The 54,388-nt window shown below is 63.8% G+C and carries 47 protein-coding genes and 1 other RNA gene; 28 read left to right on the top strand and 20 right to left on the bottom strand.

Annotated elements, in window-relative coordinates; all coding sequences use genetic code 11:
* The 7 genes from VMR39_RS05085 to VMR39_RS05055 all read left to right on the top strand — a co-directional run.
* A partial coding sequence (locus VMR39_RS05085) for a 4Fe-4S dicluster domain-containing protein (protein ID WP_325414926.1) occupies positions 1–143 on the top strand: 143 nt, incomplete at its 5' end.
* Between the two features lie 19 nt (positions 144–162).
* On the top strand, positions 163–1,785 hold the full coding sequence (locus VMR39_RS05080) for a tetratricopeptide repeat protein (RefSeq protein WP_325414924.1): 1,623 nt from the start codon (positions 163–165) through the stop codon (positions 1,783–1,785).
* On the top strand, positions 1,772–2,653 hold the full coding sequence (locus VMR39_RS05075; RefSeq protein WP_325414923.1) for a 4-(cytidine 5'-diphospho)-2-C-methyl-D-erythritol kinase: 882 nt from the start codon (positions 1,772–1,774) through the stop codon (positions 2,651–2,653). The genes VMR39_RS05080 and VMR39_RS05075 overlap by 14 nt, the downstream gene beginning before the upstream one ends.
* Positions 2,650–3,366, top strand: a complete 717-nt coding sequence (locus VMR39_RS05070) for an N-formylglutamate amidohydrolase (RefSeq protein WP_325414922.1) — start codon at positions 2,650–2,652, stop codon at positions 3,364–3,366. Before VMR39_RS05075 ends, VMR39_RS05070 begins: the two co-directional genes overlap by 4 nt.
* Positions 3,363–3,725: a hypothetical protein gene (locus tag VMR39_RS05065; RefSeq protein WP_325414921.1), complete on the top strand. Its 363-nt coding sequence runs from the start codon at positions 3,363–3,365 to the stop codon at positions 3,723–3,725. Before VMR39_RS05070 ends, VMR39_RS05065 begins: the two co-directional genes overlap by 4 nt.
* Positions 3,722–5,089 (top strand): NAD(P)H-hydrate dehydratase, encoded by a 1,368-nt coding sequence (locus VMR39_RS05060; protein WP_325414920.1) that lies wholly within the window; start codon positions 3,722–3,724, stop codon positions 5,087–5,089. Before VMR39_RS05065 ends, VMR39_RS05060 begins: the two co-directional genes overlap by 4 nt.
* Entirely contained in the window at positions 5,086–6,294 is a 1,209-nt protein-coding gene (locus tag VMR39_RS05055; protein WP_325414919.1) for a class I SAM-dependent RNA methyltransferase, read from the top strand. Before VMR39_RS05060 ends, VMR39_RS05055 begins: the two co-directional genes overlap by 4 nt.
* A 71-nt stretch (positions 6,295–6,365) precedes the next feature.
* Here VMR39_RS05055 and VMR39_RS05050 read toward each other — a convergent pair whose 3' ends face one another.
* From VMR39_RS05050 to VMR39_RS05030, 5 genes are all read right to left on the bottom strand, one after another.
* Positions 6,366–7,568 (bottom strand): type III PLP-dependent enzyme, encoded by a 1,203-nt coding sequence (locus VMR39_RS05050; protein WP_325414918.1) that lies wholly within the window; start codon positions 7,566–7,568, stop codon positions 6,366–6,368.
* Positions 7,569–7,815: 247 nt separating this feature from the next.
* The gene (locus VMR39_RS05045; RefSeq protein WP_325414917.1) at positions 7,816–8,988 is read right to left on the bottom strand and encodes a carboxynorspermidine decarboxylase; all 1,173 of its coding nucleotides are present in this window, start codon (positions 8,986–8,988) and stop codon (positions 7,816–7,818) included.
* Positions 8,989–8,995: 7 nt separating this feature from the next.
* Entirely contained in the window at positions 8,996–10,075 is a 1,080-nt protein-coding gene (locus VMR39_RS05040) for an alpha/beta hydrolase (RefSeq protein ID WP_325414916.1), read from the bottom strand.
* Between the two features lie 159 nt (positions 10,076–10,234).
* Complete coding sequence (locus VMR39_RS05035) at positions 10,235–11,455, bottom strand: saccharopine dehydrogenase family protein (protein ID WP_325414915.1); 1,221 nt, start codon at positions 11,453–11,455, stop codon at positions 10,235–10,237.
* Between the two features lie 82 nt (positions 11,456–11,537).
* A complete protein-coding gene (locus VMR39_RS05030; protein ID WP_325414914.1) occupies positions 11,538–11,885 on the bottom strand; it encodes a GFA family protein in 348 nt (115 codons plus the stop codon).
* Positions 11,886–11,941: 56 nt separating this feature from the next.
* Between VMR39_RS05030 and VMR39_RS05025 the strand changes: the two genes are divergently transcribed.
* Positions 11,942–12,361 carry a DUF1801 domain-containing protein gene (locus tag VMR39_RS05025; RefSeq protein ID WP_325414913.1) on the top strand — a complete coding sequence of 140 codons (420 nt, stop codon included), beginning with the start codon at positions 11,942–11,944 and terminating at the stop codon, positions 12,359–12,361.
* On the opposite strand, the gene VMR39_RS05020 is transcribed toward VMR39_RS05025, so the two are convergent.
* Together VMR39_RS05020 and VMR39_RS05015 are read right to left on the bottom strand one after the other, a co-directional pair.
* Positions 12,362–13,945, bottom strand: a complete 1,584-nt coding sequence (locus VMR39_RS05020) for a cisplatin damage response ATP-dependent DNA ligase (RefSeq protein WP_325414912.1) — start codon at positions 13,943–13,945, stop codon at positions 12,362–12,364.
* A 103-nt stretch (positions 13,946–14,048) separates the two neighbouring features.
* Positions 14,049–15,041 carry a ligase-associated DNA damage response exonuclease gene (locus VMR39_RS05015; protein ID WP_325414925.1) on the bottom strand — a complete coding sequence of 331 codons (993 nt, stop codon included), beginning with the start codon at positions 15,039–15,041 and terminating at the stop codon, positions 14,049–14,051.
* 130 nt (positions 15,042–15,171) lie between these two features.
* Between VMR39_RS05015 and VMR39_RS05010 the strand changes: the two genes are divergently transcribed.
* Together VMR39_RS05010 and VMR39_RS05005 are read left to right on the top strand one after the other, a co-directional pair.
* Positions 15,172–16,416 (top strand): DUF3419 family protein, encoded by a 1,245-nt coding sequence (locus VMR39_RS05010; protein WP_325414911.1) that lies wholly within the window; start codon positions 15,172–15,174, stop codon positions 16,414–16,416.
* Positions 16,413–17,057 carry a class I SAM-dependent methyltransferase gene (locus tag VMR39_RS05005; RefSeq protein WP_325414910.1) on the top strand — a complete coding sequence of 215 codons (645 nt, stop codon included), beginning with the start codon at positions 16,413–16,415 and terminating at the stop codon, positions 17,055–17,057. Before VMR39_RS05010 ends, VMR39_RS05005 begins: the two co-directional genes overlap by 4 nt.
* Before the next feature lie 151 nt (positions 17,058–17,208).
* On the opposite strand, the gene VMR39_RS05000 is transcribed toward VMR39_RS05005, so the two are convergent.
* Positions 17,209–18,270, bottom strand: a complete 1,062-nt coding sequence (locus VMR39_RS05000) for a class I SAM-dependent methyltransferase (RefSeq protein WP_325414909.1) — start codon at positions 18,268–18,270, stop codon at positions 17,209–17,211.
* A 253-nt stretch (positions 18,271–18,523) separates the two neighbouring features.
* On the opposite strand from VMR39_RS05000, the gene VMR39_RS04995 reads away from it, so the two are divergent.
* Positions 18,524–18,979 carry a putative quinol monooxygenase gene (locus VMR39_RS04995; RefSeq protein ID WP_325414908.1) on the top strand — a complete coding sequence of 152 codons (456 nt, stop codon included), beginning with the start codon at positions 18,524–18,526 and terminating at the stop codon, positions 18,977–18,979.
* A 39-nt stretch (positions 18,980–19,018) separates the two neighbouring features.
* On the opposite strand, the gene hemA is transcribed toward VMR39_RS04995, so the two are convergent.
* Positions 19,019–20,245, bottom strand: coding sequence for a 5-aminolevulinate synthase (gene hemA, locus VMR39_RS04990; RefSeq protein WP_325414907.1), 1,227 nt, complete (start codon positions 20,243–20,245; stop codon positions 19,019–19,021).
* 178 nt (positions 20,246–20,423) lie between these two features.
* Positions 20,424–21,227, bottom strand: coding sequence for a glutamate racemase (murI, locus tag VMR39_RS04985; RefSeq protein WP_325414906.1), 804 nt, complete (start codon positions 21,225–21,227; stop codon positions 20,424–20,426).
* Between the two features lie 99 nt (positions 21,228–21,326).
* Here murI and VMR39_RS04980 point away from each other — a divergent pair, with 99 nt between their 5' ends.
* Complete coding sequence (locus VMR39_RS04980; protein WP_325414905.1) at positions 21,327–21,869, top strand: sugar O-acetyltransferase; 543 nt, start codon at positions 21,327–21,329, stop codon at positions 21,867–21,869.
* 15 nt (positions 21,870–21,884) lie between these two features.
* Here the strand turns inward: VMR39_RS04980 and VMR39_RS04975 are convergent, their stop codons facing one another.
* A complete protein-coding gene (locus VMR39_RS04975; RefSeq protein WP_325414904.1) occupies positions 21,885–22,343 on the bottom strand; it encodes a hypothetical protein in 459 nt (152 codons plus the stop codon).
* 255 nt (positions 22,344–22,598) lie between these two features.
* On the opposite strand from VMR39_RS04975, the gene plsY reads away from it, so the two are divergent.
* The 3 genes from plsY to topA all read left to right on the top strand — a co-directional run bounded on the left by plsY (position 22,599) and on the right by topA (position 26,991).
* Entirely contained in the window at positions 22,599–23,210 is a 612-nt protein-coding gene (plsY, locus tag VMR39_RS04970; RefSeq protein ID WP_325414903.1) for a glycerol-3-phosphate 1-O-acyltransferase PlsY, read from the top strand.
* Complete coding sequence (dprA, locus tag VMR39_RS04965; RefSeq protein ID WP_325414902.1) at positions 23,207–24,289, top strand: DNA-processing protein DprA; 1,083 nt, start codon at positions 23,207–23,209, stop codon at positions 24,287–24,289. Before plsY ends, dprA begins: the two co-directional genes overlap by 4 nt.
* 128 nt (positions 24,290–24,417) lie before the next feature.
* A complete protein-coding gene (gene topA / locus VMR39_RS04960) occupies positions 24,418–26,991 on the top strand; it encodes a type I DNA topoisomerase (protein WP_325414901.1) in 2,574 nt (857 codons plus the stop codon).
* A 37-nt stretch (positions 26,992–27,028) separates the two neighbouring features.
* Here topA and VMR39_RS04955 read toward each other — a convergent pair whose 3' ends face one another.
* From VMR39_RS04955 to lepB, 4 genes are all read right to left on the bottom strand, one after another.
* Positions 27,029–28,534, bottom strand: coding sequence for an ABC1 kinase family protein (locus VMR39_RS04955; RefSeq protein WP_325414900.1), 1,506 nt, complete (start codon positions 28,532–28,534; stop codon positions 27,029–27,031).
* A 79-nt stretch (positions 28,535–28,613) separates the two neighbouring features.
* Entirely contained in the window at positions 28,614–29,528 is a 915-nt protein-coding gene (era, locus tag VMR39_RS04950) for a GTPase Era (RefSeq protein WP_414712460.1), read from the bottom strand.
* Positions 29,529–29,592: 64 nt separating this feature from the next.
* Entirely contained in the window at positions 29,593–30,270 is a 678-nt protein-coding gene (gene rnc / locus VMR39_RS04945; RefSeq protein ID WP_414712459.1) for a ribonuclease III, read from the bottom strand.
* Between the two features lie 2 nt (positions 30,271–30,272).
* On the bottom strand, positions 30,273–31,097 hold the full coding sequence (gene lepB, locus VMR39_RS04940; RefSeq protein ID WP_325414897.1) for a signal peptidase I: 825 nt from the start codon (positions 31,095–31,097) through the stop codon (positions 30,273–30,275).
* Positions 31,098–31,272: 175 nt separating this feature from the next.
* On the opposite strand from lepB, the gene pgi reads away from it, so the two are divergent.
* Both pgi and gor read left to right on the top strand, forming a co-directional pair.
* On the top strand, positions 31,273–32,790 hold the full coding sequence (gene pgi, locus VMR39_RS04935) for a glucose-6-phosphate isomerase (protein WP_325414896.1): 1,518 nt from the start codon (positions 31,273–31,275) through the stop codon (positions 32,788–32,790).
* 266 nt (positions 32,791–33,056) lie between these two features.
* Positions 33,057–34,403 carry a glutathione-disulfide reductase gene (gor, locus tag VMR39_RS04930; RefSeq protein ID WP_325414895.1) on the top strand — a complete coding sequence of 449 codons (1,347 nt, stop codon included), beginning with the start codon at positions 33,057–33,059 and terminating at the stop codon, positions 34,401–34,403.
* A gap of 87 nt (positions 34,404–34,490) precedes the next feature.
* Here gor and VMR39_RS04925 read toward each other — a convergent pair whose 3' ends face one another.
* Positions 34,491–35,201, bottom strand: a complete 711-nt coding sequence (locus tag VMR39_RS04925) for a 2OG-Fe dioxygenase family protein (RefSeq protein ID WP_325414894.1) — start codon at positions 35,199–35,201, stop codon at positions 34,491–34,493.
* Between the two features lie 160 nt (positions 35,202–35,361).
* On the bottom strand, positions 35,362–36,141 hold the full coding sequence (locus VMR39_RS04920; RefSeq protein ID WP_325414893.1) for an SDR family oxidoreductase: 780 nt from the start codon (positions 36,139–36,141) through the stop codon (positions 35,362–35,364).
* Positions 36,142–36,245: 104 nt separating this feature from the next.
* Here VMR39_RS04920 and VMR39_RS04915 point away from each other — a divergent pair, with 104 nt between their 5' ends.
* The 3 genes from VMR39_RS04915 to purC all read left to right on the top strand — a co-directional run bounded on the left by VMR39_RS04915 (position 36,246) and on the right by purC (position 39,418).
* Positions 36,246–37,142, top strand: a complete 897-nt coding sequence (locus VMR39_RS04915) for a LysR family transcriptional regulator (RefSeq protein WP_325414892.1) — start codon at positions 36,246–36,248, stop codon at positions 37,140–37,142.
* Between the two features lie 43 nt (positions 37,143–37,185).
* Positions 37,186–38,496, top strand: coding sequence for an aminotransferase class V-fold PLP-dependent enzyme (locus VMR39_RS04910; protein WP_325414891.1), 1,311 nt, complete (start codon positions 37,186–37,188; stop codon positions 38,494–38,496).
* A 139-nt stretch (positions 38,497–38,635) separates the two neighbouring features.
* A complete protein-coding gene (gene purC, locus VMR39_RS04905) occupies positions 38,636–39,418 on the top strand; it encodes a phosphoribosylaminoimidazolesuccinocarboxamide synthase (RefSeq protein WP_179043712.1) in 783 nt (260 codons plus the stop codon).
* Between the two features lie 163 nt (positions 39,419–39,581).
* Here purC and VMR39_RS04900 read toward each other — a convergent pair whose 3' ends face one another.
* Positions 39,582–40,334: a sulfite exporter TauE/SafE family protein gene (locus tag VMR39_RS04900; protein WP_325414890.1), complete on the bottom strand. Its 753-nt coding sequence runs from the start codon at positions 40,332–40,334 to the stop codon at positions 39,582–39,584.
* A gap of 229 nt (positions 40,335–40,563) precedes the next feature.
* Between VMR39_RS04900 and VMR39_RS04895 the strand changes: the two genes are divergently transcribed.
* Positions 40,564–42,972 carry a TonB-dependent receptor gene (locus tag VMR39_RS04895; protein ID WP_325414889.1) on the top strand — a complete coding sequence of 803 codons (2,409 nt, stop codon included), beginning with the start codon at positions 40,564–40,566 and terminating at the stop codon, positions 42,970–42,972.
* A 45-nt stretch (positions 42,973–43,017) separates the two neighbouring features.
* Here the strand turns inward: VMR39_RS04895 and VMR39_RS04890 are convergent, their stop codons facing one another.
* Positions 43,018–43,956 carry an aliphatic sulfonate ABC transporter substrate-binding protein gene (locus VMR39_RS04890; protein ID WP_325414888.1) on the bottom strand — a complete coding sequence of 313 codons (939 nt, stop codon included), beginning with the start codon at positions 43,954–43,956 and terminating at the stop codon, positions 43,018–43,020.
* A 438-nt stretch (positions 43,957–44,394) separates the two neighbouring features.
* On the opposite strand from VMR39_RS04890, the gene groES reads away from it, so the two are divergent.
* Complete coding sequence (groES, locus tag VMR39_RS04885; protein WP_066859148.1) at positions 44,395–44,682, top strand: co-chaperone GroES; 288 nt, start codon at positions 44,395–44,397, stop codon at positions 44,680–44,682.
* A 127-nt stretch (positions 44,683–44,809) separates the two neighbouring features.
* A complete protein-coding gene (gene groL, locus VMR39_RS04880) occupies positions 44,810–46,453 on the top strand; it encodes a chaperonin GroEL (protein WP_325414887.1) in 1,644 nt (547 codons plus the stop codon).
* 180 nt (positions 46,454–46,633) lie between these two features.
* Here groL and VMR39_RS04875 read toward each other — a convergent pair whose 3' ends face one another.
* Positions 46,634–47,389, bottom strand: coding sequence for an NRDE family protein (locus VMR39_RS04875; RefSeq protein WP_325414886.1), 756 nt, complete (start codon positions 47,387–47,389; stop codon positions 46,634–46,636).
* 24 nt (positions 47,390–47,413) lie between these two features.
* Here VMR39_RS04875 and ssrA point away from each other — a divergent pair.
* The 5 genes from ssrA to VMR39_RS04850 form a co-directional block, all read left to right on the top strand.
* Positions 47,414–47,760, top strand: a transfer-messenger RNA (tmRNA) gene (gene ssrA / locus VMR39_RS04870).
* A gap of 351 nt (positions 47,761–48,111) precedes the next feature.
* Entirely contained in the window at positions 48,112–48,495 is a 384-nt protein-coding gene (locus VMR39_RS04865) for a tetratricopeptide repeat protein (protein ID WP_325414885.1), read from the top strand.
* 425 nt (positions 48,496–48,920) lie between these two features.
* The gene (locus VMR39_RS04860) at positions 48,921–50,576 is read left to right on the top strand and encodes a hypothetical protein (RefSeq protein ID WP_325414884.1); all 1,656 of its coding nucleotides are present in this window, start codon (positions 48,921–48,923) and stop codon (positions 50,574–50,576) included.
* A gap of 90 nt (positions 50,577–50,666) precedes the next feature.
* Positions 50,667–53,369: a TonB-dependent receptor domain-containing protein gene (locus VMR39_RS04855; RefSeq protein WP_325414883.1), complete on the top strand. Its 2,703-nt coding sequence runs from the start codon at positions 50,667–50,669 to the stop codon at positions 53,367–53,369.
* A gap of 141 nt (positions 53,370–53,510) precedes the next feature.
* Positions 53,511–54,388: inorganic triphosphatase (locus tag VMR39_RS04850; RefSeq protein ID WP_325414882.1), on the top strand; the 878-nt coding region annotated here is incomplete at its 3' end.

The raw sequence follows: 54,388 nt of genomic DNA, 5'->3' as shown, positions 1-54,388 counted from the left end.
GTCAGGAAGAAGGCGAACCCCGCTTCCAGATCAACGCGCAGAATTGCGTCCATTGCAAGACGTGCGACATCAAGGATCCCACCCAGAATATCAACTGGGTCGTTCCAGAAGGCGGCGGAGGACCAAATTATCCCAATATGTAAGCGCCTGATCCCGATCCTGATGCTGACGATCCCGGCGGCGGCCGGGGCGTCGGTCGATCCCGGCAGCGCGCTGCACGCCTATGCGCGGGCGCGGTTGGCGGATGGGAGTGGGGTTCCGGGCGGTGCGGTTGCCAATTATCGCGCTGCGCTTGCCCTTGACCCCGGCAGTACGGAGATTGCGCGCCGTTCCTATGCTCAGGCATTGTTAAGCGGCGATCGGGTATTGGCGATGCGATCGGCCGAACTGCTCGATGCGCAAGGCATGTTGCCGCGCGACGGAACGTTGTTGCGGATCGGCGATGCCCTGACGCGCAAGGATTGGCCCGGCGCGCGCCTTTTGATCGATCGCATGGTGGAGGAAGGCAATTTTGCCTTTCTCGCACCGATCCTGCGCAGTTGGATATCGATTGGCGAGGGGCGCTATGCTGCCCCAGTGATCGGCGGCAAGGAGCAGTTTGCAAGCCTCGCGCAGCGTTATCTGGACGAGCATCTGGCGCTTCAGGCGATCGGGCAGGAAGACATGGCCGCTGCCCTTCCGGCGATGCGCCGTGCGATAGCCTTGCGCAGCAGCGATGTGGCTGCGTTGAGGCTCAATTTCGCGAGTCAGCTTGCGGCGCAGGGCGAGAAGGCGGAGGCGATGGCACTCCTGCCCGACGGCGATGCGAATTTCATTATGGCGCGAGCGGACATTGCACGCGGCAAGGGACCGAAGGGGCGAAAAGCGCTGCTGACCCCGGCGCAGGGCTTCGCGCGGCTGCTGTCCAGGCTTGGCGCGGACATCGCCTCTGATGATGCCGGAATGGTGCTCGGCATGCGGCTTTCGCGAATTGCGACGTTCGCCGACCCGCAAGGAGCCGAGGCCCATATCGTGGCTGCACGCCTGCTCACGGCCGGGGGCTATCCGGCCTTCGGCGCGGAGGAAGCTGGTAACGTACCGGTCAAGGGCTGGTATGGGGGGCTGGCCCAGGCCGAACTGGTGAATGCGACGGCCGAGGCGGGGGATCGCGACGGCGCGATCGCACTCGCCCGAACGCTGGCGTCTGCACCGGGCACGGATGCCGAGCGTCAGGTCCGGCTCGGTCGGCTGCTTGCCGATGCTAAGGATTTCGCCGGCGCGGCCGCAGCGTTCAAGGCGGCGCAGGCCGGCTATGATACGAACCGGGTGCCCTGGACGCTGCTGTTGTTCGAAGGCAGTGCGCTGGAGCAGGGCAAGCGCTGGGATGAAGCGCGGGCCGTGCTGGAGCGTGCCGCCAAACTGGCGCCCAACGAACCGGTGATCCTCAACTATCTTGGCTATGCGCAGATCGAGCGGCGGCAGAATGTCGATGAGGCTCTCGCGCTGCTCAAGAAGGCGAGCGCGCTCAAGCCGCAGGATGCGTCCATCACCGACTCGCTCGGTTGGGCGCAGTTCGTGACCGGCGATGTTCGAGCGGCGGTTCCCGTGCTGGAGCGGGCGGCGGCCGGTGCGCCGGATGATCCGACCATCAACGAGCATCTGGGTGATGCACTGTGGACGGCTGGTCGGCGCTATGAGGCGCGTTATGCCTGGAACGCCGCTGCGATCTATGCCGAGGGCGATGTCGCCGAGCGGCTGGCGGCCAAGAGCAAGGAAGGATTGAAGCCCGAATATGCCGCGCCCTGACATGGAGGCCGCCGTCGAAACGCTCGTGGAAACCGCCTATGCCAAGGTGAATGTTGCGCTGCATGTACGGGCGCGGCGCGATGATGGCTATCATGCGCTGGAAAGCCTGTTCGTCTTTGCCGAGAATGGCGACCGGCTGGAGGGGCATGCGACGGATGATGGTGCGATCGACCTGCTGATCGACGGACCGTTTTGTGCGGGATTGGATGCGGGAGCGGACAACCTCGTCGTCCGGGCAGCGCGGGCGTTACAGGCCTATCTGGGCGATCAGCGCGGGGCGGCGATCCGGCTGACGAAAAACCTGCCGGTCGCGTCAGGGATTGGGGGCGGCTCGGCGGACGCGGCGGCGACGCTGCGGTTGCTGGCGCGGCTGTGGGACGTGCGGATCGAGCTGGAGGAACTGGCCGGGCTGGCACTGGATCTGGGGTCGGATGTCCCGGCCTGTATCGCGAGCGTGACGCAACTGGTGTCGGGACGGGGCGAGCATCTGGCGCGGCATGAAGTCGACGGGCTTGAAGGACTGCCGATGCTGCTGGTCAATCCGGGTGTAGGCGTATCGACGGGCAGCGTCTTCGCCGGCTGGGATCGGCAGGATCGCGGTGGGCTGGATGCCGGCAGTATCGATATGCTCATCAAGGAGGGGCGTAACGATCTGGAAAGGGCGGCAATTGGAGTCGCGCCGGTCATTGCGCAGGTGCTGGCGACAATGGAAGGCGCGGATGGCCTGCTGCTGGCGCGCATGTCGGGATCGGGCGCGACCTGCTTCGCGCTGTTCGAGGACAAGGCAATGATGGCACAGTCTGCCGTAGCGATACGCGCCGCACATGCCGACTGGTGGGTCATGGAAACACGGATCAGGAGCGCATGAACGAGGCTTTCACCCAGATTGGCGGCGGCGACCTCGACCTGCTGGTCATCGCGGATCATGCTTCCGCCCATGTACCCGGCGATATCGATCTGGGCATCGATCCGGCGCTGCTCAGGCAACATATCGCCATCGACATCGGCGTGGCAGAGGTGAGTCGGCTGCTGGCGGCGCAACTGGGCTGCACGGCGATTTTGGGTGGCGTTTCGCGGCTGGTGATCGACCTCAATCGCGAGGACGATGCACCGGGCCTGCTACCAGTGATGAGCGATGGCCATGCCATTCCGGGCAATCGCAACGCGGATCTGGCCGAACGGATGATCCGTTTCCATCATCCCTATCATCATCAGATCGGGCGTCTGCTGGATGGCATGACGTCTCCCTTTATCCTGTCGGTACATAGTTTCACGCCCCGGTTAACGAGCGATCCGGAGCAGCAGCGTCCGTGGGATATCGGTATCCTCTATAATCAGGACGACCGCGCAGCGCGGATCGCCATCCCCTTGCTGGAGGCTGCGGGGCTGAAGGTCGGCGACCAGTTGCCCTATTCGGGGCAATTGCTGAACGCGACCATGAACCGCCATGCGGAAGCGAACGGTATTCCCTATCTGGGAATCGAAATGAGGCAGGATCTGGTCGGTGATGCAGCCGGGCAGAAGCGTTTTGCCGATATTGTCGGCCCGATCGCGCTGGAGTGCCGGAGCAGGCTGGCATGAGGATCGCCCTCGGATCGATGCTGCTGCTGGTGCTTGCCGGGTGCGGGAACGGGGTGTCGATGCCGGGCAACACGGCTGATGCGGCGCAGGTCGATGAGGGGAAGGCCGACTGCATGACCGGCGATACGCAGCAATGGGAACGCGATTGCCTGGTCGAGCGCGAGGGCGACATATTGACGATCCGCCATCCCGACGGCGGGTTCCGCCGGTTCCGCGTACTGGCAGACGGGCATGGCCTGGAGGCGGCCGATGGCGCGGAGCCGGCCAAGCTCAGCATCACCGGCGAAAAGCAGATCGAGGTAGCGGCTGGCAATGACCGCTATCGGCTGCCTGCCCAGATTGCAGGCACGGATCGGTGACGGGCGCGCCGATCCTGACCGCGGCGCAGATGCGTGCGGCGGAGCAGGCGGCCTTCGATGTGGGCGTCGATGAATATGGCTTGATGGAAACGGCCGGCGCGGCCGCGGCGGAGGTCATCTGGCGCGCGGGGCACCGTCGCGACACGCTGATACTCTGCGGGCCGGGCAATAATGGCGGTGACGGCTTCGTGATCGCTCGGATATTGCGGGAGCGAGGTGTGGCCGTTCGGGTGACGACCTTGGGCGAAAGCCGGACGCCGTCGGCGCAAAGGGCGCGTGCTCTCTGGGGCGGGCCTGTGGAAGACATGATGACCGCGCTGCCCGCGACGCAGTTAGTGGATGCGCTGTTCGGAACCGGGCTGACGCGAGGGCTGGATGGACCGGTTGTCGCGAAGCTGGCGGGTTTGGCGGACGCGGCCACATTGTCCCACGCGATCGACCTGCCGAGCGGTGTCGATACGGATAATGGCGCTGTGCTGTCGGATGTTCCACGTTTCGGCACCTGCATTGCGCTGGGTGCGCTCAAACCTGCACACCTCCTCTATCCGGCTGCGGATCGTTTCGCCCGGCTGGCGCTTGCGGACATCGGGATAGATGTGCCGAGTACCATCCATCGGCTTGCGCCGCCGAAGATCGGCGTTCCGGGTATGGAGGCGCATAAATATAGTCGTGGTCTGGTCGCAATGGTTCAGGGGGTGATGCCGGGAGCCGCCGCGCTGGCGGCGGCAGCTGCAACTCATTCGGGCGCGGGCATGGTTCGGCTCCATGGTGAGGATGCGCCGCTCATTCCGCCCCATGCCATCGTGCGGCAGGCGAGGAGCGATCTGGATGATGGCCGCATCAAGGCGTTGCTGGTCGGGCCGGGGCTGGGGCGCGATGATCGGGCGCAGGCGACGCTGGACCGCGCGATCGCTGAGGGCCATCCGATGGTGCTGGATGCCGATGCACTGGTCCTGCTGGCGGGTCATATGGATCGCACCCCGGCTGGCGCGATCCTGACGCCGCATGAAGGAGAGTTTCAGCGCCTGTTCGGCGACCTGCCCGGCAGCAAGATCGACCGCGCCTTGTCGGCGGCGCGGGAGTCGGGCGCGATTTTCATCTACAAGGGCGCGGACAGCGTCATTGCGGCCCCGGATGGGCGAGCCGCTGTGGCGAGTGGCGCTTCGCCTTGGTTGTCTACCGCCGGGACGGGCGATGTGCTGGCCGGATTGGCCGCTGGTCGGCTGGCGGTGACGGGCGATCCTTTCCGCGCAGCGTGCGAGGCAGTGTGGCTACATGGAGAGGCGGCGCGGCGGTGCGGTCCGGCTTTTGTCGCGGATGATTTGCTTGCTAAGCTGCCAGCGGCTATCGCCGCGCGATTGTGACCGACAGCGAAATAGACAATCTCATCATCCGCGTCGCCGCCAAGGGCGATGGCGTTACCGGCGATGGCCGCCACTTTCCCCTGACCGCGCCGGGCGACCGGATCGAGGCCGATGGCAATGTCGTCTTCGGTGTCCATCATGCGATGCCGCCCTGCGAGCATTTCCCGGCCTGCGGCGGGTGCCAGCTCCAGCATCTGGACGAGGAAAGCTATGCCGACTTCGTGACGGGGCGCGTCGCCGGCGCACTGGCAGGACAGGGCGTGACGCCGGGCGCGGTGCTGCCGCCCCATATCTCCCCGCCGATGACGCGACGGCGCGCGTCGCTGCGCGCGTCTCGGGCGGGAAAGCGCATCACCATCGGCTTTGCCGAAGAGGGCAGCCACAAGCTGATCGACCTCCAGATGTGTGCGGTACTCGATCCCCGGCTGTTCGGGCTGTTGACGCCGCTTCGGGGGCTGCTGGCCGAGATCCTGCCGGACAAGCGGGCGGCACATGTCCGCATGTCGCTGACCGACCAGGGCGTCGACCTGCTGCTGGAGGGCGTGAAGGTTTCAGGACTGACGGCCGACGAGGCGCTGGGCGACTTTGCGCGCGAGCAGGGGCTGGCACGGCTGACCATCGACGAGGGTGACGGGCCGCAGACACGCTGGGAGCCGGAGGCGGTGACGGTCAGCTTCGGGGGCGCGCCCGTCGGCTTTCCGCCCTTCTCTTTCCTCCAGGCGACGCCCGATGGCGAGGCGGCGCTGGTCGGCGCGGTGCGCGATGCGCTGCCGGAGACAGGGGCGATCGCCGATCTCTTCTGCGGGCTTGGCACCTTTGCACTGGCATTGGGGGATAAGCGGCCGGTCTACGCGGCGGAGGGAGCGCGGGACGTGATCCTGGCGTTGAAGCTCGGCGCGGCTCGGGCGCAGCGGCGACTGGTGGCGGATCATCGCGACCTGTTTCGCCGCCCGTTGACGCCGGAGGAACTGAACCGCTTCGCCGCCATCGTGCTGGACCCGCCGCGTGCAGGCGCGCGCGAACAGGTGTTGCAGCTTGCGGCCTCCACCGTGCCGCTGATCGCCTATGTGTCTTGCAACCCCGCCAGCTTTGCACGGGACGCGGCGCAGCTGGTCGCGACGGGATACCGGCTGGAGAGCGTCAAGCCGGTCGGCCAGTTCCGCTGGACCACCCATGTCGAACTGGTCGGCATCTTCCGCAAATAAAAAATCCCTCGCCGCAAAGGGGAAGCGGCGAGGGACGTTTATCCTCTCCAGCTGGGAAGCTGGAAGCGGGCCTAGCCCAGCTTGATGACAGTTGCGCGACGGCGCGGTGCGATGGTTTCGGCGTAGAGGCTGGCCATCGGCTCATCCGACACTTCGATCGTCGATTCCGACGTGAAGCCGTTGAAGCCGGTGCGCATCGCCGCGCCATAGGCGCCGAGCATCCCGATTTCGATATAGTCGCCGACCTTCACGTCCGCAGGAAGCATGAAGGGACCGACCATATGGTCCATGTCGTCGCAGGTCGGGCCGTAGAAGGAGAAGGCGGTCATGTCCTCCTCGCTTTCTTCCTCGCGCAGCAGGGCGACGGGGAAGCGCCAGCCGATGTGCGCAGCGTCGAACAGCGCGCCATAGGCACCGTCGTTGATGTAGAGTTCGGTCCCGCGGCGACGTTCGACGCGCACGATGATCGAGCTGTACTCCGCCGACAGCGCACGGCCGGGTTCGCACCAAAGCTCGGCCGAATAGCTGATCGGCAGGCTTTCGAAGCCGCGATGAATGGCGTCGAAATAATTTTCGAGCGCGACCGGCTCCATGCCCGGATAGATGGACGGGAAGCCGCCGCCGACATCGATGATGTCGACCGTGACGGCTGCGTCCACGATTGCGGCACGCACCCGCTCGATCGCATCGCTATAGGCCTGCGGGCTCATCGCCTGGCTGCCGACATGGAAGCAGATGCCCAGGGCATCGGCCGCCTGACGGGTCGCCATCAGCAGTTCGCGGGTTTCGCCCAGTTCGGCGCCGAACTTCGACGCGAGGCTGAGTTCCGAATGTTCGGACGAGACGCGCAGACGCACGCACAGCTCCAGATCGGTCGCATCGCCGGTGGCGCGCATGATCTTTTCCAGCTCGTCGATCGTATCGAGCGAGAAGGTGCGCACGCCATGGACATGATAGGCTTCCGCGATTGCTTCCTCGGCCTTGACCGGGTGCATGAAGCAGAGCTTCGCCTGACCTTCCGCGTCAGCCAGTGCCTCCGCGACCAGACGCACTTCCGCGATCGAGGCCACGTCGAAATGCGTGATGCCCGATGCGAAGAGCGTACGGATCAGATCAGGAGACGGATTCGCCTTCACCGCATAGAGCGAGCGGCCCGGAAACTTCTCGGTAAAGAAGCGGGCGGCCCGAGCGGCGGCTTCGGGACGAATCAGCGTTACCGGTGCTGCCGGTGTGAGGGCGGTCGCTACCCCCAGCGCGCTATGATGCTTGTGCAACTCAAGGGACCTCCAGTGTAGTTCAGGGCGAAAAGCTGCCTTGCGGTGGAAGTCCCATGGGGCAGCGGACGGTCGATATATGCGGAGGGGTCCCCCCTGTAAAGCGCATGTGAAAATTTTGTTGCGCCGTCCGCTATGAAATGTGCGCCATGCTCGATGAGGCGTTGAAAAGTCTTGGTTTTTTGGCCAGCATCGGAGATGGTGAACGTAGGATCAACGTTCCAATCAGGATGTCGGCCAGCCGGAATCAGGACAGACGAGTCTTGAAATCCTCATAGGAAAAGGACCGGATTTCCTTAAGTTGGTCGGTCGCCGAGTTCCAGAGCCAGATGGCGGGCAAAGGCACGCCGTTGAAGGTGTTGGTCTTCACCATCGAATAGTGGGCCTGATCGAGGAAGGCGATCCGTGCGCCGGGTTCCGCGCCACCGGGTACCCGATAGTCCCCGATGATGTCGCCCGCCAGGCAGGAAGGACCGCCGAGTCGAGTCAACGAGCCATCCGCGTGCTCATGCAGCATCGCGGGGCGGTAAGGAGCCTCGATCACGTCGGGCATGTGGCAGGTGGCGCTAATGTCGGTGATCGCGACGGGCATGCCATTGTCGATCACGTCGAGAATCTCGCCGACAAGGATACCCGCGTCGAGGGCCATCGCCTCGCCCGGCTCGATATAGAGATCGAGGCTCGTCTGCGCCTTGATCCGTTGGAGGAAGGCGACGAGGTCGTCGATCTGGTAATCGGCACGGGTGACGTGATGGCCCCCGCCGAAATTCAACCATTTAAGGCCGGCGACATGGGGCATGACGAACGGTTCGATCGCGGCCCAGGTACGCTCCAGCGGCAGGAAATCCTGTTCGCACAGATTGTGGACATGGAGGCCGTCGACGCCTTCCAGATGCTCTGCGCGCAACTGGTCGATCGGGAAACCGAGGCGGCTATGCGGTTGCGAAGGATCATATTTGGGCACTTCCCCCTCGGGATTGAGGGGATTGAGGCGCAAGCCGATGTCGAAGTTCACACCGTCCCTGCGTGCCGCGTCGATCACCGGCTTCATCCGTGCGATCTGTCCGGGGCTGTTGAAGATGACATGGTCGGAAATCTTGAGGATTTCGGCCAGATCGTCGGGTTTGTAGGCGGCGCAATAGGTGGCGACCTCGCCCTTATACTCCTCGCGGCCCAGGCGCGCCTCATAGATGCCCGACGCGCAGACGCCGTCCAGATATTCGCCGATTACGCCGCCCAGCGACCACATGGAAAAGGCCTTGAGCGCGCCCAGTACCTTGATGCCTGCGCGGTCGCCTATATTCCGCAGGACCGCGAGGTTGCGACGGATCGCAGCCTCATCCACGACGAAGGCGGGCGAGGGGACGCGATACAGGTCGAAGCGGGCGAAAGCGGCGGGATCGCCGGCCTTGGTTTCCATGAAATAGTTACTCCTGATCCGCCAGCGGGCGGACGTCGTTGATGAGCGCCTTGAGAACCAGGCCCGGTTCCTCGACCATCGGCATATGGGCCGAATGCTCGAACCAGATGGTCTTCTTGGCAGGGGCTTTCAACCGGTCCATCCATTGCGCGGCGAGCGGGGACGGCACGGTATAGTCAGTACGGCCGAGCAGCATGATGACCGGTAGTTTCATCTCATGGACCTTGGCGAAGCTGACGTCGGCGACGCGCGGCCAGAGAATGGTGGTGGAAAATTCGCTGCCTGCGCCCCACGCCTTGCGGTCTTCGGGCGTATAGTCGGGTGAGAGGCGCGGCGTCTGGAAATAGAGTGTCGGGTCGGGTCGGTCGGCCATCAGCGATCCATAACCGATCGCGTATTTACGCCAGCCATCCGCCTGGGCGATGGTGAAGGGACCGCTTTCGGGATAGGGAGCGAGCGCCTCTATCGCCTTCACCGCCTCGGCATTGCCGGCCTTCTTCGCCTGCGCGATGGTCCAGTCCATGCCCATGCGCTCGCCGGCGCGGAAGTCGATCGCCTGGCCCATGCCAACATAGGCGTAGAGCAGGTCGGGCCGCAGACACGCCACCGACAGGCCGACTGCCGAGCCCCAGCTATGGCCGAGCAGGAAGACCTTGCGCTTGCCATAGCGAGCTTTGAGATAGTCGATCAGTTCGATCGCATCGTCGCGATAGCGATCCAGCGTCATGGTCGGCGCGATCGCCTTGGGATCGTTCAGCGCATAGCTTTTGCCCGCGCCGCGCTGGTCCCACTGGACGACGGTGAAGACATCCTCCCACGGTCGCTGGAACGACCAGGCGAAGGGCATTTCCACCGCGCCGGGGCCGCCATGGACGTAGATGAGGATCGGATTGGCCCGGTCGGCGCCGCGCACATTGATCGCCTGTCGCGCCCCGCCCAGCGTCACGACCAGATTTTCCTGCACCCCGTTGGGCGTGACGATCCGGTTGATGTCGGCGACGATCTCCTTCGCCGGGGCGTAGGGATCGGCGGGCTGTTGGGCCGCGACCGGGGAGGCAAATAGAGAAAGGGCGAGAACGGCCCTCATGGGGTTTCGCATTCCGGCCACTCCGTCATCCCCGCGCAGGCGGGTTGGAGAGAGGCATGTGCCTCTCTCCAACATCTCCCACCCCATCCCCGGACGCCGGGTCCAGAGATGCCTTCCTGCTTCCGCAGGAATGGCGAGATTTCAGCTACAATCGCCGATTTAAAAAGCCAGCGGCGCGTCCAGTTCCTTCACCTGCCAGGGCAGGCCGTGCTCGTTGAGCATGTCCATGAAGGGATCGGGATCGAACTGTTCGATGTTGAACACGCCGCCGCCTTCGCCTTCTGGGGCCTTCCACGCGCCGGTCAGCATCATGGCGGCGCCGATCATCGCGGGCACGCCGGTGGTGTAGCTGACCGCCTGGTTGCCGGTTTCGGCATAGGCGTCCTCATGGTCGCAGACCTGATAGATGTACACGGTCTTTTCCTGACCGTCCTTCCGACCCGTCGCGATGTCGCCGATATTGGTTTTGCCCTTGGTGGTGGATCCCAGGCTCGACGGTTCGGGCAGAACGGCCTTCAGGAACTGGAGCGGGATGATTTCCTGGCCATTGTAGATGACCGGATCGATCCTAGTCATGCCGACATTCTGGAGCACTTCGAGATGCTTCAGATACGCGTCGCCGAAGGTCATCCAGAAGCGGATGCGCTTGATTTCCGGATAGTGGGTGGCGAGCGATTCCAGTTCCTCATGATACATGAGGTACATGTTCTTCTCGCCCACCTGGTCGAAGTCGAACACCTGCTTGTGGCTGAGCGCCGGGCCTTCGATCCATTCGCCGTTCGCCCAGTGACGCGACGGTGCGGTCACTTCGCGGATGTTGATTTCCGGGTTGAAGTTGGTCGCGAAATGCTGGCCATGGTCGCCGCCGTTGCAGTCGAGAATGTCGAGCGTGTCGATCCGGTCGAGCAGATGCTTCTTGATGTAACTGGCGAAGACGCTGGTGACGCCGGGGTCGAAGCCCGAACCCAGCAGCGCCATGATGCCCGCTTCCTTGAAGCGTTCCTGATAGGCCCACTGCCAGCTATATTCGAACTTGGCGGTGTCGCGCGGTTCGTAGTTGGCGGTGTCGAGATAATCGGTCTTCGTCGCGAGGCACGCGTCCATGATCGCCAGATCCTGATAGGGCAGGGCGAGGTTCACGACCAGCTTGGGCTGGACCTTCTGGATGAGGGCGATCGTCTCTTCGACATTGTCGGCATCGACCTGCGCGACGTCGATGGTGACGCCGGTGCGCGCCTTCACCGATTCGGCGACCTTCTCGCAGCTGATGATGCGGCGGCTGGCGAGCGTGATATGGCTGAAAATATCAGGGTTCATCGCCATCTTGTGGACCGCGACAGAACCGACGCCGCCCGCGCCGATGACAAGAACCTTGCTCACTACAACTGCTCCATGGCTATGGTCGCGCCGTTCGCGCGAAAGCGCCCATATAGGGACGTCGCGTGACAGCGCAAAGTCAGAGTTAGAAGCTTGCGCCGTCGACCTTCGTGATGGTCAGCGCGTCGATATCCACCGATGGCACGCAGCGCAGGTTGATCGCGCGCATCTCGCCCTGTGGAGACTTGCCCTTTGCAAAGGATTCCGTGCCGCAGGTCTTGCAGAATTGGTGCGTGATATTGTGCTTGTAGAAGAGATAGTCGGTGAGCTGATCGGCGCCGCTTTCCAAGGTGGACTGGTCCACCGGCACGAAGGTAAGGACGAAGCCCTTGCGGCTGCAATGGGAGCAGTTGCAGGTCATCGCCTCGGTCGGTGCGTCGGCCGCGACGCTGAAGGTGACGGCACCGCAATGGCAGCTTCCCCGATAGGCCATGATCACTCTCCCTTGATGTGGTGCGGGGATGATAGAAGGGAGCGCAGGAGAACGGAATGGCTGAAAGCGACAAGAATGTGCGCCTGCTGTCAGGCGGCAATCCGCAGATCGCCAAGGGCGATGGCGATGCGCCGGTTCAGGCCTATATCGCCGCGATGCCGGGCTGGAAGCATGGGGCGGGGCGCTGGCTTGACGCGCTGATCGTGCGGACGGTGCCGGACGTGAAGAAGGCGGTAAAGTGGAACTCGCCCTTCTACGGCGTCGAGGGGCAGGGCTGGTTCCTCAGCTATCATTGCATGACGCGCTATATCAAGATCGCCTTCTTTGCCGGGACGTCGCTCGATCCGATGCCGCCGGTGGCGTCAAAGAGCGAGGGGACGCGCTACCTGCATCTGTTCGAGGAGAAAAGGGTGGATAAAGCGCAACTGGTCGAATGGATCAGGCAGGCGGCGGCATTGCCGGGCTGGGTGCCGTGATCAGCTGACCAATTTCCGCAGTCCCTCCACCGTATCGGCCTCTGCTGCGGGCTTGTCCTTGCGGATACGGGCGATGCGGGGGAAGCGCATGGCGAGGCCGGATTTGTGGCGTTTGCTGTCGTGGATGCTGTCGAATGCGACTTCCAGCACCAGCGTCTTTTCCACCTCCCGCACCGGGCCGAAGCGATTGACCGTGTTGCCCCGCACAAAGCGGTCGAGCCATTTCAATTCCTCGTCGGTGAAGCCGCTATAGGCTTTGCCCACCGGCAGCAGTTCGCCGTCTTCGGTCCAGCAGCCGAATGTGTAGTCGGAATAGAAGGAGGAGCGTTTGCCATGGCCGCGCTGGGCGTACATCATGACGCAGTCGGCGGTCAGCGGATCGCGTTTCCATTTATACCAGAGCGTGGCCTTGCGCCCGGCGACATAGGGGCTGTCGCGACGCTTGAGCATGACGCCTTCGATCGCGGCGTCGCGCGCGCCGGCGCGGATGTCGGCGAGCGTCTCGAAGTCGGGCGCGTCGATGACGGCCGAGAGGTCGAAGCGGTCGGATGCCATCTGCGGCATATAGGCTTCCAGCCGGGCGCGGCGCCGTTCCCAGGGGAGCGCGCGCAGGTCGTCGTCGCCCTCGATCAGGAGGTCGTAGAGCCGGACGAAGGCGGGATAGTCGGCCATCATCTTGGCCGTCACGGCCTTGCGCCCGAGCCGTTGTTGAAGGGCGTTGAAGCTGGCGGCCTCTCCGCCCTGAAATTCGCCGCGCACCAGCAGTTCGCCGTCCAGCACGGCATGGCCGGTGAAGGCCTGCGCGATTTCGGGGAAGCTGCCGCTGATATCGTCGCCGGCTCGACTGTAGAGGCGGGTTTCCTTGCCCGTCCCGACGATCTGGATGCGGATGCCGTCCCATTTCCATTCGGCGGCATAGTCGTTGAGGTCGACGCTGTCGGCCTCCAGCGGATGGGCTAGCATGAAGGGACGGAAATAGGGCGTGCCTTCGGGATCGGGACGGGTGGTGCGGCCTTCGGCCCAGTCGAACAGGGCGGCGTAAGGAGGGGCAAGGGCGTGCCAGACCTGCTCCACATCATCGACGTCGAGGCCAAAGCCCTGCGCGAAGCCGGTCTTGGCAAGGCGGGCGGAGATGCCGACGCGCAGGCCGCCGGTGGCGAGTTTGAGCAGCGCGAAGCGACCGGAGGAATCGAGATGATCCATCATCTGTGCCAGCGCGTCCGGCGCGGCGGCACGGCTGACGCTGTGCAGGCGGTCGATGACGGCGGAGAGGCTGAGCGATCCATCGTCCAGTTCGGCAGGCTGGTCCTCCCGCTTGGGCCAGAGCAGGGCGACGGTTTCGGCGAGGTCGCCGACATAATCGCGACTCATTTCGTAGAGAACCGGATCGGTGCGGGCGCGGATCATCTCGCCGATGGCGGAGGATTTGACCGCCTTCAGGTCGAGATTGCCCGTCAGCGCGGCAAGCGCCCAACCGCGGTCCGGATCGGGCGCGTCACGCATATAGGCGGCGATCAGGTCCAGCTTGCCGTTGCGCGAGCGGGTGTAGACGAGGCCGTCGAGGAGTTGGGAGAAGGCACGCATCCCTACCTCCGTTCGCTTCGAGCGCAGTCGAGAAGCGGAAAGGATGATGCGAGCGTTTCTCGACTTCGCTCGAAACGAACGGTTCTCATGGGCAAGGGAGCCATCATCCCTCATCCTCGTCTTCGCGGCCGACCAGAGCGAGCGCGCGGGCGCGGATCTGGTGGGTCATGCACCAGTGGAGCAGCGCTTCCTCGCGCCCATGAGTGATCCATGTTTCGGTCGGTGCGACTTCCCGGATCGTGTCGGTCAGTTCGTCCCAGTCGGCATGGTCGGATATCACCAGCGGCAGTTCGACATTCTTCTGCCGGGCGCGCTGGCGCACCCGCATCCAGCCGGATGCCATAGCGGTGATCGGATCGGGCAGGCGGCGGCTCCAGCGGTCGTTGAGGGCGGAGGGAGGCGACAGGACGATATGGCCGCGCATATCCTTTGCCGGGACGCCGGTGGCGGGGCGCAATTCGCCCATGTCGACACCAAACTCCTGATAGAGGGCACACATTCGCTCCAGCGCGCCGTGGATATAGATGGGGTCATGATGGCCGCGCGCGCGCAGTTCGCAGATGACCCGCTGCGCCTTGCCCAGCGCATAGGCGCCGACCAGCACGCAGCGATCGGGGTTGGCGTGGAGCGCGGCGAGCAGCCGGTCCATCTCGCTGCCCGTGTCGGGATGGCGGAAGACGGGCAGGCCGAACGTCGCCTCCGTCACGAAGATGTCGCAGGGAACCGGCTCGAACGGCTTGCAGGTCGGGTCGGGGCGACGCTTGTAATCGCCGGTGACGACGACGCGCTCGCCCGCATGTTCCAGCACGATCTGCGCCGATCCCAGGACATGGCCGGCGGGGACGTAGCGGATCGTCACGCCGCCCATCCGCGCCTCTTCGCCATAGCCGACCGCCGTGCCGCTGGCGGTGCCGTAGCGCAGCGCCATGATCGCCAACGTCTCGCGCGTCGCCCAGACATGGCCATGGCCGCCGCGCGCATGGTCGGCATGGCCGTGCGTCACCAGCGCGCGCTCCTGCGGCAGCGACGGGTCGATCCACGCATCGGCGGGGCGGACATAGATGCCGGTGGGGTGCGGTTCGATCCAGTGGGCCATCGACTGCACAAGATGGGAAAGGACGTCATGGTTCCGCAAGAGGAGTCATCATGGCGTAACCCGTGCGTCACGCAGCCGACATGCCATTGCCCTATCGGCGGCCGAACGACCCGGCAGCGAGGAGTGTGCCATGGCAGTGACAGCCAATGATATCGGCCACAAGAAGATCACCAACGCGGTACATCGCCACCGTCACCTGTCGAAGCAGGGGCTGCTGGAACGGGCCTTCACCTTCGCCTTTCGTGGCCTGGTCTACGCCCAGATCTGGGAAGACCCTGCGGTCGACATGGAAGCACTGGCGATCACGCCCGACAGCCATGTGGTGACGATCGCGTCGGGTGGCTGCAACGTCCTGTCCTACCTGACCGCCGACCCGGCGAAGATCACGGCGGTCGACCTCAACACCGCGCATATCGCACTCAACAAGCTGAAGCTGATGGCGGCGCGCAGGCTGCCCGATCATGCCGCCTTCCACCGCTTCTTCGCGCAGGCTGACAACAAGGCCAATGTCGCGGCTTATCGTGATCTCGTCGCACCGCATCTGGACGAGGCAACGCGGCGCTATTGGGAAGGGCGCGACATGATCGGTCGTCGCCGCATCGGCGGATTCGCGCGAGGCATCTACAAGCATGGGCTGCTGGGTCGCTTCATCGGCGCGGCACATCTGCTGGCGCGGGTGCATGGCGTGAACCCCAAGCGAATGCTGGACGCGCAGAGCCGCGAGGAGCAGGTCGAGATTTTCGAGCGCGAGCTGGCGCCGATCTTCGACAAGGGGTTCGTGCGCTGGCTGACCAGCCAGCCCGCTTCGCTCTTCGGCCTCGGCATCCCGCCAGCGCAGTTCGAGGCGCTGGCCGGCGACGATCGGATGGACAATGTGCTGAAGGCGCGGCTCAAGAAGCTGGCCTGCGACTTCGACCTGAAGGACAATTATTTCGCGGTGCAGGCTTTTGGCCGGGGCTATGCAGCCAAGGGCGGGGAAGCCGAAGGGCCGCTGCCGCCCTATCTCCAGGCGGCGAACCATGACGCGGTGCGCGCGCGGGCCGAACGGGTCGATGTGCGGCATGTCAATTTCACTGACTTTCTTGCGAGTCAGCCAGACGCATCATGCGACCGCTATATCCTGCTCGACGCGCAGGACTGGATGGACGATGAACAGTTGAACGCGATCTGGGCGCAGATCACGCGGACGGCCAAGCCCGGCGCGCGCGTGCTGTTCCGCACCGCGGGCGAACCCAGCATCCTGCCGGGCCGGGTGGTCGATGATGTGCTCGACCGCTGGGATTATCGCGCGGACGAGTCGCTCGACTATACCGCGAGGGACCGGTCGGCCATTTATGGCGGCGTGCATCTCTATGTGCTGAAGGACCAGCTGTGAGCGGGCACCGGCAGCTGATGGACGGCGTCTATCGCTACCAGCGGCATATCTACGACCTTACGCGCAAATATTATCTGCTGGGGCGCGACGGCCTGATCGCCGACCTCGATCCGCCCGCGGGCGGCGCGGTGCTGGAGATTGGCTGCGGCACCGGGCGCAACCTGATCGCGGTGGGAAAGGCCTGGCCGGGCGCGCATCTTTACGGCGTAGATATCAGCGAGGCGATGCTGGACACGGCGCGGGCTTCGGTGACGAAGGTTGGCATGGGCGATCGCGTGGCGCTGGCGCAGGGCGATGCGTGCGGTTTCGACGCGGAGGCGCTGTTCGGCCGTGCGAAGTTCGAGCGGGTGTTCATCAGCTATGCCCTGTCGATGATCCCCGAATGGGAAATGGCGCTGGCGCAGGCGGCGCGCTGCGTGGCGCCAGGCGGCAAGCTGGAGATTGTCGACTTCGGTCAGCAGGATGAACTGCCGGTGCTGTGGCGGCGGGCACTGTTCGGATGGCTGGGGCGCTTTCATGTGTCGCCGCGCCGTGAACTGAAGCCGGCGATCGAGCGGCTGGCGCAGGACATGGGCGGCTTTCCGCACAGCCGGACGCTCTATCGCGGCTATGCAGTGCGGGGCGGGCTGATCCGGGTCTGATGTTGGATTTGTAGGGAAATGCACGCTTAACTTCGCACATTTCCCGCAAATCTTGTTATTTTATGACAAATGCTGGAAATCTTCTTACGCAATCGACCGCCGGAACCAACCCTTCTTTTAGCAGAGCAATGCCCTGTAGGACAGCAGGGCGTCAGCGCGCTTCCAGCACCATGTTGAACGGCCCGTCCGCCGCGCGCCGGACCTGGGTGAAGCCGCCGTCGCGGATCACTTCGGTCAGTTTCGGCTCGCCGGCCTGCGCTCCAAGCCCTTCGCCGACTTCCTGATCGAGCGAGGTCGGTACGCAGATCATGGTCGAGGCATTGTAATAGAGCCGTCCGACCGGGTTGAGATTGTCCTGCGGCCGGTCGCCCGCCATCGGCTCCACGATCATCCAGCTGCCGTTCGGGGCGAGGATGTCCCGCATATGCTTCGCGCAACCGCGCGGGTCGCCCATGTCGTGCAGGCAGTCATACATGGTGACGAGGTCGAAATCGCGGCCCGGAACGTCCTTTGCGGTCGCGACCTCGAACTCTACCCGATCGGCGAGGCCGTGTGCCTGCGCGTGACGGCGGGCTTCCTCGATGGAGGGGGCATGGAAGTCATAGCCAGTGAAGCGACTCTGCGGATAGGCCTGCGCCATGAGCAGGGTAGAGAAGCCGACGCCGCAGCCTATGTCCGCGACCCTGATACCCGCGTGCAGCCTGGCCTCCACGCCGTCGAGCGCGGGTATCCATGCCTGCACGATATTGTTGACATAGCCGGGGCGGAAGAAGGCGCCGGTCGCGCAGAAGAGACAGCCGGCATGGTCGCCCCAGCGGACGCCGGTGCCGTTGCGGAAACATTCCTCTACTTTGGGTTCCGCCTCGACCATGGCGGCGACCATTTCATAGGCGGCGACCAGATAAACCGGGCTGTCGGCATTATGAAAGACCATCGCTTGTTCTGGCGAGAGGCTGAACTGGCCGCTGGCCGGATCGAAATCGACATAGCCATTGGCCGCCTGCGCCATTGCCCATTCGCGGACATAGCGTTCATGCAATCCGCCGGCGCGCTGCGCCAACTCGGCGGAGGTGGCCGGCCCGGTCGCCAGCGCATCGAACAGGCCGAGCCGGACGCCCAGCCGCACCGTGGGCACGCTCATCGCGCCGCCCAGGTCGCCCAGCATCTTGCCCACAAAGGCGTTCAGTTTCGCTTCGTCGATCGGTGCGGCCATGGCTGCGCTTCTCCCGCTGGAGCATCGTGCGCAAAAGTGGGGACCGGTTTTGCGCTTAAACCGATGCGAAAACAAAAACTGGAGCGCGCAACCTGTGTCCGATCCAACGCAGCGCGATCCGGACGCCCGACTCTGCGGCCGGACGAATGCGGCGGGAGAATAGCAGATGGCGCAACGCGCTGCGCGTATGGAAACGGGGCTTTGGAGTTAGGGCTTTAGGCTAGCATGGCAAGCGGTGATTCTTCATATAGGCTTGACGCTGCGCGGACGACGACCATCAAGGATGGAAAAGATGAGGAATATAGTCGCCACCATCGGCGCTATCACGCTTATTGCGGGGCAAGAGCAAGCGGCCGGGCAGGCCGAGCCGACGCCTATGGTGCGCATCGCCGAACTGGAGATCGAACCTGCCCAACTAGATGCCTACAAAGCTATGCTTGCCGAAGAACAGGAATCGTCGGTCCGGCTAGAACCCGGCGTATTGATGCTGCATTCGGTGGCGATCGCCGACGATCCCACCCAGATACGGTTGCTGGAAGTCTATGCCAGCCGCTCTGCCTATGAGGCGCATATCAAGTCGCCGCATTTCCTGAAATACAAGACATCCACCGAGAAGATGGTGCGATCGCTCAAGTTGATCGACACGCGGCCGATCCTGCTTTGCGCCAAATCCGCTCAACAGGGAATGACCGCGCCGAGCTGCAAATGAAGCATCAGGCGCGTATGACGATTGCGCGCCCTTGCGGGGTCAGGCTGCCCGACGCTCGGCCAATTCCAGTTCCAGCCGGTCCCAGATTTCCACCAGCGCCGATACCAGGTCGCGCATCATCTCTTCGGTATGGGCCGGGCCGGGGGTGAAGCGCAGGCGTTCCGTGCCGCGGGGGACGGTGGGATAGTTGATAGGCTGCACATAGGCGCCATATTCGGCCAACAGGATATCGCTGATCCGCTTGGCCTTGACCGGGTCGCCGACCATCAGCGGCACGATATGCGTGACCGATGGCATGACCGGCAGGCCGGCTTCGGCCATCAGGCGCTTGAGCAGCGCGGCAGATGCCTGCTGGCCTTCGCGCTCTGCGCTCGAACCCTTGAGATGACGCACGCTCGCCAGCACGCCGGCGACCAGCACGGGCGAGAGTGATGTCGTGAAGATGAAGCCGGGTGCATAGCTGCGGATCACGTCGATGATCATCTGGTCGGCCGCGATATAGCCGCCCATGACGCCGAACGCCTTGCCGAGCGTGCCTTCGATGATGGTGAGGCGACCGGCGACGTCGTCGCGTTCCGAAATGCCGCCGCCGCGCGCACCATACATGCCCACGGCATGGACTTCATCGCAATAGGTGAGGGCGTTATATTCGTCGGCGAGGTCGCAGATCGCCGCGATCGGCGCGATGTCGCCGTCCATCGAATAGACGCTCTCGAACGCGATCAGTTTGGGCGCGTCTGGGTCTTCGGCGGCAAGCAGTTCGCGCAGATGGTCGACGTCGTTGTGGCGGAAGACGCGCTTTTCGCAGCCCGAATTGCGGATGCCCGCGATCATCGAGGCGTGGTTCAACTCATCCGAGAAGATGATGCAGCCCGGCAGCAGCTTGGCGAGTGTGGAGAGCGTCGCTTCGTTCGAGACATAGCCCGAGGTGAAGAGCAGGGCGCCTTCCTTGCCATGCAGATCGGCCAGTTCGCCTTCCAGGTCGACATGATAATGGGTGTTGCCGCCGATATTGCGGGTGCCGCCAGAGCCGGCGCCGACATCATGGAGTGCTTCCTCCATGGCGGCGACGACCTTGGGATGCTGGCCCATCGCGAGATAGTCGTTGGAGCACCAGACGGTGATGGGCTTGGGACCGTTATGGCCGTGGAAGCAGCGTGCGTTGGGAAACGCACCCTTGTTGCGCAGGATGTCGATGAACACGCGATAGCGGCCTTCGCTGTGGAGCCGGTCGATCGCCTGCGAAAAGATGTGCTTGTAATTCACTACGCCTGTCTTCCCGTTTCTTCGCGCGTTCTTTTGCCGCTGCGTTATCCTCTGCCCGTGATGATGCATTTACCCATGCGCGTCCGTCTTTTCCAGCGATAACCGCTCGCAAGTCCAAGTGGAAATCCTTATCAGACTGATAGAGGCAATTGCCAATTGGACAAATGGCCCATGGGCATCACAGCGCCTCAATGCTGTTCAGGCCATAGGTGGCGAGCGCGGGGCGCAGCGCTTCCTGCCGTTCGTCGATCCGGGTGAAGACGGCGGTACCCGGCGACCGGGCTTCGGGCCAGGACTGGCCCTGCGTCAGATGGAGGATGCGCCGGGCGATGCCTTCGCCGCCGTGGACGAAGCCCATCGGATGCGGCGCGGCAGCGGCAAGTTCCTGTTCCACCAATGGAAAATGCGTGCAGGCAAGGACGACCATGTCCATCCGGTCGCCACCGGGCTGATCGATGAGGCCGGCGAGCGCATCGCGGGCGATGGCCGGGTCGAGCGCTTCGCCGCGCAGCTTGGCTTCTGCAAGCTGGACGAGCGCGGCCGAGCCGTGGCGCAGCACGATGCAGTCCGCGCCATGTTCGGCGGCGAGCCGGTCGACATAGGGCTGGCGCACGGTGGCGTCGGTGCCGAGTACGCCGAAGACGCGGCTTTTGGACAGTAGGGCGGCGGGCTTGATCGCCGGGACGGTGCCCACGACCGGAATGTCGAGCGCGGCGCGCACATGCTGGAGCGCGATGGTCGAGGCGGTGTTGCAGGCGATGACGGCAAGGCGCGGGCGATAGCGCTCTACCAACCGGCCGAGCAGGGTGGGCACGCGCGCGGCGATTTCCGTCTCGCTCTTCGTGCCATAGGGGAAGCCGGCGCTGTCGGCGGCATAGACGATGGACGCGTTCGGGAGCGCCGCGCGGGCCGGCGCCAGGATGGACAATCCCCCCACGCCGGAATCGAAGAAGAGGATGGGAGCGTCTGGTGCGACCGTCATGCGCGCCTGTGTCGCGACATGGGATCAGGCTGTCAACGGGCGGTGCTTGCAAAGCAGCGCTCCGCCTGCCACCTCGCCCGCCTGATCCAGGAGGCGATGATGACCGAACGCAGCATGAAGCAGAAGATGATCGCGGGCGAACCCTATCATGCCAACGCCCCCGAGATCATCGCCGATCAACTGGCGGCGGCGGAATGGATGCGGCGGTTCAACGTCACCCTGCCGCCTGAGCGGGATGCGCTGCTGCGCGAAAGGCTCGGTGCGGTCGGAGCCGGATCGACGATCCGTCCGCCTTTCCATTGCGACTATGGTTTCAACATCTTTCTGGGCGACGGCGTGTTCCTGAACTTCAATTGCGTCATTCTGGATGTGGTCGAGGTAAGGATCGGCGACGGGACGCAGATCGGCACGGGGGTGCAGATATTGACCGCCGACCATCCGCGCGACCCGGCCGAGCGCGCCACCGGTATCGAATGGGGCAGGCCGATCCGCATCGGGTGCAATGCGTGGATCGGTGGCGGGGCGATCATCCTGCCCGGCGTGACCATCGGCGACGACGCCGTGGTAGGGGCTGGCAGCGTGGTCACGCGGGATGTGCCCGCGGGCAAGACCGTGGTGGGCAATCCGGCGCGGGTCCGATAGGCGGCCGCTGGGCGCTCAGCGGACCGACGCGGGCAGATCTGCGAGCAATTGCCGCAGGGCAGCGAGGCAAGCTTCATATTTTGCCTTGTCGTCCTCCGCTTCGGACTGACGGAGCAGGTCGAGATCGCCGCGCAACTGATCGATGCGGCTGACCGCCATGTCGTGCTTCACCTGATCGATCCGCCTTTTCAACTTCGCCAGTTCGGTGAAGGCATCGTGAGTGCCCGCGTCCGACTGGCGCTGAACCAACGCCTCTACCGCGTCGAGCAGCTTGCCGATCTGGCGGCCATAGCTTTCGACCGCCACGATCGCCTGTTCGGTTTCGGGCGCGCTGCTGTTGTGGCCGTTGATCGTCAGATTGGCGAAGGACCAGCCATTGTTGAAGGATTGCATCAGCTTCTGGGGCGCCAGCGCCATGCTGGTCCAGGAGCGGAAGAAAGTGTCGATGAGATCCGGCTTTTGACTGGCGGGCATGGCTGCTCCGGTGGTTCGGGGATAGCAGTTCGGAAAACCTAGACGAACGACATGCCAAATCAAGTTATGGCCGGGCACAATCGTGCGATCACGCTTGGCCATTGCTCTGTGCGCCTGTCACGCTATGGTCGCGCGCAACTTTTAGAGCAGGACAGCCGATTGTATCGGCTGTCCTGCTCTGGTCTTTTGATTTTCCGCGTTTTCCGAGGCAGCAGGTGTTCCACCTGCTTCGAAAACGCTTTATCGGCGAATTTCATGACACCTCCCTGGCTTCTTCCCGCTTTCGTCCTGGTGCTGGGCTATCTGCTCGGTTCCATCCCCTTCGGCCTTCTGTTGACGCGCTTCACCGGCGCGGGCGACCTGCGCAAGATCGGGTCGGGCAATATCGGTGCGACCAATGTGCTGCGCACCGGGCGCAAGGGGCTGGCGGCGGCGACGTTGCTGCTCGATCTGCTGAAGGGCGCGGCGGCGGTGCTGATCGGCGCGGCGCTGGTCGACGGCGGTGGGCCGATGGCGGGGGCGATGGCCTTTATCGGCCATTGCTATCCGGTCTGGCTGCGCTTTGCCGGGGGCAAGGGCGTGGCGACGATGATGGGCGTGGTGACGGCGATGTACTGGCCCGCCGGGATCGTCTTCGCGCTGGTATGGCTGGGCGCGCTGTTCGGGACGAAATGGTCGTCGGTCGGCGGCATGTCAGCGGCGGTGAGCGCGCCGATCGCCATGTGGGTGTTCGGGCGGATCGACCTGGTGCCGGTCAGCCTTGCGCTCGCGCTGATCGTACTGTGGCGGCATCGCGCCAATATCGCCCGGCTGATGAAGGGCGAGGAACCCAAGGTCGGCAAGTCCAAGGGCGCTTCCACCGAATGAGCGAGCGTGAGCGGTTCGACCGGCTGCGGCTTATCCGCTCTCCCCGGATCGGCCCGGTCAGCTATCGGCAATTGCTCGCTCGGTTCGGCACGGCGGGGGAAGCGTTGCGCGCCATTCCCGATCTCGCCGCGCGTGGTGGCGGCAAGGCGAGCGTTGCGGATGCCGGCGCGGTGGAGCGGGAGATTGCCGCTTCGCGGGCGCTGGGCGCGCGTTACCTGCTGATGGGCGATGCCGATTATCCCGCGCTGCTCGACCAGATGGACGGCGCGCCGCCCGCGCTGATCGTGCGGGGCGATGTGGGGCTGGCGGTGAAGCCCTGCGTCGCGATGGTCGGCGCGCGCAATGCGTCGGCGGCGGCGTGTCGCTTTGCGCGGATGCTGGCGCAGGAACTGGGGCAGCGCGGCGCGGTCGTCGTATCCGGGCTGGCGCGGGGTATCGATACGGAGGCGCATCGCGGGTCGATCGAAAGCGGTACGATCGGCGTGATCGCCAGCGGCATCGACGTGGTTTTCCCACCGGAAAACAGGGATTTGCAGGGGCAGGTCGCGGATGCGGGCTTGCTCGTCACCGAGCATCCGCCCGGCGTCCAGCCGCTCGCCCGCCATTTCCCGGCGCGCAACCGGATCATCGCCGGGCTGGCGCTCGGCACGGTGGTCGTGGAGGCGGCGCCCAAGTCCGGGTCGCTCATCACCGCGCGGCTGGCTGGCGAGGCGGGGCGCGAGGTGATGGCGGTGCCGGGATCGCCGCTCGACCCGCGGGCGCAGGGCTGCAATTCGCTGATCCGCGAGGGCGCTATCCTTGTCCAGAATGGTGCGGACATCATGGAAGCGATCGGCGGCTTCGATCCGCGCATGGTCCGGCAGGGCAGCTTCGACTTCATCGGCGAGCCGGTGTCGAGCGACGTCGTGGAGCAGGATCGTTCGACGGTGATCGCGTTGCTGGGAGTGGCGCCGGTGCCGGTGGACGAAGTCATTCGCCTGTCGGGCCTGTCGCCTGCGGTGGTGCAGACGGTGCTGCTGGAATTGGAACTGGCCGACCGGCTGGATCGGCTGGCCGGGGGGCGAGTGAGTGCGAGATGAGCAGATCACGCGAGCAAATCACTGGCGCCGGCCCAGTCTCTTGCCTACATCGGCCACAGCTTGACGTGACCAATCACGACCATCCACACTCGCGCGTGTACGTGAGAGATTTCCAAATCGGGGCCTGAATGCAGCTTGTCATCGTCGAATCGCCGGCCAAGGCGAAGACCATCGAGAAATATCTGGGCGGCGATTTCCATGTCCTCGCCAGCTACGGTCATATCCGCGACCTGCCGGCCAAGGACGGGTCGGTCGATCCCGATGCGGGCTTTGCCATGCAGTGGGAAAATTATGGCGACAAGGGCAAGCAGCTCAAGGCCATCGCCGACGAGGCGAAGAAGGCGACGCGATTGATCCTGGCGACTGACCCTGATCGCGAAGGGGAAGCGATCAGCTGGCATGTGCAGGAAGTGCTGCGCGCCAAGAAGGCGCTGCCGCAGACGGTCGACCGGGTGACGTTCAACGCGATCACCAAGGCGGCGGTGCTGGACGCGATGGCCAAGCCGCGCGCGCTGGACGAGGATCTGATCGACGCATACCGGGCGCGCCGTGCGCTCGACTATCTGGTGGGCTTCACCCTGTCGCCGGTGCTGTGGCGCAAGCTGCCCGGCGCGAAATCGGCGGGCCGCGTCCAGTCGGTCGCGTTGCGGCTGGTGGTCGAGCGCGAGCGCGAGATCGAAAGCTTCAGCGCTCAAGAATATTGGTCGGTCGCGGCCGAGATGGAGCAGGGCGGGCAGGGCTTCACCGCGCGTCTCGTCCGCTGGAAGGGCGAGAAGATCGACCGCCTGACCATCGGCAAGGAAGGTGACGCCATGGCGGCCAAGGCCGATGTGGAGGCCGGGCGCTTCACCGTCGACAAGGTCGAGACGAAGCCGCTCACCCGCAATCCCCCGCCGCCCTTCACCACATCGACGCTGCAACAGGAGGCCGCGCGCAAGCTGGGTTTCTCCGCCAGCCACACGATGCGGATCGCGCAGCAACTCTACGAGGACGGCGCGATCACCTATATGCGTACCGACGGCGTGCAGATGGACGGCAGCGCCATTTCCGCCGCGCGCAAGGCGATCGCGGATCGCTATGACGGCGGCTACCTGCCCGAAAAGCCGCGCCAGTATCAGACCAAGGCCAAGAATGCGCAGGAAGCGCACGAGGCCATCCGTCCGACCGAATTCGGCCGCGACAAGGTGGGGTCCGGCGATCATGCGCGCCTCTACGACCTGATCTTCAAGCGCGCGCTGGCGAGCCAGATGGCGTCGGCGCGACTGGAGCGGACCACGATCGATCTGGTCGACGGCACCGGCCAGCACGCCCTGCGCGCCACCGGGCAGGTGGTGATGTTCCCCGGCTTCCTCGCCCTCTATGAGGAAGGCCGCGACGACAGCGACGACGACGACAGCAAGATCCTGCCACGCATGGCGCAGGGCGACGCCCCGGCCAAGAAGAAGGTGACGGCCGAGCAGCATTTCACCCAGCCGCCGCCGCGCTTTTCGGAAGCGTCGCTGGTGAAGCGGCTGGAGGAGCTGGGGATCGGGCGTCCGTCCACCTATGCTTCGACGCTTCAGGTGCTCAAGGACCGCGACTATGTGCGGATCGAGAAGAACCGCTTCTTCGCCGAGGAGAGCGGGCGGCTGGTGACGGCTTTCCTGGAGCGTTTCTTCGAACGCTATGTGTCTTACGACTTTACCGCTGGTCTTGAGGACGAACTGGACGAGATTTCCGGCGGCCGCGCCCAGTGGCAGGAAGTGCTGGAAGCCTTCTGGAAGGACTTCAAGCCCAAGACCGCCGAGGTGATGGAGCAGAAGCCGTCCGACATCACGGCGGAGCTGGACAAGTTTCTGGAGCCGATGCTGTTCCCGCCCAAGGCGGACGGCAGCAACCCGCGTGCCTGCCCGATGTGCGGCGACGGGCAATTGGCGCTGCGGGGCGGTCGCTTCGGCGCGTTCGTCGCCTGCTCCAACTATCCGGAGTGCAAATATACCCGCAAGTTCGGCCAGCCGGGCGGCAAGGATGGCGAGGACACCGGGCCGGAAGTGCTGGGCCAGCATCCCGAGACCGGGCAGGACATCGTCAAGAAATCCGGCCGCTTCGGCCCCTATATCGAGATGGGCGAAGGCAAGGAAGCCAAGCGCGGGTCGATCCCCAAGGATCTGCCCGATGGCGAGATGACCCTCGACTGGGCCATCAAGCTGCTGAGCCTGCCGCGCGAAGTCGGCCTGCACCCGGAAACGGGCTTGCCGATCGTCGCCAATATCGGCCGTTTCGGTCCCTATCTGCTGCATGACGGCAAATATGGCCGCCTGTCATCGACCGCGGAGATTTTCGAGGTCGGTATGAACATGGCGGTCGCGAAGCTGGCCGATGCCGCGAACAGGGGCGGGCGCGGGTCGTCCTCGCGCGAGCCGCTCAAGGTGCTGGGCAAGCATCCGCGCACCGAGGCGGAGATCAAGCTGATGGCGGGCCGCTATGGTCCCTATGTCACCGACGGCACGACCAATGCCACCCTGCCCAAGACGATCGAGCAGGATGCGCTGACTCTGGAAGAAGCGGCGCAACTGATCGACGCGCGCGCGGCCGCTGCACCTGCCAAGAAGGGCAAGAAGGCGCCGGCGAAGAAAAAAGCTGCACCCAAGAAGGACGCAGCTGCAAAGAAGCCCGCAGCCAAGAAGGCACCCGCCAAGAAGAAGGCTGAGGCGGCGGAGTAAGTGGCAATTGGTGCTCCTGCGAAAGCAGGAGCCCATTTCAGCTCAGCATGATTGCGCCGGCGATGATGATCCCGGTGGCCACCATTGCCGCTGCCAGCCATTTCGCGGCCTTCAGCAAGGCTATGTCGGAAAGGCCATGGCGGCTGTCTTTATCTTCCAGCTTGCGGGTAAGCGCCCGGAGCAGGCGCGGCGCATCGTCGCTGATCCGCGAGAGTTCGAGCAGCAGGGCGACCGTCTTTTCCGGAGCATGGGCCGCCGCGATGCGGTTCATCACGAGCCGTCCGCGCGCCTTTTGCAGCGCATCGGACAGGTCGAATCCCGGCTGGATCGCGCCCAGCACGCCGTCCATGGTGATCAGCGCCTTGAAGATGAGGGCGAGGTCAGGCGGCAGGACGAGGCCTTCCTTGCGCAGCAGCGGGAAGAAATCGGCGACCAGTTGCCCCAGCACCAGCGGGCCGCTGCCATGGCGGGCGACCAGTTGTTCGGCGGCGGAGAGGATGGACACGCGGCTGGGCGTGTTGCCCTGCGACCAGATGATGAGCGTGTCGGCCAGTGTCTGCGCGTCGCCTGAACGGAGGGAGAGGATGAAGGCCAGAAATTCCTGTTGCCGCCGGGCGCTGACATGGCCGATGAGGCCGAGGTCGAGCAGGGCGAGGCGGTTGCCGGGCAGGCAGAGCAGATTGCCGGGATGCGGGTCGCCATGGAAGCGGCCGTTGACCAGCACCATGTCGAGGACGAGTGCGGCGCCGAGGTCGGCGATGGCCGCGGGGTCGATGCCGGCGGCGCGCAGCATGTCGCCGTCGCGTGGCGGGATGCCCTCCACATAGTCCATCACCAGCACGGTTTCGCTGCTGAAGCGCCAGTGGATTGCCGGAACGACGACGGCAGAATTGGCGGTCAGGTCTTCGCGTAGCCGGTCGGCGTTGCGGCCTTCATTGGTGAAATCCAGTTCCTCCAGCACCGTATCGAGCAGCTGCTTCACCAGCGCCTGCGGCTGGAAGCGGCGGGCTTCGCGGCTGCTGGCTTCGACGATGCCGGCGAGGTGGGTGATGAGGCGCAGGTCCGCCTGCATCGCCTTGCGGATGCCGGGGCGGCGGATCTTCACCACCACCTCGCGCCCGTCATGCAGCATGGCACGGTGCACCTGCGCCATGGAGGCGGCGGCGAGCGGGACCGGATCGAAACGGGCGAAGGCCGTTTCGGGCGGTTCGCCAAGGGCTTCTTCGAGGCGCGGGCGAAGGATATCGAAGGGGAGCGTCGGGGCGCTGCTGTGCAGCTTCTCGAACTCGGCGATCCAGCCTGGCGGAAGCAGGTCCGCGCGGGTGGCGAGTATCTGGCCCAGCTTCACATAGGTCGGGCCGAGCGCTTCGAGCGCCTGGCGCGTGCGAGCCGGGAGATCGGGTGCGTCTTTGGTTTCCGGATTGCCGTTCTTTGCCAGCCCCAGCCGGGCGAGCAGCATGTCGAGGCCGAAGCGCGTGGCGATGGCGGTGATGTCGGCGAGCCGGTCCCGGTCGCGGGCGGCCACGATGATCGTCTTGAGCATGGTGGCTCAACGACCGGGCGTGGGTGAATGTTTCGGGAGGGGAATGTATCGCCCTCCCGTCCATTCCGTCAGGGCGGGATCAGTCCACCCAGTCGAGGCCGATGTCGCGGTAGATGAAGCGGTCGTCTTCCCAGTCTTCCTTTACCTTGACGTGCAGGTAGAGGTGGACCTTGACGCCCAGGAGGTTGGCCAGTTCGGCGCGGGCTTTCGAGCCGATTTCCTTGAGGCGCTGGCCGCCCTTGCCCAGCACGATGGCGCGCTGGGTCGGTCGGGCGACGAGGATCTGCTGGTGGATTTCGACGGAGCCGTCGTCGCGTTCCTTATACTGCTCCGTATCGACCGCCGCCGCGTAGGGGAGTTCGGCATGCAACTGGTGATAGAGCTGTTCCCGCGTGATTTCCGCCGCCAGCATGCGGTCGGTGGCGTCGGACACCTGATCTTCGGGGAAGTGCCACGGGCCTTCGGGCATGGCGTTGGCGAAGGCGGTCTTCAGTTCGGCAAGGCCATCACCGGTCTGGGCGGAGATAAAGAAGGTCTCCTCGAAGCCGACGCGCTCGTAAAGCTTCTGGGTGTGGACCAGCAGCTTTTCCTTGATCGCGATGTCGACCTTGTTGAGGATCAGCCACTTGCGTTCGGGGCGGTGGACCAAAGCCTCAATGATGGGTTCCATCTTGGGACCAAGGCCGGCCTTGCCGTCGACGATCAGGGCGATGAGATCGGCCCCCTGCGCGCCGCCCCAGGCGGCCTGCACCATCGCGCGGTCGAGCCGGCGGCGGGGCGCGAAGATGCCGGGCGTATCGACCAGCACGAGCTGCGCATCGCCTTCGATCGCGACGCCCATGACGCGGGTGCGCGTGGTCTGCGCCTTGGGGCTGGTGATCGCCACCTTCTGCCCCACCAGCGCGTTCACCAGCGTCGACTTGCCCGCGTTGGGCGCACCCACGATCGCGACGACGCCGCAGCGCTGGGATTCCATATCAACCGTCAAATTCATTCCATCCGTTCAAATGCGTGGCCAGCCCGCGAAATGCAGGATCGCGCCATAGCATAAATTTCGCTTAGCCTGCGAGCTTCTCCAGCAGCGCCTTGGCCGCTGCCGTTTCCGCTTCCTGTTTCGACCCGCCGGTGGCGCTTGCTTCGCCTGCGCCCTTGATCGAGACGGTCACGGTGAAGCGCAGCGCGTGCTGTGGGCCAGAGCGGTCGGTCATGACATATTCGGGGGGCTTGCGCTTGTTGGCGGCGGCCCATTCCTGAAGGTAGGATTTGGGGTGGCGCGGGGCGCTGGTCTGGGTGTCGACCCGGTTGCCCCAGAGGCGGCGGACGAGCGCGCGCGCTTCTTCCAGTCCGCCCTCCAGATAGAGCGCGCCGATCAGCGCCTCCATCACGTCGCCCAGCACATTGTCGCTGTCGGCCGCGCCGTCGTCACGCGCCTGCTTGCCCAGGATCAGATGTTTGGGCACGCCGGCCCCGCGCGCGATCTCCGCGCAGGTTTCGCCCGACACCAGCGCATTGTAGCGGCGGGACAGCTTGCCTTCGGGTTCATCGGTGAAGCGTTCATAGACCCATTCGCCTATCAGCAGGCCCAGGATGCGGTCGCCCAGAAATTCCAGCCGCTCATAATTGACCGCCTTGGCGCTGCCATGGGTCAGCGCCTGTTCGAACGCGGCCCGGTTCTTCGGGGCGCGGCCGATCAGTTCCTTCAGCCAGCCATCCGTGTCCGGCCTATGCGAACTCAAGCTCAAAAGCCTTCCCCGATCCGGCTCCAGCGCGCGGCGGTGAACCAGGTCCAGGGGAGCAGCCAGTTGGCGCTGCCATCGGTCGAGAAGACCGAGATCATCGCCTTGCCGACGAGATTCTTTTCCGGAACCAGGCCGATGCCGCCGCCCTCGACCGCCGGGAAGCGGCTGTCGGCGCTGCGGTCGCGATTGTCGCCCATCATGAAGAGATGGCCTTGCGGCACCAGCACCGTGTCGCGATCGTCCGCCGCGCCGTCGGGCAGCAGGTCGAGCACATTGTAGCTCTTGCCGCCCGGCAGCGTCTCGCGGAACTGCGGGTAGCGGCACTGCTTGCCACCGCCGGACGCGGGTTCCTCGAAATCGGGACGATAGCAGGGGGAGGCGCTGCCTTCCTTGGCGGCGGCGTCGACCATGTTGGGCGTCACCGGGATGACGAGGTCGGCGACCTTCTGCTTGGGAATGGCCTGGCCGTTCAGATAGACGGTCCCGCCGCGCACCGCGATCATGTCGCCGGGCAGGCCGATGACGCGCTTGATATAGTCGTTCTTCTGGTTCGGCGGCGCCTTGAACACCACCACGTCGCCGCGTTCGGGCGTGGAGGCCAGGATTCGGCCGGGGATCAGCGGGATACCGAAGGGCAGCGAATAGCGCGAATAGCCATAGGGCCATTTGGCGACCAGCAGATAATCGCCGATCAGCAGGCGCGGCTGCATCGATTCCGACGGGATGTTGAAGGGCGAGATGATGAAGCTGCGCAGGATGAAGACGAACAGGCCCAGCTTGGCGAGAAACCATAGGAAATCCCGCGTTTCGGATTTTGCGCTCATGCGTGTTCGTCTTTTCCTTCGTTTCGCCCCGAAAAGGGGCCGTCGCGGCTTTTGCGGTGTCCTAAAGGCTGCGTCAAGCACGGTGGATGGTGCATTGCACACCGGACCTGTCTAAGCAGAGGGAGAATCGACCGGTGCAGCGTCGATCTCGACCAACATCATTAGAGGATATTGCATGACCAGCCCTGCACTGCCCGGTCCCTTGGCGGCCATCGCCGCGCTTCCGCAAGCAGACCTCAAATCCATTTTCACCACCGATCCCGACCGCCTGTCCAAGCTGGTGCTGAGCCAGGGGCCGATCCGGTTCGACTGGTCCAAGACCCATCTGACCGACGACCTGATGGCCGGCTTCCTGAAGCTGGCCGAGGAACAGGGCTTTGCCGCGCAGCGTGATGCGCTGTTCGCGGGCGAGGCGGTCAACAATACCGAAGGCCGCGCCGCCGAACATCCCGCCGAGCGGGGCGAGGGTAATGCGCAGAGCGTTGCGCAGGCGAAGATGCTGCACCAGCGGATGCGCGCGCTCATCGATGCGATCGAAGCGGGTGCGCTGGGCGAGATTCGTCATATCCTGCATATCGGCATCGGCGGATCAGCGCTGGGACCGGACCTGATCATCGACGCGCTGGACGGCGAGGGCATCCGCTATGACGTGGCGATCGTGTCCAATGTCGACGGCACCGCGCTGGAGCGGGCGCTCGACAGCTTCGATCCCAACTACACGCTGATCGCCGTGGCGTCGAAGACCTTCACCACGACCGAGACGATGCTGAACGCCGCCAGCGCGATCAACTGGATGGTCGAGGCGGGCGTCGAGGATCCCTATGGCCGGGTCATCGCGCTGACGGCTGCGCCCGACAAGGCCATCGAATGGGGCGTGGACGAAACCCGCATCCTGCCCTTCGCGGAAAGCGTGGGCGGGCGCTATTCGCTCTGGTCCTCGATCGGCTTCCCGGCGGCGCTGTCGCTGGGCTGGGACGCGTTCGAGAGCCTGCTGGAAGGCGCGGCGGCGATGGACCGGCATTTCCGCCTGTCCGATCCGCGCGAGAATGCGCCGCTGATCGCGGCCTTCGTCGACCAATATTATACGCGGGTTCTGGGCTGCCAGACGCGCGCGCTGTTCGCCTATGACGAGCGGCTGAAGCTGCTGCCTTCCTACCTCCAGCAGCTGGAGATGGAGAGCAACGGCAAGAGCGTGAAGCGCGACGGCACGCCGGTCGACGGGCCGACCGCGCCGATCACCTGGGGGGGCGTCGGCACCGACGCGCAACATGCGGTGTTCCAGCTGCTGCATCAGGGCACGATCCTGACCCCGGTCGAGTTCATCGCCTCGATCGAGCCGGGTCATGTGCTGGATGCGGCGCATCACCGCGCGTTGCTGGTCAACTGCTTCGCGCAGGGCGCGGCGCTGATGCGCGGTAAGGAGAATGCGGCGGACCCGGCACGGGCCTATCCGGGCAACCGGCCGTCGACCACCATCCTGGTCGATGACGTGACCCCCGAAGTGGTCGGCGCGCTGATCGCCTTCTACGAACATCGCACCTTCGCCAATGCCGTGCTGATGGGCATCAACCCCTTCGACCAGTTCGGCGTCGAACTGGGCAAGGAAATCGCCAAGTCGATCGAGGCCGATGGTCCGACCGGCTTCGATCCGTCGACCATGGCGCTGATCGACATCGCGCTGGGCGGGGAGTAACCACAACAGCCGTTCGTTTCGAGCCCTTCGACTGCCTGCCTTCAGCAGGCGCTCAGGATAAACTTCATCGCCAACGGCGATGAAGTCGAGAAACGCTTCTCGACACGCTCGAAGCGAACGGAGGTGGTTTTGCTACCAGCAAGAATATTCCCATTTGTAACTCCGTGCCTCACCCGCCATATCCCGCCTCAACTTTTTGATGGCGCATCGCTTGGGCGGAAAACCGGTACCCGTTTTTCCGCGCGATGCGCCGAGCGGAGGCAGGCATGAGCGAGTTTGATTTCGACCTTTTCGTCATTGGCGCCGGTTCGGGCGGCGTGCGGGCGTCGCGCGTGGCGGCGGCGCATGGCGCGAAGGTTGCTGTGGCGGAGGAATATCGGGTCGGGGGTACCTGCGTCATCCGCGGTTGCGTGCCCAAGAAGCTGCTCATCTATGGCGCGCATTTCGCCGAGGATCTGAAGGACGCGCGCCGCTTCGGCTGGGACGTGCCGGAATGCGGGTTCGAATGGGCGACCCTGCGCGACAATGTGCTGGCGGAGGTCGATCGGCTGGAAGGCCTTTATGGCAACACGCTCAGCAGCCACAAGGTGGAAGTGATCCGCGAGCGCGCGACCATCACAGGGCCGCATAGCGTCAAGCTGGCCGGCGGGCGCGAGGTGACGGCGAAGACGATCCTGGTCGCGACCGGCGCCTGGCCGCTGATCCCTGAAGTGGAGGGCGCGGAACATGGCATCACCTCCAACGAGGTGTTCCATCTGGACGAATGCCCGAAGCGGATCGTGATCGTCGGTGGCGGCTATATCGCCAATGAATTTGCCGGCATTTTCCACCAGTTCGGCAGCCATGTGACGATGGTCAATCGCGGCAGCGACCTGCTGCGCGGCTATGACGCGCAGATTCGTGACCGGCTGCTTCAGATTTCCATGACCAAGGGGATCAATTTCCGCTTCAACGCGAAGATGGAGCGGATCGAGAAGAATGAGGACGGTACGCTCTGCGTCCGCTTCAAGGATGGCGATCCGGTCGCGGCGGACGTGGTGCTGTTCGCCACCGGGCGCAAGCCGATGACCGACGGGCTGGGGCTGGAGACGGCCGGGGTCGAACTGGACGACAAGGGCGCGATCAAGGTCGACGACTATAGCCAGACGACGTGCCAGAGCATCTATGCCGTGGGTGACGTCACAGACCGGCTGCAACTCACACCGATCGCCATTCGGGAAGGCCATGCCTTTGCCGACAGCGTGTTCGGCGGCAACAAGCGCAAGGTCGACTATGCCTGCGTGCCGTCAGCCGTGTTCAGTCATCCGCCGCTCGCCGGCGTGGGTCTGACCGAGGCGGAGGCGAAGAATAAATATGGCACCGTGAAGGTCTATACGTCCGACTTCCGGCCGATGAAGAATGTGCTGGCCGGCCGGGACGAACGGTCGCTCTACAAGATGGTCGTGGATGCGACGACCAACAAGGTCGTGGGGCTGCACATGATCGGGCCGGATGCACCGGAGATTTTGCAGGCGGCCGCCATTGCGGTGAAGGCTGGCCTGACCAAGCAGGATTTCGACGACACCGTCGCGCTGCATCCCAGCATGGCGGAGGAACTGGTGCTGCTGAAATAGCGAAATGGTGTTCCTGCGAACGCAGGAACCCAGGGCCATCAGGCGCTGTACGTTGAACCCTGGGCTCCTGCTTCCGCAGGAGCACGGTTAGTTCGCCACGAACGTTACCACCAGCGCGTCGCGCCAGGCGGGGTGCGCCGGGTCGAGCGGATGGATCTCCGTCACGCCGTGCAGGATGCGGTGGTCGTCGATCAGCATCGTGTCGCCCGGCTGGACCAGGGTGAACTCGCCGAGCGGCGTACCGTCAGGCGCGCCGATGCGGGTGACGCCTTCGCGCACGTTGCGGCGCTCGACCAGCATCACCATCACCCGGTCGACGCCGTCGCGGTGCATGCCCTCCGGGGTCGGGCGGCCATTTTCGCCGGGCTTCGCCTCGATGCGGAACTGGTGGAGTTCGACATGCCAGTCGCCTTTGCGGCCGGGATCGAAGCTGTCGGCGCACCAGGTGAGGATTGCCTGCATGGCGGGCATGGCGACGGTCGCATCCTCGACCGGATCGAACCAGCGCTGCACGTCGCCGTTCAGCACATTATAGTCGCGGCTCTGATAATGGGGCTGGTGCGGCTGGCGGACGAATGCGCCCGATGTGCAGCGGAACGTCGCGTGGCGGCGGCGGCGATAGCGGCCACCATCGGCCATGTAGAGATCGGGACCAAGATCGTCCCAGCTTCGGGCAAACGCGTCCCAGTTCGTATGGGATATGCCAAGCTGGTCCAGCAGCTCCGCGCCGGGCAGGCGGGCGTAGCCGTCCCGGTTCATGGCGTCTTCGATCGGGGAGAGGCTGTCCGTGTCGCTCATCTTTCGTCCTTAGCGGGGACAAGAGACGAGCGACAGGGCCAGTTTCCGTAAGAAGGATCGCGTTTGGTTCCTCGCTCCCTTCGTGTCGGGCGAAGTCGAGGCACGCGCAGCGCGGGGCGCTTCTCGACTTCGCTCGAAGCGAACGGACTGTGAGCGCCGGTTACGCGATCGTCGGGATCATGCCGCCTTCGACCCGCAGCGCGGCGCCGTTGGTCGCGGCGGCGAGCGGGCTGGCGAGATAGGCGACCATCGCGCCGACCTCGTCCGCCTCGATCAGGCGCTTGATCAGCGAAAGCGGGCGCAGCCTGGTGAAGAACTCGGCTTCGCGCTCTGCTTCGGGCGCGTCCTTGTTGTCGACGACCGAACGGATGAAGTCGACGATCCCTTCCGACCGCGTCGGGCCGGGGAGGACGCTGTTGACCGTGACGCCGGTGCCGCGCGTATGTTCGGCGAGGCCGCGCGAGATGGAGAGTTGGGCCGACTTGGTCATGCCGTAATGGATCATCTCGGCAGGCGGGAGCAGGCCGCTCTCGCTGGCGATGAAGATCACGCGCCCCCAATTCTGTTCCAGCATCTTCGGGAAATAGTGGCGGGACAGGCGGGCGCCGCTGACGACGTTGACCTCGAACAGGTGATGCCAGTCATCGTCGCTGATGTCGGCAAAATCCTTCGCCTCGTAGATGCCGAGATTGTTCACCAATATGTCGGTCGCAGGGACGGCGGCGATCAGTGCGGCGGCGCCTTCCGCCGTCGCGGGATCGGCGAGGACGGCGTTGACGCTGGTGCCGATTTCGGCGGCGGCGGCGTCAAGCTTGGCCTGGCTGCGGCCGGTGATGGTGACGGCGACGCCTTCTTCTGCGAGGCGTCTGGCGATGGCGAGGCCGATGCCGGCAGTGGATCCGGTGACGATGGCGCTCTTGCCGGCAAGTTTCAGGTCCATGGGATGCTCCCTTACAAAATGAGACAGCGAACTGGACAATCAGATAGCATTTACGCGATTGATGATTAGATCGCACTTCATCATTTCAGAAGTGAAAATAAGTCATGGATAACCGCTTCGGCGACATAGAGACGTTCCTGATGGTCGCAGGCGAGGGAAGCTTCGCCGCGGCAGCCAAGGCGTTGCGGCTGACGCCGTCGGCGGTCAGCCGGTCGATCGCGCGGCTGGAGCAGCGGCTGGGCGTGCTGCTGTTCCGCCGGTCGACCCGCGCGCTGGCGTTGACAAGGGAAGGGCAGGCCTATCGCGACCGGATGGCGGTGCTGATCGGCGACATGATGGATGTCGAGGCCAGCCTGGGGCAGGACCGCAATGAGCCGCGCGGGCTGCTGCGGGTCAATGCGTCGCCTTCCTTCGGGATCGAGCGGCTGATCCCGATCCTGCCGCGCTTTGCGGAGCGCTATCCGGCGGTGAGCGTCGACCTGACGTTGTCTGACACGATCGTCGATCTGGTTGGGGACCGCGCCGACATCGCCATCCGCATCGGACCGCTGCGCGACACCAGCCTGCGCGCGAAGAAGCTGGGGCATAGCCGCATGGCGCTGGTGGCCAGCCCGGACTATCTGGCGCGGCGAGGGACGCCGCAGACACCTGACGATCTGGACGGGCATGACTGCCTGCGCTTCAGTTTCCGCCGGTCGGTCGACGGCTGGCCCTTCCGCATCGGCAAGCGCATGGTGCAGCGGCCGGTCGAGGGGAAGTTCTTCGGCAATTCTGGCGAGGTGGTCCGTCAGATGGCGGTCGCGGGCTGCGGCATCGCCCGGCATGGCTATTTCCATGTTGAAAGCGATGTGAAGGCCGGGCGACTGGTCGAGATACTAGCGGATTATAATCCCGGCGACGGCGAGGATATCCATGCCCTTTATGCCGCCGAGGATCGTTCGGCGGCGCGGGTGCGGGCGTTTCTGGACTTTCTGGATGACGCCGGTCCGATTGAGGAGTGAAGTGCTGGCAATGCGGATTTCTGCTTGAGGCTCGTTCAAGCTGATGCAGAACAGACATCATCCCGTCGAAGAGGTGCCGATGCTCGACCGCCGTTCATTCCTTGGCAGCGCGGCTGCTGCTTCGGTCGCCCAGCCGATCGGCGCCCAGGCGATGCAATCCGTGCCGCTTCCCACCGCCGATCTGCATGACCGTGACGAAAGCGCCTACTGGGCCGCGCTGCGCAAGCAGTTCCTGATCCCCGCCGATGTCGTGAACCTGAATGTCGGCACGGTCGGTTCCTCCCCGCGCCCGGTGCTGAAGGCGATTTTCGACGGCTTCGAAAGCACCGAGCAAATGACGCAGCCGGGATCGGAGGATTATCCGATCTGGGGCTATGGCGCGAGGGACGAGTATCGCAGGCCGTTCGCGGACTTCATGGGGGCCAGGGTCGAGCAGATGGCGATCCTGCGCAACTGTACGGAGGCGAACAGCTATGTGGCGAACGGCTTCGACATGAAGCCGGGCGACGAGGTACTGATCAGCGACGAGGAACATGGATCGGGCGAGATGCCCTGGATGCTGCGGTCACGGCGCTATGGCGTGGTCGTCAGGAAATTCGCCATGCCCAAGCCGCCGAAAAATGCCGCCGAAATTCTGAACCGTATCAACGACGCGATCACGCCCAGGACGCGGATCATCTTCGTCAGCCATATCAGCACGTCGACGGGCGTGGTGTTGCCGGCGAAGGAAATCGCCGCGCTCGCCCGGTCGAAGGGGATCGTCTCGGCCTTCGACGGTGCGCACGCGCCTGGCATGATCAAGGTCGATCTCAATGACATAGACTGCGATCTTTATACCGGATCGATGCATAAATGGCTGTTCGCGACCAAGGGGACGGGCTTCCTCTATCTGCGCGACAGGGGCGTGATGGATCGGGTGTGGAACACTGTTGCGACTGGCGGCTATGACGATCCCGCGCGCATGGCCGACCGCTATATGCAGATCGGGTCTTCCTGTATCCCCACGCTGATGGGCCTGAATGCCGCAGTGGCGCTGGCCAATCAGATCGGCATGGAGCGGATCGAGGCGCGCAACCGGATGCTTGCGGACTATATCCATGCCGGGATGATGGCGCGCGGCGCGGAAAGCTGGACCTCGCCCGACCCGGCGCTGCGCGGGGCCATCGCGACGGTCAACGTCCCGTCGATCCAGCGAATGGAGTTGCAGGACTGGCTCTGGGCCAATCACAAGGTGCGCATCCGCGGCGGCAATCCCAGCAAATTGCGCCTTGCCACCCCCTATTTCCTGAGCAAGGCGGATATCGACCGTTTCCTCACCCTGTTCGACGCGTTTCGGAAGGTGAGGGGAGCCTAGCCGCATAACAGGTGGGCGGAGCAATTGCACCGCCATCCACTTTGTTCTATGGGCCGCCCAAGCAGCCCCGGCACCCGCTGATCTCCTTCGATTCGCGTTTGCCGGGGTGAACTGTTTTTGGAAAAAGTCAGGAACGCGCATGGCCCGTCGCCGCCAGATCTACGAAGGCAAGGCAAAGATCCTTTACGAAGGCCCGGAGCCGGGTACGATCATCCAGTATTTCAAGGATGACGCTACCGCTTTCAACGCGCAGAAGAAGGGCACGATTTCCGGCAAGGGCGTCCTTAACAACCGCATTTCCGAGCATATCTTCACCCTGCTTGGCCAGATCGGCGTGCCGACCCACTTCATCCGCCGCCTCAACATGCGCGAGCAGCTGGTCCGCCAGGTCGAGATCGTGCCGATCGAGGTCGTGGTGCGCAACGTTGCTGCCGGTTCGCTCAGCAAGAAGCTGGGCATCGAGGAAGGCACGCAGCTGCCCCGCACGCTGATTGAATATTGCTACAAGGACGATGCGCTGGGCGACCCGCTTGTGTCCGAAGAGCATATCGCCTGCTTCGGCTGGGCCACGCAGGAAGAGATGCACGACATCGCCGACATGGCGATCCGCATCAACGACTTCATGTGCGGCCTGTTCGCCGGCATCGGCATCCGCCTGATCGACTTCAAGCTGGAGTTCGGTCGCCTCTATGACGGCGATTACAGCCGCGTCATCCTGGCCGACGAGATCAGCCCGGACGGTTGCCGCCTGTGGGACATGAACACCGGCGAAAAGCTGGACAAGGATCGGTTCCGCCGCGATCTGGGCGGCGAAGTCGAAGCCTATCAGGAAGTGGCGCGCCGCCTGGGCCTGCTGCCCGAGGGGCTGGACACCACCGTCCTCGACCTCGACACGCATCGCAAGAAGCGCGAGAAGGAATAAGCGAAAGGGCCGGCCTTAGAGCAGCTTCCGACCCGATTGCATCGGTTCGGCTGCTCTGAGTTTTTGGTTTGTCGCGTTTTCCGAGTCATCAGGTGATTGGCTGAGCCGAACTTCGTTTCCACCTGATTAGAAAACGCTCTGAGCGCCGGCCTTTTTTTCGCGTTCAGCCTGTCACCGCATCGGCCACCAATTTCAGGCCGAGCAGCACCATCAGCACATAGATGAGCGTGTAGAAGCGCGCCGCGTCGACCCGACGCACCAGCGCCACCCCGGCGAAGGTCGCGGCGATCGCCACCGGCACCAGCATTGCCGTCGCCATCAGGTTCGCGCGCGTGAACTGGCCCAGCGCGGCATAGGCGGGCACCTTCATCCAGTTCATCGTGGCGAAGGCCACTGCCGTAGTCCCGACCAGCATGTCGCGCGGCAGCTTGCGAGGCAACACCCACATCTGAAAGGGCGGCGATCCGGCATGGGCGATCTGGCTGGTGAAGCCGCTGGCGACGCCGAAGAGGAAGCCCACCCAGTCAGGCGAATTGGACGGCAGCACGATCGCGCCCCCGCGTTCCACCCAGAGCCGTTGCAGCCCGAAAATCACCGATATCGCGCCCAGCGCGCCCAGTACCGCGCTTTCCGACACCTGCGCCGCGAAGACATAGCCAAGCCCCACGCCCACCGCCATGCCGGGCAGCATGACCAGCAGGACGTGCCCGTCCCAGCTCCTGCGAAAGGCCCAGACGCTCACCGCGTCCTGAAGGATCAGGATCGGCAGCAGGATCGCCGCGCCGCGTACCGGATCGACGCCCAGCGCCATGATCGGCATTGCCAGCGCGCCGACACCGGCAAACCCGCCTTTGGCGAGGCCGGAAATGACGACGGCGATGATGGCACAGGTGAAATAGACAAGGTCAGGGGTCATGTGGCTTGCGATGGGGAATGTTTCATCGCGGCGCAGGGTGCAATGGCGGATGCCGCCGCGCAACAGTTTCCGGCACCGCTCGGCTGCGATCCTTGAGCAAAACATCGTGATCGGTGAGCGGGGCTCAACACTTTGGCATTACGCATAAGCGGACGTGCGATCCGCATTGGAACCGCATTGCGCCCGGTCCCTATGGCTGTCCCCGACACAAGGTAGACGGGGGCAAGACATGCGACATTATCGGACAGGGGCGACGGGTCGCTCTTTCATCATCGGCCTGCTGAGCGGCGGCGCGCTGCTCTCTCTGCACGGAACGGCCGGCGCACAGCTATCAGCACGGGCGCCCGCACCCGCGCCGGAGACCGCTGCGGTCGAGGATGGCGACGCGGGCGTCGGAAGCATCGTCGTCACCGCCCGCTACCGTAAGGAGGATGCGCAGAAGGTGCCGATCGCGATCAGCGCGATCAGCGGCGACGCCATCGCGGCGCAAGGCGCCTTCACCCTGAAACAATCCATCCAGCAGTTGCCCAGCCTCAATATCCAGGGGTTCAGCGGCCGCAACCAGACCATCACCATTCGCGGCATCGGCACCAATGCCGGCGGCACCAATGACGGGCTGGAACAGGGGGTGGGCCTCTATGTCGACGGCGTCTATCGTCCGCGCACCGGGTCGGTCATCACCGACCTGATCGATGTCGAGAGCATCCAGTTGCTGCGCGGGCCGCAGGGTACGTTGTTCGGCAAGAATACCGTCGCCGGCGCGATCGACATCAAGACCCGCGCGCCCGACTTCACCAATGGGGCGCAGGCCGAGGCAAGCTATGGCAATCACGACTATTTCCGCGGCTATGTCAGCCTGAACGCGGCGCTGACCGACGATCTCGCTTTCCGCGTTTCCTATCTCCGCACGTCGCGCAGCGGCCTGATCCGCAATACCGTCTATAACGAAGATTGGGATAATCTCGACAATCACAGTGCCCGCTTCGACCTGCTCTACAAGCCGACCGAGAATTTCCGGCTGCGCTTCATCGCCGACTATTCGATCCAGAAAGGCGACGTCGGTTTCCAGAGCATCGCTGGCGTGCTGCCGACGACATTGAACAACGGGACGGAAGTGCGAGGCTTCTATCGCCGCGCCGCCGACGTCGGATACACGCCCGGCAGCGTCAACGCCTTCGATCGCGAGGTCGATCTGGACGGCAATCAATATGACGAGATGCCGAGCTACGGCTTTCAGGCACAGGCGGACCTGGACCTGACGGGCGTCACGCTGACTTCCATCACCGCCTATCGCAACTGGAAATGGATTCCCAATTATGACGGGGACCAGATCGGCGCGGACATATCGCCTTTTGGCGTCGTGGATACCGACCAGCAGCAGTTCAGCCAGGAATTGCGCATCGCCTCCACCGGCGAGCGCACCATCGATTTCAGCGCCGGCCTCTATTTCTTCTGGCAGGAGGCGGACGACAAGCAGCGCAGCATCTACGGATCGGATGCCGTCGCCTGGTTGCGCACGGCGAACACCCCGACCGCAACCGTTTCGCCGCTTCCCGCCGCGATCCTCGACGGACTCGAATCCTACGCCCATGTCGTGCCGGCGACGCACAGCTATGCCGCCTATGGCCAGGCTACCTGGAATATCTCGCCGCGCTTCCGCCTGACCGGTGGACTTCGCTATACCTATGAGCACAAGACTGGCCTCTATGACGCGGAGGCGCGCGATGTGACGCCGATCAGCGCCCTGCCGGTGGAATATCAGGCGACGGCGATCGCGCTGCGCGCCGCCTATGCGCCGACCGCCAGCTATTATGCGAAGCGCAACACGGACAATCTCTCCGGCACGCTGATCGCAGCCTATGATATCGCGGACAATGCCCACGCCTATTACAGCTATTCGCGCGGCTACAAGTCGCCGGGCATCAATCTGGTCCGCCAGTCGGCCGGCATCGACATCTTCGTGAAGCCCGAAACGGTCGACGCCTTCGAACTGGGCTTCAAGACCCGCTTTGCAGGCGGCGCGGTGGAATTGAACGGCGCGCTCTTCTGGACCGAGGACAGGAATTATCAGGCCAATTATGTGAATACATTGGTGTCGCCAGCCGTGTCCTATATCGCCAATGTCGGCACGCTGCGATCGCGTGGCGTCGAACTGGACGCGCGCATCGCGCCGTTGGAGGGGCTGAGCGCGACCTTCGCCGCGACCTATAATGACGCAAAATACACCAAATATACCAATGCCGTGCCGGACTATCTGAACAGCTACAAGACGTTGATCGACCTGTCGGGGCGGCAGGCTTCAGGCGCGCCCAAATGGGCATTGGGTGGAACGGTGGACTATGTCCATGCGGCCGGCGGCGGCCATGATGTCTATATCGGCGCAGACGGCAGCTATCGCTCCAGCTTCCATGCGGCGGTCAATCTCGATCCCTTCTCGCGCGTGCCGGGCTATGCGCTGTTCGGCGCACATGCGGGCATCCGCCAGAGCGAGGGGAAATGGGATCTGTCCTTCTGGGTCCGCAACCTGTTCGACAAGGATTATTATAACACGATCGGTGTCAACGCGACCTATGGTGTCACGATGGCCTCGATCGGCGAACCGCGTCTCTACGGGCTGACGCTGCGCGGCAAAATCTGAGGTGAAGAGGGGAGGCGGGGCGGCTAAAACCGTCCCGCCTCCCGTTCACGAAAAGCTGGCGTCGAACAGCGGCCGGACGTCCAGCTTGCGATCGATCACGCCGGCACGCAGGTAGCGGTCGGCCGTTTCCTGCTGTCGAGCGATCAGCATGTCATCGATTCTTGCGGGGACGCGATCGGCGCGCGCCTGCATGATACGCAATATGTCGATCGCCAGCCCCGTATCCTTGTGCATCAGATCGGCATAGGCATCCCGGTTCTTCGCCGACCAGTCCCAGCCCGCCATGAGGCGATCATGATAATCCTGAAGCAGGCCGCGCTTGTAGGCGATCGCGCCCTCTCGCCCGAACATCAGGGCGTATCCGGACACCAGATCCTGCTTGCCGGGCAGGATGCGGGCGCCTTCCTGTTCGGCCATGGCGGCATTGGGATCCCATATGGCCCAGGCATCGACCGCGCCACTCTGCAACGCCGCGCGGCCATCGAAGGGGGAGAGGAAGGCGAAGGTCACGGCGTCATAGGGCTGGCCATAGGCCTCCAGCACGGCGAGCACATGATTGTGACTGACGGATCCGCGCGGGGTGGCGACCTTGTGCCCGGCGAGGTCGGCGAGCGAGCGGATGGGGGAATCCCGGCGCACCAGCACCACCGGCCCGATGCCGCGCGTCGCCTGCGCGCCGATCGCCTTGATCTTGGCGTTGGTACCGGCGGCGAAGATGAAGGCGGAATCGCCGCCTATGCCGCTGTCGATCGCGCCGGCATTCAGCGCTTCCAGTAGCGGCGCGGCATTGGGAAATTGCGACCAGATGATCTCATAGGGGATATTGTCCAGCCTTTTGGCCCCCTGCAACACCACGCGGGAGCCGCCGCGCTGGTCACCGACGAACAATTTCCCGGCGCCGCGCGCGCCTTCGCCCGCGCAGGCCGACAGCATGGAGCCTGCCAGCATCAACAGCGTGGATCGACGGTTCAGGATGATGGACATGGATCGGACACCTCGGAAATGCGCCCTGTCTAGCAAGGCGCCAGCCGGCTGAGTCATGACGATCCCCAATAGATGCGCATCTTTCGCTCAATCCTGCGACGGGCAGCGCAATGGTTTCCGGCTCCCTGTCATCAAGGATTCGCTAACCGACGGCTATTAAGAAGCGGCCGCAATATCCGCGCGATCCGTCGCGGCGGCGATGACCCTTGGCGGGCGATGGCCTATGTAGCGCCGCATGCGCTGGCCATGTCGCGGCAGGCGCGGAAAATTTTTCCGCACTTCTGCCCTTGACCAGCGGAACGACTTTTCCATATGCATGCCGCTAGCACTCCCCGATGGTGAGTGCTAACAAAGAAGAGTTCATCGGGAGAAGGAGGGGCGGACAGGGGGTTCCCGTGCGCACATCTGATCCCAAACGCCAAGGGAAAGGCAATCAACATGGCATTTCGTCCGTTGCACGACCGTGTTCTCGTCCGCCGCGTAGAGGCTGAAGAGAAGACCGCCGGTGGCATCATCATCCCCGACACCGCCAAGGAAAAGCCGCAGGAAGGCGAAATCGTCTCCGTCGGCACCGGCTCGAAGGCCGAAGACGGCAAGGTCACGCCGCTGGACGTCAAAGCCGGCGATCGCGTGCTGTTCGGCAAGTGGTCGGGCACCGAAGTGAAGGTCGACGGTGAAGACCTGCTCATCATGAAGGAATCGGACATTCTGGGTATCGTTGGCTAACGCCAGCCGGCTCGGCCGCATCGGCCAAGCTGCAAACCAGGTATCCATTCCAGATTTCGGCGGAATTCCGACACCTGCAACGGTGTGAACTTCGCAAGTTTTGCAATTCTCAAGAGAGGTAAAGATCATGGCAGCGAAGGACGTAAAGTTTTCGCGTGACGCTCGTGAGCGCATCCTGCGCGGCGTCGACATCCTGGCCGACGCGGTCAAGGTGACCCTGGGCCCGAAGGGCCGCAACGTCGTCATCGACAAGAGCTTCGGCGCGCCCCGCATCACCAAGGACGGTGTTTCGGTCGCCAAGGAAATCGAACTGAAGGACAAGTTCGAGAACATGGGCGCCCAGATGGTCCGTGAAGTCGCTTCGAAGACCAACGACATCGCCGGTGACGGCACCACCACCGCGACCGTTCTGGCCCAGGCCATCGTGCGCGAAGGCATGAAGTCGGTTGCCGCCGGCATGAACCCGATGGACCTGAAGCGCGGCATCGACCTCGCCGTCGCCAAGGTCGTCGAAGACATCAAGACCCGCTCGAAGCCGGTTTCGGGTTCGAACGAAGTCGCACAGGTCGGCATCATCTCGGCCAATGGTGACGTGGAAGTCGGCGAAAAGATCGCCGAAGCCATGGAAAAGGTCGGCAAGGAAGGCGTCATCACCGTCGAAGAGGCCAAGGGTCTCGAATTCGAGCTGGACGTCGTCGAAGGCATGCAGTTCGACCGCGGCTACCTGTCGCCCTACTTCATCACCAACCCGGAAAAGATGGCCGTCGAGCTGGCTGATCCGTACATCCTGATCCACGAGAAGAAGCTCTCGAACCTGCAGTCGATCCTGCCGATTCTGGAAGCCGTGGTTCAGTCGGGTCGTCCGCTGCTGATCATCGCGGAAGACATCGAAGGCGAAGCGCTGGCGACCCTGGTCGTCAACAAGCTGCGCGGCGGCCTGAAGGTTGCTGCGGTCAAGGCACCCGGCTTCGGCGACCGCCGCAAGGCCATGCTGGAAGACATCGCCGTCCTGACCAAGGGCGAAGTCATCTCCGAAGACCTCGGCATCAAGCTCGAATCCGTCACGCTCGGCATGCTCGGCACCGCCAAGCGCGTCACGATCGACAAGGACAACACCACCATCGTCGATGGCGCCGGTGAGCATGACGCGATCAAGGGCCGCACCGAGCAGATTCGTTCGCAGATCGAGAACACCACCTCGGACTATGACCGTGAAAAGCTTCAGGAACGTCTGGCCAAGCTGGCCGGCGGCGTCGCCGTCATCAAGGTTGGCGGTGCGACCGAAGTGGAAGTCAAGGAGCGCAAGGACCGCGTCGACGACGCGCTGCACGCAACCCGCGCAGCTGTCGAAGAAGGCATCGTCCCCGGTGGCGGTACGGCCCTGCTGTACGCGACCAAGGCTGTCGACGGCCTGACCGGCGCGAACGACGACCAGACCCGCGGCATCGACATCGTCCGCAAGTCGCTGACCGCTCTGGTTCGCCAGATCGCTCAGAACGCTGGCCAGGACGGCGCCGTCGTCTCGGGCAAGCTGCTGGACCAGGACGACACCTCGTTTGGCTTCAACGCAGCGACCGACACCTATGAAAACCTGGTCGCCGCCGGCGTCATCGACCCGACCAAGGTCGTGCGCACCGCGCTCCAGAACGCTGCCTCGGTCGCTGGTCTGCTGATCACCACCGAAGCCGCCGTTTCGGAACTGCCGGAAGACAAGCCTGCCATGCCCGCGATGCCGGGTGGCATGGGCGGCATGGGCGGCATGGACTTCTAAAGCGATCGTAGCGGGTGGGCACAGCCCGCCCGCGGTTCGATCGCGACTTCAAAGAAGCGATCGTAGCGAGCCGGGCTTGCCCGGTTCGCGGTTCGTTCGAAGTCCTGCGTTTTGCCAATTGGATGAGGCCGGCGGAGCGATCCGCCGGCCTTTTTCGTCAGGACGATCGATAGGCTTCGCTCACCAGCGAAAATCTTCCGCGGTGACGCCGGTCATGGCTCCCATTGCATCGAAGCGCCGTTCGACGATCCGTCCCAGACCTTCCCGGTCGATCGCGACGATGGTGCTGCACCGGGTGCCGTAGGTCGGATTGCGGATGAAGATGGGGGAGGCGGCCGCTTCGTCCGGCGCGTCGGACGGGGTGGCAGGAGCGATGCCGGCTTCAGGCAGTCTCTCCAGGCGAAGCGCCGCGAACAGTTGTTCAGGCTCATCTGCGCCTTCGGTCAGCCAGTTCAGCAAGGCGGCCTTGAGCGCCAATGTCTTCGGCCAGGGGGCATCCAGCGTGCCGTTGGAAAGACCGTAGAGACCCGGCGTCAGGGCGGTGCGCAGCGGGGCCGGGCGGTTGGTGAGGAAATAGGCGCGGCTGCGTTCGACCAGGATCAGGTTGAACGGGTTGAAGTCATCGAGCGCGGCTTGTCCGATGTCGGCATAAGGGCCATCGCCAGCCAGCAGGTCCGTAACGAGCGCGCCGCGTGAGGCGCGATCGGCCTGCGGCCCGCCATAACCGCGCAAATTGGTGACGATCGCGGCGCGACCGGCTTCGGCGACGCCCAGCCAGGTGCCGCCCGATTGCAAGTCACGCCCGGCGATCAGGCCGGGGCGGTCCGTCCAGCGGCCGAGCGGAGCGGCCGGGCGTGCATGATATTCGTCGCGATTGCCGACAAGGACGAGATGCCAGCGCGGATGCGCGTCCCATGCCATGGCCATGATGCACATGCAGACTTTCCCCTTCAGCGCGAACGACTTGATAAATGCGCCGCGCCGCTCCATATAGGGGCTGCCGGGTTCGCCCGGCTATGGTGATAAATTGTGTCGAGTAATAGACGCAACGGACCCGGGGGCAGTACCCGGCGGTTCCACCACATATCCCGTCTTTTAGGCGGGATGTCTGATGGGGCCGAACTAGGATCGACGTGTGTTCAAAGGCGATGTTTTCACCCGGCCCGTGTAAGCCGTTAAACTGTGCAAAACTCACAAGTGCCAACGATAACGAAGCACTCGCCATTGCAGCGTAATTGAGGGCCTCGCGGCCTGACATTACTCTAAAATAGCGCGGTTGAACCCACCGGGCAACAGAAGGGAATTCAGCGGCCCCCGGAGGCGCCGGGCAACAGAAGCCTCCGGACCCTGTTCGAAAATCCATGCCGGCAGCAAGTCGGGACGCATGTCCCGGCTCTTCTAGGCACGTCCCACCGCGAGCATCGGCGCGCAGCGAGCGATCGGCCTAACCGGCCGGTGGTTCCCTCACGATGATTCGTGGATTGCCGATCTTGCCCTGTCATTTTGATTTCACTTTTATGACAGTCGGATGAAAAATCTATAAGCTATTGATATAGCAATAAACAAATCTTGAAATTCTGACCTGTCCACTTCTTGCGTGAATGTCATCAAAGTGAAATAGTTATGGCTATGTTAGAAAGTTTTTTTGGAGAATCGCAATGAAGAAGGTCGTCGCTATTCTAGGTCTGGCGATGGCTGTTGCCGTGCCGATGACAGCGCAGGCTGCGGACGACGACATGGTCGTCGTAGCGCTACCTGATGGCAGTCTGGCGGCTGATGCGCTGATCAAGGGGCAGTTCCGGGATGCGATCGGCAAGTTGCAGTTGATGCGGCTGAATGGCGAGAATGATCCTGCGCGTCTCATCAATCTCGGCAACGCCTATGCTGGTGTCGGGCGCATGGAACGAGCGCGTGCCGCTTATCGTGCGGCAAGCTTCGCACCGGAAGAGACGCTGCTGCTTGCCAATGGTGAAGAGGAATCGTCGCGGACCATCGCTCAGCGCGCGCTTGGACGGCTCAACCCGCAATATGCAGCGCGCTAGTGGATTGATTTTGATCTTTGCATCCCTCGGCGGTTGGGATGGGGCTGCAAATGTTAAAATCGTAAAATCCAACAGGATCAAATATTTTTAGTGGCCCGAACAGATTCCGGCATTCGTGTGCAACATGGCCTCAAGCTGTATCGAATGTCAGCATTTGACCGCTAGGGCGCGTCCGTGATTCAGGGTGCAGGGAGCGAGGGCGTCATCCGGAGGGGTGGCGCCCTTCGCATGTCTGCCGCCATTCGATGAACCATTGTCTTGTAAATGTCATTTTTTAGTCCCTGAATTGTCATCGTAGCGGAATGATCGTGTCATTTCCCGCTCCTAACTGCGCCCCAGAGGGCGACAGGGGGCGTTGTCCGATTCGAGTTTTCCCCTGCGCTCCGCCTACCAACAATACGGGCGATGCCCGGAGCGGAGACGACATGGCCAAGAATAATCGCATTCACACCATCCTGATGGCGGGCTGCGCCTGCGCGGCGCTGAGCGCTTGCGGCGCGGACGACATCGCTTCGCCCGGCACCGGCGGCAACGTCATCATCAACCCCACGCCGACCCCGACGCCCACTCCGACGCCCACGCCGACGCCGACCGCAATCACGGCCGCTGGCGGTTGCCCGACGATCGCCGACCCCAAGGGTCTGACCGACGAAGGCACGATCAGCAATTCCTCGGGCGATACGTGGCGCGTCTGCACGCTGCCGTCGATCATCGCCAAGAGCGTCACGCTGCCCAAGATCGCCGGCCTGGTCTATCAGATGAAGGGCCGCGTCGATGTGGGCTGCGACAGCGGCTTCTCGGCTCCGACCACCTCGGCGCCTGTCACCAGCTCGACCGTCGGCTGCACCGCCGCCAACGGCTTCACCCTGACCGGTGGCCAACTGACCGCCGACACCAATGTCACGCTGACGATCGAACCGGGCGTCATCCTCTATGGCGGCACGGGCACGTCCTGGCTGGCCGTCAACCGCGGCAACAAGATCAATGCCACAGGCACCGCATCGGCTCCGATCATCTTCACCAGCAGCGATAATATCAAGGGCATCGCTTCGGAAAGCTCGATGGGCCAGTGGGGCGGCGTCGTGCTGATGGGTCGTGCGCGCACCACCGACTGCAACAGCGGTTCGGTCGCTGCCGACACCTGCGAGCGCCAGACCGAAGGTTCGGCCGACCCGGCGAACTTCGGCGGTCGTGAAGACGCTTACAATGCCGGCACGATGAAATATGTGCAGATCCGCTATTCGGGTTATGTGCTGGGCGCCAACACCGAACTCCAGGCTCTGACCGGCGAAAGCATCGGCAGCGGCACCAGCCTCGACTATGTCCAGAGCTTCAACAGCTCGGACGACGGCGCTGAATTCTTCGGCGGCACCGTGCATATGAAGCACTATATCGCCACCGGTGCTGACGATGACAGCCTTGACGCCGACACCGGCATCCAGGGCCGTTTCCAGTATGTCCTGATCGTGCAGCGTCCGGGGCAGGGTGACGCGCTGATGGAAATCGACAGCAACGGCCTGGAAAGCGACACGCCGCGTCAGAACACGGTCGTGGCGAACTTCACCGCGATCCAGCCGCAGGTCAGCAGCAATAACGAAGCCAACGATCAGGCGTCGATCCTGAACCGCGGCAATTCCGATCTGACGCTGGTCAATGGCATCGTCGTGTCGCCGAACAACGAGTGCGTCCGCCTGCACGGTACCGGCAGCGCCACGACCCGCGCCACTCTGACGGCCCGTTCGGTCCTGATGCAGTGCAACGCGACCAAATATATCGGTTCGGGCAGCTCGGGCACGGCCTACACCGCTGCTGATGTCGCCACGCTGTTCACCGGCAACAACAACAACGACGCCTACACCGCTTCGCTGACTGCCACCTTCATCAACGGCACCAACGAAACGACCGGCGTCACGGCGTTCGACGCGAAGACGCTGGACGCCTTCTTCGACACCACCGCCTATGTGGGCGCGGTGAAGGACGCGAACGACACCTGGTTTGCGGGCTGGACCTGCAACTCGGCTTATGCGCCGTTCGACAGCACCAGCACCGCTCGTCGCGCCTGCACCTCGATCCCGGTCTAAGATCGGACTGAACTGAGACGGGGCGGGATGCGGCCGAGATGGCTGCATCCCGCCCCTCAATGCGCAATGACTATCTTTAGGGGACATTTGATGGCGACGCCGCTCAAGTTCGCGGGCCTGCTGCTCCTTTCTTCCGCGCTGGTTGCGCCTGCTGCACTAGCGCAGGAAGCGACCGCGCCCGCCGATGCCACGGCAACCGATCCGCAGGTCGCGGCCGATCCGGCGGCCCAGGCCGGGCGTTCCGCAGCCCAGGAAGATGCGGCGCCCGACGTTTCCATTCCCGGTGCCGACATCATCGTGACTGGCCGTCGCGGCAGCGCCAATATTCAGAAGAACACGCCTGCGGTCGTGTCGATCCTGTCCTCCGCGGACATTGCCCGTACAGGTGACGGCAATATCGCGGGCGCACTGGGTCGCGTCACCGGCCTGTCGGTGGTCGGCAACGGCTTCGTCTATGTGCGCGGCCTTGGCGATCGCTATTCGCTCGCGCTGCTCAACGGATCGCCGCTGCCCAGCCCCGAACCGCTCAAGCGCGTCGTGCCGCTCGACCTGTTCCCGACGAACATCGTGTCATCCTCGCTGGTTCAGAAAAGCTATTCGCCCAACTATCCGGGTGAGTTTGGCGGCGGCGTCATCAACCTGACGACCAACGCCGTGCCCGCGGAAAGCTTCCTGACGATCAGCGGCGGCATCGGCGCCAACACCGAAAGCACCTACCAGCTCGGCTACAGCTATTATGGCAGCAAGAGCGACTGGACCGGCTTCGACAATGGCAGCCGCGACCTGCCGCCGGCACTGAGCGCTTTCTTCAAGAGCGGCGAACGGATCAGCTCCGGCAATGTCGACTCCGTTGCGCTCGCTGGCCAGATGGTGCGCTTCAGCAATTCAACCGTGCAGCGTATCACCGATCTGGATCCCAACTATTCGGCGACCATTTCGGGCGGCACCTCGTTCGATCTGGGTGGGTCGACGCTGGGCCTGATAGCGACCGCCGGTTACAGCAACAAGTGGATCGTCCGCGACCAGCGCCAGCAGAATTCGATCACGCCCGACCTGTCGGCGCTCAATTCCGACTTCCAGCGCATCACGACCGACAATCGCGTCATCGTGAACGGCCTGCTGGGTCTCGGCCTGGAATTTGGCGGCAACAAGCTGCGCTGGACCAACCTCTATATCCGCGACACGCTTAAGCATACGCGCCTGGGCATCGGCAGCACGCAGACCCAGCCGACCTCCGACATCATGGAGCAGGATACGGCCTGGTATGAGCGCCAGCTGATCGACACCCAATTCGTGGGTGAGTTCAAGCTCAGCCCCGAAATCAGCCTGGACCTGCGCGGCGGCTACGCCAATTCGCAGCGTGAGGCTCCGGACGAAATCTCGTTCGAATATATCCGTACCAATTCCGATGCCGACCCCTATGGCGACCTGTTCGTCAACCGCCTGAACGGCAATACCGGCCAGACGGCGACGGCGAGCTATTCGGATCTGAACGAAGACCTGTGGTCGGGCGGCGTCGACCTGACCTGGCGTCCGTCGCCCTCGCTGGGACTGACGGCGGGTTATGCCTATACCGACACCAACCGCACCAGCTCGCGCCGCGACTTTCAGTTCCGTGCGTCGAGCGACATGCCCGAAGGCGTGGGCGTACTGCGGCCCGACCTGCTGCTGGCGCCGAACATCGTCGATTATTTCAACATCGGCGTGATCGAAACCAACGAAGGCAATCCGGCTTTCCGCGCGACGCTGAAGAACCATGCCGGCTACGGCAAGGCCAACCTTCAGATCACGCCTGAGCTTTCGATCGATGCGGGCGTCCGCTACGAAACCGCCAAGCTGGAGGTTTCACCGCTTCAGGTGTTCAGTACGCCGGGCGCCAGCACTGCGTCGACGATGCTGGACAACGACTATTGGTTGCCGGCCGCGACGCTGACCTGGCAGATGCAGGAAAATATGCAGGTCCGTCTGAACGCGTCGAAGACGATCGCCCGGCCGCAGTTCCGCGAACTAATCTATCAGTTCTACTTCGATCCGGACACGAACCGTCGCTATCAGGGCAATCCTTACTTGCAGGATAGCGAACTGTTCAACGCGGAAGCCCGTTATGAATGGTATTTCGCGCGCGACCAGCGTTTCTCGATCGCGGGCTTCTTCAAGAAGATCGACAAGCCGATCGAAACCTACATCACGCTGAACGGCGACAATTTCATCACGAGCTTCGCCAATGCACCCAAGGCGAACCTCTACGGTGGTGAAGCCGAAGTGCAGAAATATTTCGATCTGTCCGGCTTCTCCAGCAGCGATTTCTTCGCCACCCGTCGTATGGTCGTGATCGCCAACTATACCTACACCAAGTCCAAGCTTAAAGTTGGCCCGGACGATCAGGTGTCGGTGTTCGGCGCATCGTCGACGTTGGCGACCGACTATTTCCGGGATGGCGCGTCGCTGACCGGCCAGTCGGATCATCTGGTCAACTTTCAGCTGGGTCTGGAGGACCAAGAAAATCTGTCGCAGCAGACCTTCATCCTGTCCTATGCCAGCAAGCGGGTGACCAGCCGCGGCCTGGCCAACCAGAACCAGCCGGACGTCTATGAATATCCGGGCGTCAACCTGGACTTCGTTGCCCGTCAGGGTGTCAAGGTGGCGGGTCGCCAGTTCGACGCCAAGTTCGAAGCGCGTAACATCTTCGGTAACAAGTACAAGGAAACACAGTCGAACAGCGACTATACGGTGATCTATAACGCCTATCGTTATGGCACGACCCTGAATTTCTCGCTGTCGACTACTTTCTGATCGATCTTTCAGATGAAAAGGAAAAGGGCGCTCGTTCGGGCGCCCTTTTTTTGGTTTTTCCATTCCGATTCTGGAACGATGTCCCTTCGCTATGCTTCATGCTAGAAGTCCCGCGCTCGGCCGGAGAGGACGGAGGGACATATGGGATGCGAAGTCGAACTGAAGCTCGACCTGACGGAGGTTGCGGCGGAGGCCTTTGCCCAGTGGGACGGCCTGCCGGAGCGGGAGGACGTGGCCAGGCTCCAGTCTGTTTATTTCGATACGCCCGATGGCCTCCTGGCGGAAAAGGGCATGAGCCTGCGCATCCGCAAGTCGGGCAAGCGCCGCATCCAGACCGTGAAGGCCAATGGCGGGGCCGCCGCCGGTTTTTTCACGCGGCAGGAATGGGAAATGCCGGTGCGTGGCGGCGTGCCGATCCTTGATGAGCGAACGCCAGTAGCGGCCTTGCTGGGGGATAATGTTGCGAAGGTGGCCGCGGCGTTTGAAGTGGATGTGGAGCGGGCTCGCTGGGTGTTGGCGGAGGGCGAGGCACGGGTCGAACTTGTGCTTGATCGCGGCATGGTGCGGGCGGGCGAGCGTGAGGCGGCTCTGTGCGAGGTCGAACTGGAACTCATGGCCGGCCCGCCTGCTGCACTTTTCGCTATCGCGCGGCGGATCGACGGGGCAATGCCGGTGCGGCCTGGCGTGCTGACCAAATCGGAGCGCGGCTATCGCCTGCGCGATGTGTTGCCGGAGGCCTACAAGGCGGAACCGGTGCGGCTCGATCCGGGGATGAAGGCGAGCGAGGCCTTTATTCACATCACGCAGGCCTGCCTGCGCCATTATCGGCTGAATGAGGGCGTGTTGCTCGAAGGCTATGAACCCAAGGCGCTACATCAGGCGCGGGTCGCGGTTCGGCGGCTTCGGTCGGCGCTTAGCTTGTTCAAGCCGATCCTGCTGGAGACCGATATTCAACGGTTTCGGGATGAATTGCGCTGGCTCGCCGGCATGCTGGGGCAGGCGCGCGATCTGGATGTGCT

This window comes from Sphingobium sp. (assembly GCF_035511395.1).
Taxonomy (GTDB): Bacteria; Pseudomonadota; Alphaproteobacteria; order Sphingomonadales; family Sphingomonadaceae; genus Sphingobium.
Note: the sequence above shows the minus strand (reverse complement) of the source record. Positions and strands in the feature narration are given on the sequence as shown.

Excerpts from the sequence above, each read along its gene's own strand:
- VMR39_RS05080 (WP_325414924.1), top strand. The coding sequence starts at position 163 with ATGCTGACGATCCCGGCGGCGGCCGGGGCGTCGGTCGATCCCGGCAGC.
- VMR39_RS05075 (WP_325414923.1), top strand. The coding sequence starts at position 1,772 with ATGCCGCGCCCTGACATGGAGGCCGCCGTCGAAACGCTCGTGGAAACC.
- VMR39_RS05070 (WP_325414922.1), top strand. The coding sequence starts at position 2,650 with ATGAACGAGGCTTTCACCCAGATTGGCGGCGGCGACCTCGACCTGCTG.
- VMR39_RS05065 (WP_325414921.1), top strand. The coding sequence starts at position 3,363 with ATGAGGATCGCCCTCGGATCGATGCTGCTGCTGGTGCTTGCCGGGTGC.
- VMR39_RS05045 (WP_325414917.1), bottom strand. The coding sequence starts at position 8,988 with ATGGAAACCAAGGCCGGCGATCCCGCCGCTTTCGCCCGCTTCGACCTG.
- VMR39_RS05040 (WP_325414916.1), bottom strand. The coding sequence starts at position 10,075 with ATGAGGGCCGTTCTCGCCCTTTCTCTATTTGCCTCCCCGGTCGCGGCC.
- VMR39_RS05030 (WP_325414914.1), bottom strand. The coding sequence starts at position 11,885 with ATGGCCTATCGGGGAAGCTGCCATTGCGGTGCCGTCACCTTCAGCGTC.
- VMR39_RS05025 (WP_325414913.1), top strand. The coding sequence starts at position 11,942 with ATGGCTGAAAGCGACAAGAATGTGCGCCTGCTGTCAGGCGGCAATCCG.
- VMR39_RS05020 (WP_325414912.1), bottom strand. The coding sequence starts at position 13,945 with ATGCGTGCCTTCTCCCAACTCCTCGACGGCCTCGTCTACACCCGCTCG.
- VMR39_RS05015 (WP_325414925.1), bottom strand. The coding sequence starts at position 15,041 with ATGGCCCACTGGATCGAACCGCACCCCACCGGCATCTATGTCCGCCCC.
- VMR39_RS05010 (WP_325414911.1), top strand. The coding sequence starts at position 15,172 with ATGGCAGTGACAGCCAATGATATCGGCCACAAGAAGATCACCAACGCG.
- VMR39_RS05000 (WP_325414909.1), bottom strand. The coding sequence starts at position 18,270 with ATGGCCGCACCGATCGACGAAGCGAAACTGAACGCCTTTGTGGGCAAG.
- murI (WP_325414906.1), bottom strand. The coding sequence starts at position 21,227 with ATGACGGTCGCACCAGACGCTCCCATCCTCTTCTTCGATTCCGGCGTG.
- VMR39_RS04980 (WP_325414905.1), top strand. The coding sequence starts at position 21,327 with ATGACCGAACGCAGCATGAAGCAGAAGATGATCGCGGGCGAACCCTAT.
- VMR39_RS04975 (WP_325414904.1), bottom strand. The coding sequence starts at position 22,343 with ATGCCCGCCAGTCAAAAGCCGGATCTCATCGACACTTTCTTCCGCTCC.
- plsY (WP_325414903.1), top strand. The coding sequence starts at position 22,599 with ATGACACCTCCCTGGCTTCTTCCCGCTTTCGTCCTGGTGCTGGGCTAT.
- dprA (WP_325414902.1), top strand. The coding sequence starts at position 23,207 with ATGAGCGAGCGTGAGCGGTTCGACCGGCTGCGGCTTATCCGCTCTCCC.
- topA (WP_325414901.1), top strand. The coding sequence starts at position 24,418 with ATGCAGCTTGTCATCGTCGAATCGCCGGCCAAGGCGAAGACCATCGAG.
- VMR39_RS04955 (WP_325414900.1), bottom strand. The coding sequence starts at position 28,534 with ATGCTCAAGACGATCATCGTGGCCGCCCGCGACCGGGACCGGCTCGCC.
- era (WP_414712460.1), bottom strand. The coding sequence starts at position 29,528 with ATGAATTTGACGGTTGATATGGAATCCCAGCGCTGCGGCGTCGTCGCG.
- lepB (WP_325414897.1), bottom strand. The coding sequence starts at position 31,097 with ATGAGCGCAAAATCCGAAACGCGGGATTTCCTATGGTTTCTCGCCAAG.
- pgi (WP_325414896.1), top strand. The coding sequence starts at position 31,273 with ATGACCAGCCCTGCACTGCCCGGTCCCTTGGCGGCCATCGCCGCGCTT.
- gor (WP_325414895.1), top strand. The coding sequence starts at position 33,057 with ATGAGCGAGTTTGATTTCGACCTTTTCGTCATTGGCGCCGGTTCGGGC.
- VMR39_RS04925 (WP_325414894.1), bottom strand. The coding sequence starts at position 35,201 with ATGAGCGACACGGACAGCCTCTCCCCGATCGAAGACGCCATGAACCGG.
- VMR39_RS04920 (WP_325414893.1), bottom strand. The coding sequence starts at position 36,141 with ATGGACCTGAAACTTGCCGGCAAGAGCGCCATCGTCACCGGATCCACT.
- VMR39_RS04915 (WP_325414892.1), top strand. The coding sequence starts at position 36,246 with ATGGATAACCGCTTCGGCGACATAGAGACGTTCCTGATGGTCGCAGGC.
- VMR39_RS04910 (WP_325414891.1), top strand. The coding sequence starts at position 37,186 with ATGCAGAACAGACATCATCCCGTCGAAGAGGTGCCGATGCTCGACCGC.
- purC (WP_179043712.1), top strand. The coding sequence starts at position 38,636 with ATGGCCCGTCGCCGCCAGATCTACGAAGGCAAGGCAAAGATCCTTTAC.
- VMR39_RS04900 (WP_325414890.1), bottom strand. The coding sequence starts at position 40,334 with ATGACCCCTGACCTTGTCTATTTCACCTGTGCCATCATCGCCGTCGTC.
- VMR39_RS04895 (WP_325414889.1), top strand. The coding sequence starts at position 40,564 with ATGCGACATTATCGGACAGGGGCGACGGGTCGCTCTTTCATCATCGGC.
- VMR39_RS04890 (WP_325414888.1), bottom strand. The coding sequence starts at position 43,956 with ATGTCCATCATCCTGAACCGTCGATCCACGCTGTTGATGCTGGCAGGC.
- groES (WP_066859148.1), top strand. The coding sequence starts at position 44,395 with ATGGCATTTCGTCCGTTGCACGACCGTGTTCTCGTCCGCCGCGTAGAG.
- groL (WP_325414887.1), top strand. The coding sequence starts at position 44,810 with ATGGCAGCGAAGGACGTAAAGTTTTCGCGTGACGCTCGTGAGCGCATC.
- VMR39_RS04875 (WP_325414886.1), bottom strand. The coding sequence starts at position 47,389 with ATGTGCATCATGGCCATGGCATGGGACGCGCATCCGCGCTGGCATCTC.
- VMR39_RS04865 (WP_325414885.1), top strand. The coding sequence starts at position 48,112 with ATGAAGAAGGTCGTCGCTATTCTAGGTCTGGCGATGGCTGTTGCCGTG.
- VMR39_RS04860 (WP_325414884.1), top strand. The coding sequence starts at position 48,921 with ATGGCCAAGAATAATCGCATTCACACCATCCTGATGGCGGGCTGCGCC.
- VMR39_RS04855 (WP_325414883.1), top strand. The coding sequence starts at position 50,667 with ATGGCGACGCCGCTCAAGTTCGCGGGCCTGCTGCTCCTTTCTTCCGCG.